49 protein-coding genes, 3 tRNA genes and 2 pseudogenes (1 of these 54 only partly in view) are annotated in these 57671 nt (G+C 25.2%); 32 read left to right on the forward strand and 22 right to left on the reverse strand.

Annotated elements, in window-relative coordinates; genetic code table 11:
- The first annotated feature begins 160 nt into the window (after positions 1-160).
- The 3 genes from htpX to tsaB all read left to right on the forward strand — a co-directional run bounded on the left by htpX (position 161) and on the right by tsaB (position 4189).
- The gene (gene htpX / locus D9V75_RS01550; protein ID WP_158343587.1) at positions 161-1039 is read left to right on the forward strand and encodes a protease HtpX; all 879 of its coding nucleotides are present in this window, start codon (positions 161-163) and stop codon (positions 1037-1039) included.
- Positions 1040-1869: 830 nt separating this feature from the next.
- Entirely contained in the window at positions 1870-3447 is a 1578-nt protein-coding gene (locus D9V75_RS01555; RefSeq protein ID WP_158343589.1) for a TerC family protein, read from the forward strand.
- An 82-nt stretch (positions 3448-3529) separates the two neighbouring features.
- Positions 3530-4189 (forward strand): tRNA (adenosine(37)-N6)-threonylcarbamoyltransferase complex dimerization subunit type 1 TsaB, encoded by a 660-nt coding sequence (gene tsaB, locus D9V75_RS01560; protein WP_158343591.1) that lies wholly within the window; start codon positions 3530-3532, stop codon positions 4187-4189.
- 133 nt (positions 4190-4322) lie between these two features.
- Here the strand turns inward: tsaB and minE are convergent, their stop codons facing one another.
- The 3 genes from minE to minC are packed head-to-tail and all read right to left on the reverse strand — an operon-like array spanning position 4323 to position 6132.
- The gene (gene minE / locus D9V75_RS01565; RefSeq protein ID WP_158343593.1) at positions 4323-4574 is read right to left on the reverse strand and encodes a cell division topological specificity factor MinE; all 252 of its coding nucleotides are present in this window, start codon (positions 4572-4574) and stop codon (positions 4323-4325) included.
- 3 nt (positions 4575-4577) lie between these two features.
- Positions 4578-5390, reverse strand: coding sequence for a septum site-determining protein MinD (gene minD, locus D9V75_RS01570; RefSeq protein WP_158343595.1), 813 nt, complete (start codon positions 5388-5390; stop codon positions 4578-4580).
- Positions 5391-5415: 25 nt separating this feature from the next.
- On the reverse strand, positions 5416-6132 hold the full coding sequence (gene minC, locus D9V75_RS01575) for a septum site-determining protein MinC (RefSeq protein WP_158343597.1): 717 nt from the start codon (positions 6130-6132) through the stop codon (positions 5416-5418).
- A 241-nt stretch (positions 6133-6373) separates the two neighbouring features.
- Here minC and rsmC point away from each other — a divergent pair, with 241 nt between their 5' ends.
- The gene (gene rsmC, locus D9V75_RS01580; protein ID WP_158343599.1) at positions 6374-7390 is read left to right on the forward strand and encodes a 16S rRNA (guanine(1207)-N(2))-methyltransferase RsmC; all 1017 of its coding nucleotides are present in this window, start codon (positions 6374-6376) and stop codon (positions 7388-7390) included.
- A gap of 18 nt (positions 7391-7408) precedes the next feature.
- Here rsmC and D9V75_RS01585 read toward each other — a convergent pair.
- Both D9V75_RS01585 and D9V75_RS01590 read right to left on the reverse strand, forming a co-directional pair.
- Positions 7409-7494 (reverse strand) — tRNA-Leu (locus D9V75_RS01585).
- A 16-nt stretch (positions 7495-7510) separates the two neighbouring features.
- Positions 7511-7581: transfer RNA gene (locus D9V75_RS01590), tRNA-Cys, on the reverse strand.
- 242 nt (positions 7582-7823) lie between these two features.
- On the opposite strand from D9V75_RS01590, the gene D9V75_RS01595 reads away from it, so the two are divergent.
- Positions 7824-7908 (forward strand) — tRNA-Ser (locus D9V75_RS01595).
- 81 nt (positions 7909-7989) lie between these two features.
- On the opposite strand, the gene D9V75_RS01600 is transcribed toward D9V75_RS01595, so the two are convergent.
- Together D9V75_RS01600 and murJ are read right to left on the reverse strand one after the other, a co-directional pair.
- The gene (locus D9V75_RS01600; protein ID WP_158343601.1) at positions 7990-9048 is read right to left on the reverse strand and encodes an OmpA family protein; all 1059 of its coding nucleotides are present in this window, start codon (positions 9046-9048) and stop codon (positions 7990-7992) included.
- Between the two features lie 227 nt (positions 9049-9275).
- Positions 9276-10817 (reverse strand): murein biosynthesis integral membrane protein MurJ, encoded by a 1542-nt coding sequence (gene murJ, locus D9V75_RS01605; protein ID WP_158343602.1) that lies wholly within the window; start codon positions 10815-10817, stop codon positions 9276-9278.
- A 170-nt stretch (positions 10818-10987) separates the two neighbouring features.
- On the opposite strand from murJ, the gene pyrC reads away from it, so the two are divergent.
- Positions 10988-12037, forward strand: a complete 1050-nt coding sequence (pyrC, locus tag D9V75_RS01610) for a dihydroorotase (protein WP_158344057.1) — start codon at positions 10988-10990, stop codon at positions 12035-12037.
- A 50-nt stretch (positions 12038-12087) separates the two neighbouring features.
- Here the strand turns inward: pyrC and flgN are convergent, their stop codons facing one another.
- Positions 12088-12501 carry a flagellar export chaperone FlgN gene (gene flgN, locus D9V75_RS01615; protein WP_158343605.1) on the reverse strand — a complete coding sequence of 138 codons (414 nt, stop codon included), beginning with the start codon at positions 12499-12501 and terminating at the stop codon, positions 12088-12090.
- Positions 12502-12602: 101 nt separating this feature from the next.
- Positions 12603-13262: a flagellar basal body P-ring formation chaperone FlgA gene (flgA, locus tag D9V75_RS01620; protein WP_158343607.1), complete on the reverse strand. Its 660-nt coding sequence runs from the start codon at positions 13260-13262 to the stop codon at positions 12603-12605.
- Between the two features lie 285 nt (positions 13263-13547).
- Between flgA and flgB the strand changes: the two genes are divergently transcribed.
- From flgB to D9V75_RS01670, 10 genes are all read left to right on the forward strand, one after another.
- A complete protein-coding gene (gene flgB, locus D9V75_RS01625; RefSeq protein ID WP_158343609.1) occupies positions 13548-13958 on the forward strand; it encodes a flagellar basal body rod protein FlgB in 411 nt (136 codons plus the stop codon).
- Positions 13959-13964: 6 nt separating this feature from the next.
- Entirely contained in the window at positions 13965-14375 is a 411-nt protein-coding gene (gene flgC, locus D9V75_RS01630; protein ID WP_158343611.1) for a flagellar basal body rod protein FlgC, read from the forward strand.
- Between the two features lie 19 nt (positions 14376-14394).
- On the forward strand, positions 14395-15075 hold the full coding sequence (locus D9V75_RS01635) for a flagellar hook assembly protein FlgD (protein ID WP_158343613.1): 681 nt from the start codon (positions 14395-14397) through the stop codon (positions 15073-15075).
- A 46-nt stretch (positions 15076-15121) separates the two neighbouring features.
- Positions 15122-16333 carry a flagellar hook protein FlgE gene (locus D9V75_RS01640; RefSeq protein ID WP_158343615.1) on the forward strand — a complete coding sequence of 404 codons (1212 nt, stop codon included), beginning with the start codon at positions 15122-15124 and terminating at the stop codon, positions 16331-16333.
- A 24-nt stretch (positions 16334-16357) separates the two neighbouring features.
- Positions 16358-17101: a flagellar basal-body rod protein FlgF gene (gene flgF / locus D9V75_RS01645; RefSeq protein WP_158343617.1), complete on the forward strand. Its 744-nt coding sequence runs from the start codon at positions 16358-16360 to the stop codon at positions 17099-17101.
- 19 nt (positions 17102-17120) lie between these two features.
- Positions 17121-17903 (forward strand): flagellar basal-body rod protein FlgG, encoded by a 783-nt coding sequence (gene flgG / locus D9V75_RS01650; protein WP_158343620.1) that lies wholly within the window; start codon positions 17121-17123, stop codon positions 17901-17903.
- A 49-nt stretch (positions 17904-17952) separates the two neighbouring features.
- Positions 17953-18669 carry a flagellar basal body L-ring protein FlgH gene (locus tag D9V75_RS01655; RefSeq protein WP_158343622.1) on the forward strand — a complete coding sequence of 239 codons (717 nt, stop codon included), beginning with the start codon at positions 17953-17955 and terminating at the stop codon, positions 18667-18669.
- A gap of 161 nt (positions 18670-18830) precedes the next feature.
- Positions 18831-19934 carry a flagellar basal body P-ring protein FlgI gene (locus D9V75_RS01660; protein ID WP_158343624.1) on the forward strand — a complete coding sequence of 368 codons (1104 nt, stop codon included), beginning with the start codon at positions 18831-18833 and terminating at the stop codon, positions 19932-19934.
- The gene (locus D9V75_RS01665) at positions 19934-20242 is read left to right on the forward strand and encodes a rod-binding protein (RefSeq protein WP_158343626.1); all 309 of its coding nucleotides are present in this window, start codon (positions 19934-19936) and stop codon (positions 20240-20242) included. Before D9V75_RS01660 ends, D9V75_RS01665 begins: the two co-directional genes overlap by 1 nt.
- A gap of 115 nt (positions 20243-20357) precedes the next feature.
- Complete coding sequence (locus tag D9V75_RS01670) at positions 20358-21980, forward strand: FlgK family flagellar hook-associated protein (protein WP_158343628.1); 1623 nt, start codon at positions 20358-20360, stop codon at positions 21978-21980.
- 129 nt (positions 21981-22109) lie between these two features.
- Here the strand turns inward: D9V75_RS01670 and rne are convergent, their stop codons facing one another.
- Positions 22110-24968: a ribonuclease E gene (gene rne, locus D9V75_RS01675; RefSeq protein WP_158343630.1), complete on the reverse strand. Its 2859-nt coding sequence runs from the start codon at positions 24966-24968 to the stop codon at positions 22110-22112.
- A gap of 281 nt (positions 24969-25249) precedes the next feature.
- On the opposite strand from rne, the gene rluC reads away from it, so the two are divergent.
- The 10 genes from rluC (at position 25250) to D9V75_RS01725 (ending at position 33336) form a co-directional block, all read left to right on the forward strand.
- Positions 25250-26194 carry a 23S rRNA pseudouridine(955/2504/2580) synthase RluC gene (gene rluC, locus D9V75_RS01680; RefSeq protein ID WP_158343632.1) on the forward strand — a complete coding sequence of 315 codons (945 nt, stop codon included), beginning with the start codon at positions 25250-25252 and terminating at the stop codon, positions 26192-26194.
- A gap of 158 nt (positions 26195-26352) precedes the next feature.
- Complete coding sequence (gene rpmF / locus D9V75_RS01685) at positions 26353-26517, forward strand: 50S ribosomal protein L32 (RefSeq protein WP_158343634.1); 165 nt, start codon at positions 26353-26355, stop codon at positions 26515-26517.
- Between the two features lie 298 nt (positions 26518-26815).
- Entirely contained in the window at positions 26816-27751 is a 936-nt protein-coding gene (gene fabD, locus D9V75_RS01690) for an ACP S-malonyltransferase (RefSeq protein WP_158343636.1), read from the forward strand.
- Between the two features lie 5 nt (positions 27752-27756).
- Entirely contained in the window at positions 27757-28491 is a 735-nt protein-coding gene (gene fabG, locus D9V75_RS01695) for a 3-oxoacyl-[acyl-carrier-protein] reductase (RefSeq protein ID WP_158343638.1), read from the forward strand.
- A gap of 68 nt (positions 28492-28559) precedes the next feature.
- Positions 28560-28799: an acyl carrier protein gene (gene acpP / locus D9V75_RS01700; RefSeq protein WP_158343640.1), complete on the forward strand. Its 240-nt coding sequence runs from the start codon at positions 28560-28562 to the stop codon at positions 28797-28799.
- Positions 28800-28857: 58 nt separating this feature from the next.
- Positions 28858-29496, forward strand: coding sequence for a dTMP kinase (tmk, locus tag D9V75_RS01705; protein WP_158343642.1), 639 nt, complete (start codon positions 28858-28860; stop codon positions 29494-29496).
- The gene (locus D9V75_RS01710; protein WP_158343644.1) at positions 29493-30470 is read left to right on the forward strand and encodes a DNA polymerase III subunit delta' C-terminal domain-containing protein; all 978 of its coding nucleotides are present in this window, start codon (positions 29493-29495) and stop codon (positions 30468-30470) included. The genes tmk and D9V75_RS01710 overlap by 4 nt, the downstream gene beginning before the upstream one ends.
- A 14-nt stretch (positions 30471-30484) precedes the next feature.
- Entirely contained in the window at positions 30485-31261 is a 777-nt protein-coding gene (locus D9V75_RS01715; RefSeq protein WP_158343646.1) for a TatD family hydrolase, read from the forward strand.
- A gap of 243 nt (positions 31262-31504) precedes the next feature.
- Complete coding sequence (gene ptsG, locus D9V75_RS01720) at positions 31505-32935, forward strand: PTS glucose transporter subunit IIBC (RefSeq protein ID WP_158343648.1); 1431 nt, start codon at positions 31505-31507, stop codon at positions 32933-32935.
- A gap of 56 nt (positions 32936-32991) precedes the next feature.
- Positions 32992-33336, forward strand: coding sequence for a histidine triad nucleotide-binding protein (locus tag D9V75_RS01725; RefSeq protein WP_158343650.1), 345 nt, complete (start codon positions 32992-32994; stop codon positions 33334-33336).
- 479 nt (positions 33337-33815) lie between these two features.
- Here the strand turns inward: D9V75_RS01725 and D9V75_RS01730 are convergent, their stop codons facing one another.
- From D9V75_RS01730 to pncB, 3 genes are all read right to left on the reverse strand, one after another.
- A complete protein-coding gene (locus D9V75_RS01730) occupies positions 33816-34949 on the reverse strand; it encodes a porin (RefSeq protein ID WP_158343652.1) in 1134 nt (377 codons plus the stop codon).
- A gap of 130 nt (positions 34950-35079) precedes the next feature.
- On the reverse strand, positions 35080-36480 hold the full coding sequence (gene asnS, locus D9V75_RS01735; protein ID WP_158343653.1) for an asparagine--tRNA ligase: 1401 nt from the start codon (positions 36478-36480) through the stop codon (positions 35080-35082).
- A gap of 233 nt (positions 36481-36713) precedes the next feature.
- Positions 36714-37910, reverse strand: a complete 1197-nt coding sequence (gene pncB / locus D9V75_RS01740; RefSeq protein ID WP_158344059.1) for a nicotinate phosphoribosyltransferase — start codon at positions 37908-37910, stop codon at positions 36714-36716.
- Between the two features lie 177 nt (positions 37911-38087).
- Here pncB and pyrD point away from each other — a divergent pair.
- Positions 38088-39097, forward strand: a pseudogene (gene pyrD, locus D9V75_RS01745) (quinone-dependent dihydroorotate dehydrogenase).
- Positions 39098-39672: 575 nt separating this feature from the next.
- Positions 39673-41463: an ATP-binding cassette domain-containing protein gene (locus D9V75_RS01755; protein ID WP_158343655.1), complete on the forward strand. Its 1791-nt coding sequence runs from the start codon at positions 39673-39675 to the stop codon at positions 41461-41463.
- A 149-nt stretch (positions 41464-41612) separates the two neighbouring features.
- On the opposite strand, the gene D9V75_RS01760 is transcribed toward D9V75_RS01755, so the two are convergent.
- From D9V75_RS01760 to D9V75_RS01770, 3 genes are all read right to left on the reverse strand, one after another.
- Positions 41613-42557, reverse strand: coding sequence for a rhodanese-related sulfurtransferase (locus D9V75_RS01760; protein ID WP_158343657.1), 945 nt, complete (start codon positions 42555-42557; stop codon positions 41613-41615).
- Between the two features lie 72 nt (positions 42558-42629).
- Entirely contained in the window at positions 42630-45500 is a 2871-nt protein-coding gene (locus tag D9V75_RS01765; RefSeq protein WP_158343659.1) for a valine--tRNA ligase, read from the reverse strand.
- A 78-nt stretch (positions 45501-45578) separates the two neighbouring features.
- Positions 45579-47081, reverse strand: coding sequence for a leucyl aminopeptidase (locus D9V75_RS01770; protein ID WP_158344063.1), 1503 nt, complete (start codon positions 47079-47081; stop codon positions 45579-45581).
- A gap of 241 nt (positions 47082-47322) precedes the next feature.
- Between D9V75_RS01770 and argF the strand changes: the two genes are divergently transcribed.
- From argF to D9V75_RS01790, 4 genes and pseudogenes are all read left to right on the forward strand, one after another.
- Positions 47323-48339: an ornithine carbamoyltransferase gene (argF, locus tag D9V75_RS01775; RefSeq protein ID WP_158343661.1), complete on the forward strand. Its 1017-nt coding sequence runs from the start codon at positions 47323-47325 to the stop codon at positions 48337-48339.
- Between the two features lie 118 nt (positions 48340-48457).
- Positions 48458-49389 (forward strand): annotated as a pseudogene (pyrB, locus tag D9V75_RS01780) (aspartate carbamoyltransferase).
- 2 nt (positions 49390-49391) lie between these two features.
- Positions 49392-49853 carry an aspartate carbamoyltransferase regulatory subunit gene (gene pyrI, locus D9V75_RS01785; protein WP_158343663.1) on the forward strand — a complete coding sequence of 154 codons (462 nt, stop codon included), beginning with the start codon at positions 49392-49394 and terminating at the stop codon, positions 49851-49853.
- 48 nt (positions 49854-49901) lie between these two features.
- Positions 49902-50294, forward strand: coding sequence for a Rid family detoxifying hydrolase (locus tag D9V75_RS01790; RefSeq protein WP_158343666.1), 393 nt, complete (start codon positions 49902-49904; stop codon positions 50292-50294).
- Between the two features lie 123 nt (positions 50295-50417).
- Here the strand turns inward: D9V75_RS01790 and D9V75_RS01795 are convergent, their stop codons facing one another.
- The 6 genes from D9V75_RS01795 to infB all read right to left on the reverse strand — a co-directional run.
- Complete coding sequence (locus D9V75_RS01795; protein ID WP_158343668.1) at positions 50418-52214, reverse strand: DEAD/DEAH family ATP-dependent RNA helicase; 1797 nt, start codon at positions 52212-52214, stop codon at positions 50418-50420.
- 400 nt (positions 52215-52614) lie between these two features.
- Complete coding sequence (gene pnp / locus D9V75_RS01800; protein ID WP_158343670.1) at positions 52615-54738, reverse strand: polyribonucleotide nucleotidyltransferase; 2124 nt, start codon at positions 54736-54738, stop codon at positions 52615-52617.
- A gap of 259 nt (positions 54739-54997) precedes the next feature.
- On the reverse strand, positions 54998-55267 hold the full coding sequence (rpsO, locus tag D9V75_RS01805; RefSeq protein WP_158343672.1) for a 30S ribosomal protein S15: 270 nt from the start codon (positions 55265-55267) through the stop codon (positions 54998-55000).
- A 101-nt stretch (positions 55268-55368) separates the two neighbouring features.
- Positions 55369-56307 carry a tRNA pseudouridine(55) synthase TruB gene (gene truB / locus D9V75_RS01810; RefSeq protein WP_158344065.1) on the reverse strand — a complete coding sequence of 313 codons (939 nt, stop codon included), beginning with the start codon at positions 56305-56307 and terminating at the stop codon, positions 55369-55371.
- Positions 56308-56333: 26 nt separating this feature from the next.
- Positions 56334-56702: a 30S ribosome-binding factor RbfA gene (rbfA, locus tag D9V75_RS01815; protein ID WP_158343674.1), complete on the reverse strand. Its 369-nt coding sequence runs from the start codon at positions 56700-56702 to the stop codon at positions 56334-56336.
- Between the two features lie 71 nt (positions 56703-56773).
- Positions 56774-57671: the 3' portion of a translation initiation factor IF-2 gene (infB, locus tag D9V75_RS01820; RefSeq protein WP_158343676.1), read on the reverse strand. Its footprint extends 1622 nt past the window's final position; the window shows 898 of its 2520 coding nt (coding positions 1623-2520); its start codon lies off the right edge, out of view; the stop codon is at positions 56774-56776.

The raw sequence follows: 57671 nt of genomic DNA on the forward strand, positions 1-57671 counted from the left end.
AAAATATAAAAATATTGAAAATTATTTTTAGATTTTATCTAATTTACTCATAATATTTTTATGAATTATAATAAATACTAATTTAAAAATATTTTTTTTCTGTTCTTTATCATATTTTTTATCAAGACTAGTTTTTTTTAATTAAGGAAGATAATATCTTATGATACGCATTATTCTTTTTTTGTGCACTAATTTAGCTGTTATGTTAATATTTGGCCTAATCCTTAGTCTGATAGGTGTTCAGTCTAACAGTGTTTACGGTCTATTAATTATTTCAAGTTTATTTGGATTCAGTGGTTCGTTTTTATCACTTATTATGTCAAAATGGATTGCATTGCGTTCTGTAAATGGAAAAATTATTATTCATCCTCGAAATGAAACAGAAAAATGGATAATTGATACTGTTCGTCAGCAATCTATTAAAAAAGGCATTATCATGCCACAAATAGCAATATATCATGCTATTGATATGAATGCATTTGCCACTGGAGCGCGAAAAAATTCTGCTTTAATTGCAATCTCTACAGGATTGTTAGAAAACATGACCCGAGAAGAAGCGGAAGCTGTAATAGCTCATGAAATTAGTCATATTTCTAATGGTGATATGATTACTATGACTTTAATTCAAGGAGTAGTAAATACTTTTGTTATTTTTATATCACGCATGCTTTCACAAATAATTACTGGTTTAGTCACAAACAACCGAAATGAAGAAGATGTAGAAGAAAAAAATCCAATCTCATATTTTTTAATATCTACATTTTTAGAATTAATTTTTGGTGTATTAGCAAGTACGATTACTATGTGGTTTTCAAGACACCGTGAATTTTATGCTGACGCAAGCTCAGCTAATTTAGTAGGTCGAGAAAAAATGATTTCTGCATTAAATCGTCTGAAAATTAGCTATGAGCCTCAAGAGTCTGAAAGTATGATTGCACTGTGTATTAATGGAAAATCTCATTCTTTTTTACAATTATTTGCTTCTCATCCGTCTTTAGATAAAAGAATAGAAGCATTATATAATCAAGATTATATGTAAAAAATTTCTCTTAATAGAAATAATCATATCTATTAAGAGAATAGATACAATCTTTTAAGATTTATAAATTAACTTAAACTTGTTTTTTTTTTTAAAATGTTATAACATAAAATGTGTTAATTATATTTTAAATATAATTAATTTAATTTTTAAAAAACAAGTAAAAGTTATTTTAAATTTATTATTGTAAATTTTAAAAATTTAAAACAAAAATCTTAATATAATATCTCTTTTCAAATCTTACATTTATGTCTTATACAATGTTTTTTTGATTTCTAAATAAATAAAAAACTAAGACTGTCAAATATATTCTCAAGACATTAAGGAAGAGAATAAAAATCAAAAATTAATTAAAATAATTAAAAAATTAAAAGATGTAGTTTGACTATGTTTAGATAAAAAATTTTTTACTTTTCTTATACGTAATAAAATAAATTTAAAATACAAAATCTATTAAAAACTCATCTTTCTTTTGTATAAACATTATTATTTAAAAAATAAAGTACTTTTTAAAATACAAAAATTCTTTGTTTTTAAAAAAATAAATATAGTTCTTTTATGTAATTTTTACATTTAAATATTTATGTTTTTTAACCTCTTTAAAAACCTGTTATTTTATAACAAAAATTTTTAACTATCTTGAATATAATAGGTTTTAACTTCACAGATGAATTCTCTTAAAATACGTTTTTTTATAACCAATTTTTACCAAAAAATTTTCAAATTTTCTAAAAAAAAAGAAATAAATTATAGAAATATATTAATATTTCTATTCATGTTTTAGATAAATTAAATATTACGCTGTCCTATTTTTTTACGGAGTTTTTCTGATGGAGTTTCTTTTTGACCCGTCAACTTGGGCTGGCTTATTAACGCTCGTTATACTAGAAGTAGTGTTAGGAATCGATAATTTAATATTTGTAGCTATTTTATCGGAAAAAATACCTCCTCATCAACGGGATAAAGCACGTACAATTGGATTAGGATTAGCTCTGGTAATGCGTTTAGCATTACTATCATTAATCTCTTGGGTCGCTACACTTACTTCTCCTATTATTATTAATCAGTTTTTTTATTTTTCAGTACGTGATTTGATTTTATTATTTGGTGGTTTTTTTTTATTATTTAAAGCTACAGTTGAATTGCATGAAAGATTAGAAAGTGAACCTCAAGAAAATACAGAAAATAAAAATTATGCTAGTTTTTGGACAGTAGTTATTCAAATAGTCATACTTGACTCAGTTTTTTCTTTAGACTCAATTATAACAGCGGTTGGAATGGTTAATCAATTGTTTATTATGACAATAGCAGTTATATTAGCCACAATTGTAATGTTGTTAGCATCAAAAAAGTTAACTCATTTTATAAATCTTCATCAAACTGTAGTTGTTTTGTGTCTTAGTTTTTTATTAATGATTGGATTTAGCTTAGTTGCAGAAGCATTAAGATTTCATATTCCTAAAGGATACTTATATGCAGCTATAAGCTTTTCAATATTAATAGAAATATTCAATCAAATAGCTCGACGTAATTTTATTCAACATCAATCAAGAAGACCTATGAGACAAAGAGCAGCTGAAGCTATATTACGTTTAATGATAGGAGAAAAAAATAAAAATAAAAAAATAAAAAAAAATAAAAATAACATGAATAAAAAAACAACTTTTCATACATCATTAGAATCAGATGTATTTAAAGATGAAGAACGGTATATGGTTAATGGTGTTTTAACTTTCGCAGGTAGATCTATTAAAAGTATTATGACTCCAAGAGGAAATATTTCTTGGGTTAATGCAGAAAAAAGTACTAGTGAAATTCGGACACAACTACTAGATACACCCCACAGTCTTTTTCCGGTTTGTAAAGGAGAATTAGATGAAATAATAGGAATCGTTAGGGCTAAAGAATTATTAGTTGCTATTGAAAAAAATATAGATGTTTGTAGTTTTTCTAGTAAAATACCGCCAATTATTATACCTGACACTTTAGATTCGATTAATCTTCTTGGAGTGTTGCGTCGCGCCCAAGGAAGTTTTGTAATTGTAAGTAATGAATTTGGAGTGGTACAGGGATTAATTACCCCTTTAGACGTTTTAGAATCTATAGCAGGAGAATTTCCAGATGCAGATGAAACGCCAGATATTATCAAAGAAAATAATAGTTGGTTAGTAAAGGGCGAAACTGATTTGCATTCTTTACAACAGTTACTTAATACTGAAGCATTGATCCAAGGGAATAATTGCGCATCTTTAGGAGGCTTGCTAATTTCTCAAAAAGGTCGACTGCCACTTCCTGGAGAAATTATTAACATCTACCCTTTCTATTTTCATATTGTTAAAGCAACAGAATATCGAATTGATTTAGTCAGAATAATTAGAAATTCAAAAAATAGTACTAATATATCGTGATATAATTATATGTTGTAATTAAATAAAGATGTCTGATTTTTTTAAATTCTTAATTTTATTAAAATATTTTTTTGAGATAAACATGAATTACATTATCTTAGCAATCGAAACTTCTCTTGATTGTTGTTCTATTACTATTCACAAAAAAAAATATATATATTCTATATCAAAAATATGTAAAAAAAAACATACTGAAATAATTTTACCAATGATAAAAAAAGCTTTATCTTATACGGAAACAAAATTTAACGAATTAAATTTTATTGCTCTTGCCAAAGGACCTGGAAATTTTACCAGTTTACGTATTTCTACAAGTATTGCTCAAAGTTTATCTATAAGTTTACAAATTCCTATAATTGGAATTTCTACTTTAAAAATTATGGCTGAAAAAGTATGGAGAAAATATAAAAAAAAACAAATATTAGTGGCTATCAACGCAAAAAAGGGATATTTATATTGGGCGGAATATATTCGTGTCTCATCAATTTGGAAAGGAAGAAAAACAGAAATTTTAATTGATGAAGAATCAGTAGAAAAAAAAATAAAAAATATAAAAACAATTTGGACAACATCAGGAGATGGATGGAAAACAATAAAATATGAAAATCCTTTAATAAAAAAATATAATATTTTTTTCCCGAGCTCTAAGGATTTAATTCCATTAGCTATTTTAGCAATTAAAAATAAAAAAACACATCAACCATCTGAAATAAGTCCAAATTATTTAAATAATATTTTATAAAAGATAAATATATATTTTATATTGATCAATACTGAAATGCTTTTAATACACTTCAGTATTGATTTCATCTGATTAATTGTTTTTTAAATGAATTAAAAAATTTTTTCATTTGCGATATATTTTTTATATTTTTTTATTCAGGCACATTAATATTTAATTCCAATATAGAAATATCTTCATTTTTTTGTTCTAACTGCAATCTTATCATGTCAGAATCTATATTAACGTATTTTCGAATTACAGACAATATTTCACGTTTTAATTCAGGAAAATAGTCTGGTTCTGATTGATATTTCCTTTGTTCTGCAACAATTATTTGAAGCCTTTCTTTTGCAATATCAGCAGTATTTCTGTTCCGGGATAAAAAAAAATCCAATAAAGCCATATCTTATCTCCCGAATAAACGTTGTAAAAAAGTTTTTTTTTCTTCTTCAACAAAACGAAAATGATGATTTTCACCTAATAATCGATTTACAGTGTCAAAATAAGCGCATCCTGCATTAGAATGCTTGTCTAGTATAACAGATTCTCCTTGGTTAGATGCCTTGAGAACAGATGCATCTTCTGGAATGACACCTATTAATGGGATTCTAAGAATATCTAACACATCAGACATGCTGAGCATTTCTCCATTTTTTACTCGTTTTGGATCATAACGAGTTAATAAAAGATATTCTTTTATGGGTTTTTTGTTTTTTTCAGCTCTTTTTGATTTTGATGAAATAATTCCTAAAATTCGGTCAGAATCTCTTACTGAAGATACTTCTGGATTAGTTGTCACGATTGCTTCATCTGCAAAATATATTGCTAAGATAGCTCCAGTTTCTATACCAGCAGGAGAATCACAAATAATAAAATCAAATTCCATGTATGTGAGTTCTTTTAAAACTTTTTCTACACCTTCACATGTTAAAGAATCTTTATCTCGAGTTTGCGACGCAGGTAGTATGAATAAATTATTTGTTTTCTTATCTTTAATTAACGCTTGATTTAAATTTGCATCACCTTGAATAACATTAATAAAATCATATACCACTCTTCTTTCGCACCCCATTATTAAATCTAAATTTCTTAATCCTATATCAAAATCTATGACAATAGTTTTTTTTCCCTTTTTTGCTAGACCTGTTGCGATAGCTGCGCTAGAAGTCGTTTTTCCTACACCTCCTTTCCCTGAAGTTATTACAATTATCCGTGTCATACAAATATGCCCTTAAAAAATATGATTAACATAGAGAATTTATAGATAAAAACTTATTTTTTAAGAAAATTTGAGCCGATTTTCCAATGAATTCTAATGGAATTTGATCTACTAACCAATATTCACCAGATATAGAAACTAATTCTGCAAATAAACCTGTACAAAATATTTTACTTGTTGTATCTCCATTAGCTCCAGCAAGCACTCTTCCACGAACTGATCCATAAATATGAATGTTTCCATCAGCTACTAATTCTGCCCCTGCGCTAACGTTATTAACAACTATTAAATCAGCATGTTTAGCGTAAATTTTTTGACCAGAACGGACTAACGTATTTATAACATGAGTTTTTTCTGTTTTTTTGATTTTAATTTTTGATTTAGAAGATAAACAAATATTTTTATAAGTTTTTAAAGCATAGTTTATATGATTTGATTTTCCTTCTGATAAAATAGGAACTCCAGAATCAATAATATGTTTTTTTAAAAAAATGTTTTTACAACCACTTACTCCTATAATAAAAAATCCATAAGAAATAATAATTTTTTTTATTTTTTCCCAATTTACTTTATTTCTTAAACCTGATACATTAACTACAATAGGAGCATTTTTAAAAAATTTAGGATGTTCTTTAATTTTTTCATATAAAGATTTGTTAATTATATCTGTATCATGATTATTTAAATACAGTACTAATAGCGTAAAATTGCTGCCTTTGAGTTCAATAGGTTTTTTTTGCATATTTCTTGCTCAATTATATCTACTTGTATGTGTATATAAAATTTATACAGAATATAAATATTATTTTTTATATCAATTAATTATAAAAAATAACATGCATATTCAATGCAGTTGAATTATATTATAAATGATATATGATAACAATTTTATTTTTACTAAAAAATATTAATTTACATAAAAAATTAATTTTTTAAAAAATTATCTTTTATTCTCATTAAATAAATTAAGGATCGATATAAACTTGTTATTTTCTAAAAATAGTCAACTTATATTGCGTCATTATAAAAAATTCAAAACAAAAAAAGTTTTTTTTTCTGGTAATATTCAAGATACTTCTTCATTATTGATATCTTCTATCAGTATAAAAATACACTATCAAAAATATTACCATTGGATGAAATTAAGTCAAAATAAAATTAAAAATCAAAATATAAATACATATTTTTTTTTATCTAAAAAGATAATTAAAAATTATGATACTTTAGTTTACTATTGGCCAAAAAACAAAAATGAAGCAATATTTCAATTAATGCATTTATTATCTTTATTTTCAATTGGAACTGAAATTTTTATAGTAGGAGAAAACACTAGTGGAGTTAAAAGTGCATCAACTATTTTAGATAAATGGATGAAATTAGAAATTATAGAAAAAGCGAGAAATTCTATTTTAAGTTCAGGATTTTTGATAAAAAATACAAAATTTTCATTAAAAAGTTTTTTTCAAACGCATTCGTGGAAAAATGTACTTGTTAAGTCTTTACCAGGTGTTTTTGGTTATAAAAAAATAGATGAAGGAAGTAAGTTGCTTGCATCTACTTTTAAAAAAAGTGTTAGAGGAAAAGTTTTAGATATCGGCTGTGGATCAGGATTTTTGTCGGCTTATTTATCTTATTTTTCTCCCAATGCTTTTTTTACACTTTTAGACAACAATTTTTATGCTTTAATATCTAGTAAACATACAATGCAAACCAACAACAATAAATCAAAAATATTAATGAGTGATTTATATTCTAATGTATCTGATAAATTTGATTTAATTATTTCTAATCCACCTTTTCATAATGATTTAAAGAAAGATTTTAGTATGATTAAAAAAATTATATCCGAATCTATTAAATATCTAAAATATAAAGGAGAACTTAGATTTGTTATAAACAGTTGTTTTAATTTTGAGAATTTATTAAAAAAAACATTTAAAAAATACACGATTATTGAAAAAACTAATAAATATAAAGTTTATCAGTTGTTTTTAACATAAAAATTTTTATTAATTTATTACCCGGAGCGGGACTTGAACCCGCAAAGCTATAAAAAGCCGAGGGATTTTAAGTCCCTTGTGTCTACCAATTTCACCATCCGGGCTATTCAAACTTTTTTGAGGCGTATCCCGGAATCGAACCGGGTTAAACGGATTTGCAATCCGCTACATATCCAATCTGTCAACACGCCTATAGAATATTATTAATTAATTTTATCTATTATAGAAAAGAAAGAAAAAAAATACAAATTATTTTTAACAAAATTCTTGATAACATTTAATAAAAAAAAGTTTTATATCAATTTTATTGATAAATTTGTTTTAAAAAATTTTATTTTAATAAAAAAATTATAATTATCTTTACATTCAGGATTATACTAGTATAGTATTACAAAAATTAGTAAAAAGTTTATTTCATACCTTAAACAATATTGGAGAGGTGGCCGAGAGGCTTAAGGCAGCGGTCTTGAAAACCGCCGATGAGAAATCGTCCGAGAGTTCGAATCTCTCCCTCTCCGAAAATATATTACTTAAAATTATAATAATCTTATATTTATTAAAAATTTATTCCGATATAAAAACTGCATTACTTTTTATTTCTAAGATACAACTTCAATCTCTACGCGACGATCAGGAGCCAAGCAACTTATTAATAAAGAACGATTTTTAATATCTTTACATACTTGATTTGTTAAAGAATTTATATCTCCCATTCCTTGAATTTTAATTATATCTCTAGAAAATCCTCTAGAAATTAAATAGTTTTTAACAGCATAAGCGCGATCTTCAGATAATTTTTGATTATAGTCTCTATTGCCTATTTTATCAGAATATCCTGAAAGAATAATAGAAACATTTGTTAATTTTTTATCACTTATTTCGTCATTTAATACTTCTAATTTATCGTAAGCAATTGGTTTTATCTCTGCGCTGTTAAAGGGAAAATTAATATTTTCTCTGAGTTCAATATTTTTTGAATTTGTAAATTCAGAATTGCATAATGATGGAATTACTGCATGATTATTATGAGATTGACCGAATTTCCATCCAAAAGAAAGTACTGTATCTCCTAAAGAAGGATGCATTGATAAACTCGCAATATTCTGTATAGTGCTTTTCCATGTATAATCTATTCTAGCAAAAAATTGTTCCTTAAAAATATATTCAGCTCCCAAAGTAAAAGTTGGAAGTAACTTACTTTTTTTACTAATCAAATTTTTTAAACCTTTTTCCTCTAAAAGATCATCCCAAAGAATTGTTCCACCTAATCGGCTATAGAGATGAAAATTATTTGTTATAGGATATGATAATTTTGTTGCAATCTGAAAATTGTTGTCTTTAAGAGATTCTTGATCTTTTAGAAGTGTTTCATGTCGAAGCATTAAATACGAGAAAAAACCACTGGTATCATTTTCAGCTTCAAAAGAAAAATATGGATTAATATCATACCCCAAAAACACACTAAAAGTAGGAGAATAGAAATTATTTTTACTATTTTCAGATTTATTTAACGATTTAGAATCAGATTTATAGTTAAAAACATTTAAATTAGACCATCCCAGTTTTGTTCCTACATACCATCCATTTTGTTCTTTTGCCTGAACGGAAACAACTAAGCTAGCTAGAAATAATACTATGATAGCAGCTTGTTTTTTCATTTGACACTCCATTATTCTTAAAATGTATTATGATTAGTATAAATATGAATAAACTACTATTATTTACATAAAGAATCATATTTAATGTTGAGAGCACTTATCAATATTACCAATAAAATATATGCATTTTCTTTACTAGTTAAATAAAATCAAATAAATGCATCATATATGAAATACTTCATTAATAACATTGATAATTTTTAATTATTGATGCAATTTATATTATATTACTTTATCTTTAAAGATAGACAAGAAAAATTTAATAAACGAATACCTAAAAAATATAATGAGATTAAATATGAAGCTCCAGAAATAAATAAAACAAATAACAAACGAACCAATTTATAAAAAAAAGAACCTACTTCCCAAGAAGGCATAAAATTTAAAGTAAAGAACAAAAAGAAAATCATCGTCAATATCGAAAAAATTAAACGCACAAAAAAAATTAAATCTTTATATTTAAAACAAATTAATTTTTTTTGATTTAATTTCCAAAAAAGAAAAAAAAAGTTCATCCATCCACTAATGCTTATAGAAAGCGCAAGACCTACTTGTTGAAAATAAAAAATTAAAATTGGGTTCATTGCCTGTGTTAAAAATAAAGTGAATATTGAAATATTTACAGGAATTTTAATTTCTTCAAAAGAATAGAACGCAGAAGACAAAATTTTTATTAAAATAAAAGATACTAAACCAAATGAATATGCTTCTAATATCTTATGTATCATTAAAACATCAAAATCTGTGAATTTACCATGCTTGAAAAGGACAATAACTAATGGTTTTGAAAGAAAAAAAAGAATAACAGAACTAGGTAACGAAAATATTAATCCAATTTTTAATCCTGAGTTCAAAAGAGATTTAAATTCAGATTTATTAATATAATAACTTTTAGAAAAAAATGAAAATAAAACAGTACTTAATGAAACTCCTAAAATTCCAATAGGAAACTCAATTAATCTATCAGCATAGTACATCCAAGACACAGAACCAAAATTAAGTAATGAAATAAAAATATTATTAAAAATCAAAGAAATCTGATTAGCTGAAGATCCTAAAATAGAAGGCACTATTTTTTTTAAAACTCTTAAAAGACCAATATTTTTAAAATTAATTTTTGGTATAACTAACATATTTATTTTATATAAATACAAACATTGATAAAAAAGTTGAAAACATCCACCTATAGTGACTGACCATGCTAATGAAATAATACGAGGACTATAATAAGAACTAAAAAAAATAGAAAAAATGATAATGCTAATATTTAAAAGACAAGGAGAAAACGCAGGAATGGAAAAATATCCCCAACTATTTAAAATAGATGAAAAAAATGAAGAAAGAGAAACAAAAAAAATATATGGAAACATAATTTGTAGTAAATGTACTGACACCTTTAAAAGATCTGGTGATTTTGCAAAACCAGGAGCACTAATTAAAATTAAATAACGAGACCATACTATTCCTAATACTGTAATTATTATTAATATCAAAATCATCAAACTTAAAACTGAAGAAATAAAATTTTTTATGCATTTTCCGTTTTTTTGAGTCTTATATTTCATTAAAACAGGTACAAAAGATTGACAAAAAACTCCTTCTGAAAAAATACAACGTAAAAAATTAGAAATTTTAAAAGCAATAAAAAAAGCATCAGTAAACATAGAAGTACCAAATGTATTAGCAATTAAAACATCACGAAAAAAACCTAATACACGAGATATGAGAGTCATAATACTTACTGATATTAAAGATTTTAAAAGATTCATTCCAAAAATAACCTGTTATTTTAATTTTAAAAATAAGGTATATAAAAATTTTTTTTACTATATACAAGAATGTTTCTATTTATATGTTATATTTTATGTTTTGGACAACTAAAAATGTATTTACTTTAAATAAAATTTTAATTATAAATAAGATTAATAATGGAAAGATAATGTCAAAAAATATAAAAAAAATAACCATTACTAAACCCGATGACTGGCACGTTCATTTAAGAGACAATTTTATTTTAAACCGAGTTATAAACTATACGGGTCAATTTTATAAAAGAGCGATTATTATGCCAAATCTTTACAATCCTATTGTTGATTGTAAAAAAAGTATTGCTTATCGTGATAGAATTTTAAAATCTATGAAATTTAATTGTAAATTTCAGCCATTAATGACTTGTTATTTGACAGAATCTACTTCAATTAAAGAATTAGAAAGAGGTTTTTACGAAAAAATCTTTATAGCGGCCAAACTTTATCCAATTCGATCTACAACAAATTCAAACAAAGGAATTAAAAAAATAGATAATGTTTATTTTATTTTAAAACGTATGGAAGAAATTGGAATGCCATTGCTAATTCATGGAGAAGAAACTGATTTAAATATTGATATTTATGATAGAGAGTCAAAATTTATTGAAAATACTTTAAAACCTTTACGTTTAAAATTTCCAAAACTTAAAATAGTTTTAGAACATATTACAACTAAAGAAGCAATAGATTACATAAAAGAAAACGATCCATTTTATTTATCTGCAACAATTACACCGCATCATTTAATGTTTAATCGTAACGATATGTTGATTCATGGAATAAAACCCTATTTTTACTGTTCTCCTATTTTAAAAAGAAAAAATCATCAAATTGCATTAAGACAAGCCATTGCTAGAGGGGACAAACACTTTTTTTTAGGAAGTGATACAGCTCCACACCTGGATCATCATAAAATTAATAAAACTGGACAAGCAGGAATATTTAATGCTCCTTCTTCTTTATTAGCATACATTACAGTTTTTGAAGAAATGAATGCTTTAAATCAATTTGAATCTTTTTGTTCGAAAAATGGACCTAAATTTTATAATATGCCCATTAACAAAGAAAAAATTACTTTTGTTCGAAAACCATTTAAAGTTATAAAAAAAATTCAGATAGGAAATAATATTATTATTCCATTTTTATCTGGTCAAACCTTAAATTGGTCTGTATACATTTAATCTATAAATTCAAACGTTATCCAATATAAAGATAGTTTTTTGTTAAATATTTATTGTGATTCCAAATTTCCATCAACATTATAAATAATTTTTTTATTATGCGCATTTAGTAAATCTAAAAAATGTTGATTTAAATACATTCTATGATTTAACAGCTTTTTATTTTTAAAGTTTAATTCCTTTAAAATCAAAGACTGATCAACAATATTTTCCCAAACTTTTTTTAATTTTGGTTTATTAACATAGGGTTTAAATATATTGTATTTTTTTTCTAAAATACATCGATTTTTATTAGCACTCAACAATTTTTTTATCAAAATTTTTTTATCCTTACCAATACATTGAAGCATAACTGCTATATTATCTTTAGAATCTAATAAAATATTGTGCTCTTGATATGTTATATCTCTCAAAAAAAATAAAATTTGTTCAGTAATTTTTATGATATTTATAAGTTTTTTCATTTAACTTATTCCGTTTATATTTATTTCTTTTAAAAATTTTTTTATATAGTAAAATAAAAAATAAAAAAGTTAATTATTCATATTTCTTTAAAAAAATATTTTTACATGAAGACAATTACTTCACCATTTTCGTTTACTTTTCCATTAATGACATTATTATTGTTAATTTTAACTCGTACATTTTCATTATTAGCAGCATTTTCTAACGCTTTGCCTTTAGTGAAAATAATAAAATTAACTCCATGGACTACGATATTGACCATTTGATTTATTTTAACTAACCATAATGGACGTACCATAAAAGAAGTTACTGGCTGAAATGGGAAAATATCACGTAAACTAACTTTATTTATTACATCTTTCATTTGAAAGTATGTATGATTAGGCAAAGTATCCAAACGTCCAATTATAATTTTTAAATCTGATTCTTTGATTCGAGAACCTCTTAGAATTTTTTTATTTGCCGTTACATATTCTCCTTCAACTTGAACTTCAACCTGTAAATATTGGCGATCTTTTCCGCAAGTGTAAAGGACTTCAATTAAACCAAAATAATGAAAATTTTGTAATAATGAAAAAAATGGTCTTTTACAGAAAATATTTTTTTTAAGTTGAGTGTGTAATATTACATGGATTTTTTTATTATCAAACAAATGATTTTTCTCGAAAAAATGAGTTAATTGATCAGTTAAGTTAAAAGCATTGACTCTAAAAGACAAAAAAAATAAAAAAAAATAAAAAATTGCTTTCAATACTGTCATTTTATTCCCTTTTGTATTAATTTATTAAGTAAAAGATATAGTTATTGTCGAGATATAGTTTAAAAAAATATTTAATTTAAATTAAATAATATTAATACAAAGGTTGCTTGAAAGTACATACATATAGAGTTATTTTTTAGAAAAAAGATTAAATAATAAAAAATTTTTGATATTATAAATATTCTTTATTTAACTTAAGATTAACTGATATATCAAGTGTTAACTAAAAATTTTGTGTATTATATATTAAGTAAACTTTTCAAAAAATATAAAAGAGATAAAAAAATGTTTGAAAAAATTAATAAAAGTTTTGATTTCAATCAAAATGTATTAAATCTATACTCAAAGAGACAAGAAATTTTAACTTCAAATATAGCTAACTCTGATACTCCTGGATACAAAGCAATGGATATTAGCTTTAAAAATGAATTTAATAAAATAATAAATAAAAATAACATGAGAAATAAAGAAATTTTTTTAACTAAAACATCTCCTTATCACTTAGATTTACATAAAAATGTTTTATCTTCAATTAAAATAATACCGGTAAAATCGAATGAAATAAAAAAAAATAAAAATACTGTAGATATGAATCGAGAAAGAATACAATTCATACAAAATAGTTTAAAATATCAATCAAGTTTAGCATTTATAAAAAATGAAATTAAAAATATAATGCATGTTTTACAGGGATAAACAATCATGTCTTTAACTAGAGCATTGGACATAGCCGGTTCAGCAATGACGGCGCAGTCACAAAAAATAAGTGTTATTGCTAGCAATTTAGCAAATTCAGAAAGCGTAGTGTATAAAAATGGGAGTTTTTTTCCATATATTGCAAAAAAAGTTATTTTTAAATTAAATTCTTTAGAAAACAATGATATAGGAGGCGTAAAAGTATTAAAAATAGTAAACGATTCTGCTCCTTTAAAAAAAATGTATGATCCATTTAATCCAATGGCTAATAAACAAGGATACGTCTTAACTTCAAATGTTAACCCAATCACTGAAACTATAAATAATATTTCAGCAGCAAGGAGTTATCAAGCAAATGTAGAAGTCTTAAAAACTATAAAATCAATGATAATCAAAACATTAACACTGAGTGAATAAAAAATCACGAGAGAAATAAATGAATACTATTAACAATATTAATTCATCTATAGAAAATCCGTTCGTAGATTCATATAAAAAAAACGTAAAAACAGAATCTAATGCATTAGATTTACAAAAAAACTTTTTAAGTTTATTAATTACTCAAATTAAAAATCAAGACCCTACAGATCCCATAAAAAACACTGAATTAACATCGCAATTAGCTCAAATAAATACTGCTACTGGAATTGAAAGATTAAATGACACTGTTGGGAAGTTTTCTAATCAGTTAAATACAACCCAAAAAATTCAAATTTCTTCTTTAATTGGGCATCACGTTATGATTCCTAGTTCTCAAGTTGTACATACTGATATAGAAGATACTAAATTTGGTGTAGAATTAATCGGAAACGCAACGTTAGTTCGAATACAGATCGAAGATAATAATAGAAAAATTGTGTATGTTAAAGAAATGAAAAATTGTAAACCAGGTGTATATAATTTTACATGGAATGGTGAAGATTTAGATAAAAAAAGAGTAGAAACTGGAAAATATAATCTTTATGTTACAGCTCAAGAAGAAAATCAAGATGTTCCAGTGAGAGGTTTAAGAGAAGCTTTAGTCAATGGTATTATCACAACCTCTGATGATCCTATCATTGATCTTGGTATTTCTGGGACAACAACACTTTCTAATATTCAAAAAATTATTCAATAACGCATTATTTAATTTAAAACGAATAACACATAAGGAGTAAAAACTTGTGTCTCTTATAGAAGCTATTAGTGGATTATTTATTAGCAGCAGTAATATAGATCTTGTATCTAATAATATTGCCAATGCATCAACAATAGGATTTAAATCAAGCACTCTTTCTCTACACAATATAGTATCCGATTCGTTTGAATCTACAGAAAAAAAAACATCTGGAGTTGGTATATCAAATTTTGTTCAAAATTTTAATAATGGTGCATTTATTGAAACTGGTAAAGATTTAGATTTGAGTATTTCGAACAATGGTTTTTTCCGAGTATTAGACTCTAATGGTCAAGTTCATTATACAAGAAATGGTCAATTTTTGATTGATAAAAACTTTAATATTGTTAATTTTCAAGGCATGTATTTAACCGGAAGAAATAATTCTTTATTTCAAAGAAAATTAAGCAATTCATCTAACTTAGAGCCTATAAATTTAAAAAATTATCGTATATTAAAAGCTAAACCAACAACAAAAATAACACTCAGTCCAATTTTAAATTCTGATGTACATTTAAATAACACTGAAAATATAGAAAAATATAATACTCAAATCACTATTTATAATAAAGATGGACAACCGCAAATATTGGAAATAAATTTCGCAAAAAATGATCTTAAAAAATGGCGCGTACACATAAAATCTAAAAATGTTTTTAATAACTCTTCTGAACAAAACATCATTGATAAAATCTGTAATTTAGAATTTGATGATAATGGAAAATTAAGCTCTTCCCCTAATTTTGATATTTCATTAAATGATAAATTTAAAAACAATAAAATTACTTTAGATTTTACAGGAACTGTAGAATCGTCAAATAATAAAGATCTTTTTTTAAACGCAATTCATCAAGACGGGTATGAACAAGGCTCTTTAAAAACACTTAATGTTCTTAAAAATGGAAAAATTATTAGCTATTATTCTAATCAAAAAACACAAGAAATAAGTCAAATAGTCTTATCAAAATTTGTTAATCCAGAAAAATTAAAACCTGAAAGCGGAAACGTTTGGTCTGCAACAAAAGATTCTGGAAAAGAAGAAATAGGCAATGCAGGTTGTTTAGGTTTTGGAGAAATATTATCAAAAACTCTGGAAACATCTAACGTAGATTTAAATAAAGAACTTATTAATATGATTGTGGCACAACGTAACTATCAATCTAGCGCTCAGGCCTTTAAAGCAGAAGATAAAATAGTAAACACATTAATAAATTTATGATGAATTCAGGATAAATAATGTAAAATGGAAAGCGCAATTCATAACTCTATGCAAGTTGCTAGTAAATTGTTAGAAAAACAAGCTATTATTTCTAATAATTTAGCTAATATTTCAACTACTGGTTTTAAAGAAAAATTTAATTATCTGGTACGAAACGAAACCAAAAATACAAAAAATTTAAATAATTTTTCTAACACACAAGAAAAAGAATATTATAATTTTTCTGCAGGAACATTAAATTACACTGATAGAAAATTAGATTTATTTATTAAAGAAAATGGCTGGTTAGCAGTAAAAGATGCTAATGGTCAAGAAGCTTACACTAAAAATGGTCATTTAATGTTAAATAATCAAGGAAAATTAACTGTTCAAAATCATGAAGTGTTAGGTGATTATCACAGTATATATCCTTCAGATAATAATTTAAAGATTTCATCTCACGGAATTATTAAAAAAATTGAAAAACAGGCTAATAAATTTATTGAATCTAAAATAGGTTCATTGAAATTAGTTCGTCTTCCTAACGAAAATTTATTACAAAAAGAAAATGGATTATTTTATCTAAAAAATCTAAATAAAAATAGCATACTTCATGATGACAGCATAAAAATACAATCAGGTATGTTAGAAACAAGTAATGTCAATCCAACAAAAAATATGATAGATATGATATCAAATGCCAGACAATTTGAAATGGAAATGAAAATGATATCTATATGTGATCAAAATGAAGAATACGCCAATCGACTTCTTGATATTAATAATTAAATTTAACTAGGACAACATTATGATACCTTCTTTATGGATTTCTAAAACTGGTCTTGATGCGCAGCAAATTAATATGAATGTTATATCCAATAATTTAGCTAATGTTAGTACGAATGGATTTAAGAGATCTAGGGCTGTTTTCGAAGATTTAATGTATCAAACAATAAAACAAGCTGGTACTAATTCATCCATGAACACTATTTTACCTTCTGGACTGCAGCTAGGAACAGGAGTTCGTCCAGTAGCTACAGAAAGAATTCATAGTCAAGGAAACCTTTCAAAGACAGATTCTTCAAAAGATATTGCCATTGATGGATCTGGATTTTTTCAAGTTCAATTACCAGATAATAACGTAGCTTATACAAGAGATGGTTCTTTTCAAATAGATCAAAACGGTCAATTAGTTACCAACAGTGGATATCCAATTGTACCAGATATTAATATTCCACCTAACTCAACTAGCATTAGCATTTCAAGAGATGGAGTTATTAGTGTTGCAATACAAGGACAGATACAACCCGTTTCTATCGGACAATTAAATTTAATTAATTTTATAAATAGTTCTGGATTGGAAAGTATCGGAGAAAATTTATATCAAGAAACTCAAGCATCTGGGGCGCCGATAGAAACAGCTCCAGGTTTAAATGGAGCAGGTTTGCTGTATCAAGGATATGTAGAAACTTCAAACGTAAATGTTGCTGAAGAGCTTGTTAATATGATTCAAACCCAAAGAGCATATGAAATTAACAGTAAATCTATTAACACATCAGATCAAATGCTTCAAAAATTATCTCAACTATAATTAAATTTGATAAATATATAGAGAATTTCATTATTCAAGGTGAATTTTCGTGGTAAAGTTATTAACTAGTTCATTTAAATACTTTTTTGTTATCATTTTTTTGTTACTGACACAAAGTTGCTCTTATATTCAAAATAAGCCGATGGCACTAAATACTAGAACAGAAATTATACCCAATACTTTCAGAATAACGAACAGTGGATCTTTATTTCAAGACGCACAGACTATAAATTATGGGTATCAACCATTATTTGAAGATTACAAACCACATAATATTGGTGACACTATAACTGTCGTATTACAAGAAAACATAAGCGCTAGCAATAGTTCATCTTCAAACATTAGTCGAGATGGTACTGCTAATTTAGGAGTAAATATATCACCTGGTCAACTTAATCCAATGTTAGGTTTAAATATTAATGACAATAGAACGGGATTTGATAGTATAGGAAAAAATGATTTTTCTGGGAAAGGAAGTAATTCAGCTAAAAACACTTTTAACGGGCTTATTACTGTAACTATAAAACAAGTATTACCTAATGGTAATCTTAAAGTTTGCGGAGAAAAAGAAGTATCTATTAATCAAGGAACAGAATTTATTCATTTTTCAGGAGTAGTTAATCCTAATAATATTAATAAAAATAACTTAGTTGCATCTACTCAAATTGCAGATACTAAAATTGAATATTTAAGTAATGGAAATATGAATGAAATAAACAAGATGGGTTGGTTTCAAAGGTTTTTATTAAAAATTTCACCTGTATAGGAATATTTACATTAATATAATTAAAGATAATGAAATAAATTATATGTTTTTTTAAATTCAATACAGTCTCATAAAGAGTAAAAAATTATTCTTTATGAGTACTTTTAAAAAATATTTTATATAATACTTTATAATATAAAACGTGTTAATAAAGGTTTTTTATGTCTAAGATAACATTATTAAAATTAATTCTTTTTCTTTTGGTAAGTTTTTCTTCTATTTCGTATGCTGAAAAAATACGTGACTTAACAAGTATTCAAGGAATTCGAGATAATCAATTAATTGGTTATGGTTTAATAGTAGGTCTAGATGGAACAGGTGATCAATCAACACAATCTCCATTCACCAAGCAATCATTATCTAATATGCTTGCTAAATTAGGTGTAACTGTTCCTTTTGGAATGAACATGAACGTAAAAAATGTAGCAGCAGTTATGATAACTGCTAAATTGCCTCCATTTAGTCATTCCGGAGAAAAAATAGACGTAGTAGTTTCATCTATAGGAAACTCAAAAAGTTTAAGAGGCGGAACATTGTTAATGACTCCTTTAAAAGGAGCTGATGATAAAATTTACGCTGTGGCTCAAGGAAATATAATAGTACCTGAAAAAAATAATAATTTTTTTAAAAAAAATAATTTCATTGGAGATTATCAAGTTAATTCAGGAAGAATTAACCATGGAGCAACTATTGAACGTGAAATAAATACTGATTTTGGTAGACATAAAACTATCAATTTGCAATTAAATCAAGAAGATTTTAGTACTGCTCAAAGAATAAGTGACATGATTAATGTGAAATATCCAGATACGGCAACACCTATTGATTCTAAAACAGTTCAGTTAAGTACTGTAGCTAACAATAACGTACAAGTCCATATGCTTTCAAATATTCAAAACATAGATATAATTATGCCTTCTCAAGAAGCAAAAGTCATTATTAATTCTCATACTGGCTCTGTAGTTATGAATCAAGAAGTTACATTAAGTGAATGCGCTATTTCTAATGGTAGTTTATCTATAGTGGTTCATAAAACACAAGATTCGCATTATGAAAATCCATTAAAAAAAAATTCTAATAAAAAAAAATTACCACAAAATTCAACCTACCAAAATTATGATAAAGAAGAATATTTTAGTAACAGAAATCTTAATAACATAGTTAGATCCTTAAATGCATTAGGAACTCGCACAAACGAACTTATATCTATTTTACAATCGATGAAAAAAGCTGGTTGCCTTCACGCTAAATTGGAAATCATTTGATGAACGATCATTTATTATACAACATATCAAATACTCATTCAAAAATTGTTACAGAACTAAAATATCAAGTTCAAAAGAATCCAAAAAAATATGCATTGCAAACAGCAAAAGAAGTAGAAAGCATATTTATTCAAATGTTACTAAAAAGTATGAGAAATTCTGTGTCTAAAAGCAATTTAATAGATAACAACCAAAGCTACCTCTATACAGATATATACGATCAACAAATATCTAAAGAGCTAAGCAAAAAAGGAATAGGATTCACTCAAATGATTTTAAAACAAATAGAAAAAAACATTCTTTCATAAGAATTTATAATTTATGATGTTTTGTTAGTCAAAATTAAGAAACATATAAATAATTAAATATTTAAATCAAAAATTATTTTTTAATAGAGTCAACAATTCTAAAAAAGGAAAGAACATGAGTTCTATACTTACCTCAGCTATTGCTGGAATCAATGCAATAAAAGTGATGATAGATTCTACTATTAAAAAAATTGATCAACCAGATTACGTGAATCCAGAAAAACGTATTTTTATTGAAAACACTGTAGAAGAATCTAATTTAAGCGCTGGAGTAAAAATTAAAGAAATATATGATAATTATAATAATTTCATTATAGATGAAACAAGAAAGACTAGTGTAGAAGTAACAGGTCAAGAAACAAAAATTGAACAATTGTTAAAATTAGAAAATTTATTATGTGAGAAATCAAATATTTTTAGTGTGTTAGCAAAAGAATTATATGGACAAATTAAAAATAATTTTCTTTTCAATAAAAAAAATGTCATTGGTAAAGATATAGAAGAAAAACTAAATCAAATTATTGATTCACTTCAAGATTTTGATAATAAACTTATCTTTTTAGAAAAAGAGATTAAACAAGAAATTGGAAATAAAATAAAAAAAGTTAATTCATTAATTAATAAGATTCATGAAACTAATTTAGATATCTGCTGTTTTCCAATTTATCAACTCCCTGGTAGAGTTGAAGATTTTATAAAAAAAAGAGAACATTTTATAAACGAACTAAACAAACTTATTGGTATTACAGTAATTAAAGAAAATTCTAACTATAAAGTATATTTAAATAACGGAATATGCATTATAGATAATGAAAAAAAACAAAATTTAATTGAGCTAACATCTAATTCTGATTCTAAATATATCAGTGTAGGATACTTTGATGACAATGCAGGCAAAGTAAAAAAAGCAGAATTCATGATTCCTAATGGTTCTTTAGGTGCATTATTAAGATTTAGAAGAGAAGAATTGGAACATGTTAGGAATAAAATTGGACAATTAACTGTAAATTTTACTGACAGTATTAATTTATACCATCAAATAGGATTCGATTCATATGGAAATGTTGGTGAACCAATGATTCGTATTAGCGAACCTCAAATCATATCTCATTCAAAACATACATCTTCTTCAGTTGTTTCTGCTAAATGGGTGTCTTTTAAATTTGCAAAAGACAGTAATTATGCAGTTTTTTTTCACAATAATAATTGGACAGTAACAAGATTATTAGATCACGAAGCTATTCCAGCAAACATTAAACAAGAAAATAACAACATATTTATTACTTTTGATGGTATCGAATTAAAAATACAAGGAAAACCTAATGAAAAAGATTTTTATGAAGTTAAACCATATTTAAATACTTTAGAAAAATTAGACTTACTAATTGATAAAGATACTCCATTTTCGTTTAATGATGATACAGTCAAAAGCAATATGAATATTGTAATTACTCATAATTTTAATGAAGATCATATAGTTGACCAAAAAGAAACTATTCAAGAATCTTATCAAAATTTTTCTAAATCAATAGCTTATCAGTGTAACTTTCTTGAAGAAAATTTGCCTTTTAAAGAAAAAATGATTGATATATTGAATGATAAAAAACTATCTATGTCAAGAAATCTTGAGCAAGACTGTAAAAATTTAAATTATCAACAACAATGCTATCTAGCAAATTCTAGAGTTTTAAAAGTAGCTGAAGATATTTTTAATGAAATTGTTGAATGCTATAGTTAGATCGAATTAAAAGTATTTAAAATAATTTTAAACATAAAAACTTACTTAAAAGTAAGTTTTTATGTCACATTAATAATTTTATGCTCAATATACTATTTATTTTTTTAATATTACTAATTCACTAAAAAATCAATAATTTAATTTCGGTTTTGAAACAGGTGAATTAGAACAATTTGTAGCAGAATGAGCTCCTGCAGAATTTTTAATGATAAATTTTGATTTAATCAATGATTCTTGATTAGAATAAATAGATTTTTTTTGATTAAATAATAATTTTTCCGAAATTTTAGTTATAGGTGCGCTTGACTTATTTTGTTTATTTTTAATGCTAAATTTTTTATTAAAAATAAAATTTTTTTTAAATATTTTTAATTGGTGTTTTTTTTGAGAAATTAATTTAATTTGAAATTTGCCACTCGCATAAGAAATGTATTTATATTTTAAAGATTTTTTATATAAAGAAATTCCAACTTTCATTTTTTTATCTTTATTGGTACATTCAAGCTTAATATTGTCTTTTTTTTTCGAATTATTAAATAATTTTTGAGTTTTAAAAATTTTTTTATTTCGAGTGTTGCAAAAATTTTTACAATTGGAAGATAAATTTATTTTTTCTCTATACTGAATTATTTTATTAGATAAGTGTGAAAAATTGTTAATCCAAATTCTATCTAAAGCCAGTTCTAATAAAAAAACTCTAAAAAATATAAATCTTGAAGGTTTTTCAAGAAAAAAATTATTATAAATTTGATGTAAATCAAAATTATTTATTTTTTTTTCTCTTTGCAACGATTGATCACTGATTTGGAAATTATATTTTATACTTTTAGATAAAGATGTGTTTTTTAAAGAAATTAAATTTTCTATTTTATCACTTTTTTCATGAAAAAAATTCATGCTTTTACCATTTCTATTTTGTTTTTTCATATCTAATAATACTATTTTTTTCTCTTTTCTTATTTCAGTAAAAATTTTATATGCATGGTGTGTATTTGTTTTTTTATTGTTAACATTTTTCAATTGATTTGGAGCAAATTTAATTTTATCTATTGCTGTAGAATTAAATTTTTTTTTGCAAGATATAGAAATTTGATTTTTTATATCTTTATAAACTAATTTTTTTTTATCATTATTTTCAATATCTGACAAAAATGACGTAATTTTATTATTTTTTTTTTGATTTTTCTTGATTAAACATTTTTTTTCTGTAGAGACATCAATGTTTTTCATATACTTAAACGTATTTCGATTTAATATGCTATTTCTAATTAATACATGTTTTATTAAAAAAGATTTCTTTATCCAATTGATTATTTTAAGTATAAAATTTTGTTTCTTAGAAAATAAATTTGATGTTTTATCACTAGTGTTTTTTTTATAACAAGATGCATTAAAATACTTTAAAACTGGTTTATCTTTATTTTTACTATCTAAAACATCCTCTTTAAAAATATATGATGTTTTATTTTTTTTAACGTCAGATAATTCATAGCTACTAGCATTCACTTCTTCTCCTCTTCTGACTCTAGATACAAAATAATGAGGAGTCTTCATGTTTTTATTTGGTACAATAATAGTCTTTCCTCCGGCTTGACGTTTTTCAATTGCATGCACTGCATCTCTTTTTTCATTTAATAAATAACAGGCTATCTCTATAGGAACAATGGCGTGAACTTCGTAAGTATTTTCTTTTAAAGCTTCTTCTTCGATTAAACGCAAAATGGATAAAGACAGAGATTCATTATCTCTAATTGTACCAGTTCCTGTGCACCTAGGACAAACATGATGACTGGATTCTCTTAAAGACGAATTTAATCTTTGTCTAGACATTTCTAATAAACCAAATTTAGAAATATGACCAATTTGAATGCGAGCTCTATCTTCACGTGTAATTTCACGTAATCTATTTTCAATAAATTTTTGGTGCATAATCGTTGTCATATCTATAAAATCAATAACTATCAACCCTCCTAAATCTCTTAATCTTAGTTGACGAGAAATTTCATCCACTGCTTCTAAATTAGTATTAAACGCTGTTTCCTCGATATCTGTTCCACGAGTAGAGCGAGAAGAATTAATATCAATAGCGGTTAAAGCTTCTGTGACATCTATCATAATAGAACCACCTGAAGGCAATCTAACTTCTCTTTGAAAAGCAGAATTTATTTGAGATTCAATTTGATAATAACTAAAAAGAGGGATATCTCCTGTATACAATTTAATTTTGTTAATAAAATCTGGTCGACCTAAAGAACTAATATGTTTTCGAGCTAATTCTAACGTTTTAGGATTATCTATTAAAATCTCACCAATATCTGGGCGCAAGTAATCTCTAAAAGAACGAACTAATACATTACTTTCTTGATGAATTAAAAATGGAGCTGGTCGACTATCAGCTATTTTTTGAATTGCGTTCCAATGCTTAAGTCTAAAAGATAAATCCCATTGTAAAGATTTTATAGATTTTCCTACACCAGCAGTACGAACGATTAAACCCATAGATTCAGGTAATTTTAAAGATAACAACAATTCTTTTATTTCTAATCTATCATTACCTTCAATTCTTCTAGATATACCTCCAGAATTTGGATTATTTGGCATCAATACCAAATAACTACCTGCAAGACTGATAAAAGTAGTTAATGATGCACCTTTAGTTCCTCTCTCTTCTTTGTGTATTTGAACAATAAACTCTTGGCCTTCTTTAATTAAATCTTTTATATGAAGGCGAGAATCAGTTAAAGACTGAATTGAGAAATAATTTTTAGAGATTTCTTTTAATGGTAAAAATCCATGTTTTTCAGCACCATAGTCTATAAAAGCAGCTTCTAGACTAGGTTCAATTCGAGCAATTTTTCCTTTATATATGTTGGATTTTTTTTGTTTTGATCCAAGATTTTCTATGTCAAGGTCATATAAACGTTGACCGTCAACAAGAGCTACACGCAACTCTTCCTGCTGAGTTGCATTAATTAACATTCTTTTCATTATAACATTTTCTCTCTTATTCTTTATAAATAAGCAAATACGTCAACAGGAAATATGTACTAAAAACAGATTTATTTGTACTATTTTATAACTTTTATTGAAAATTAGAATAAAAAAAGTTTTTAATAAAAATTAAATTTTAAACAATTTTTTTAAAATATATGCATACATATTTTATGAATTTTTAATAATAAATTTAATTTTTTATATTTATATATTCATAATTATATTATAATTAAAAAAAATTAAAAAAATTACCTTACAAAAAGAGATTTTTTTTAATGACAAATAAAATACTTCCTGCATCAATCTTTTCGATTAATGAAGATGCAATAAATCAAAGATTAGACAACTTTATTCTAAAAAAATTTAAAAAATTACCTAAAAGCATGATTTATCGCATTATCAGAATAGGAAAAATTCGAATCAACATGCAAAAAGTAAAACCTTATTACAAATTAAAAAAAGGAGATGAATTAAAAATTCCATCAATATACGTTTCAGATAATAAAAAAAATAATATTTTTTGTAAAAATGACACTAATAATTTGTCAAAAAGTATTTTATATGAAGATAAACATTTATTAATAATTAATAAACCTTCTGGCATAGCAGCTCATGGTGGAAGTGGATTAAAATATGGAGTTATAGAGTATTTTAGAAAAATGCGTCCACTAGATAAATATCTTGAATTAGTCCACCGTATTGACCGCGATACATCTGGTATTTTAATGCTGGCTAAAAAACGAACATCTTTAGCATTGCTTCATAAGCAGATAAGGGAAAAAAAAATCAAAAAAGAATATATCGCATTAGTACATGGTTCATGGCCATCTCATCTGAAAAAAATTTCAGCACCTTTGTTAAAAATTAAATCAAAAAACAAAAAAATGAAAATGTTGATTAATCAAACCGGAAAATTTTCAGAAACACATTTTCAAGTAAAAAAAAAATATTCCTTAACAACTCTGCTTTTAATTAATCCTAAAACTGGTCGCACACATCAAATTAGAGCACATGCTTTATATGCAGGACATCCAATATTATTTGATAAACGATACGGTGATAATCAGTTAGATATTAAAATAAAAGAAACAAAACAGAATAATAGACTTTTGCTTCATGCTTCTAGAATTAATTTTAATCATCCAAAAAATGGAAATAAAATTTATATAAACGCACCATTAGATTCAATTTTTACGAATTATTTGAATTCTCTTACATAATTTTTTACATCATTGATATATTTAAATGTTGTATATCCAACAAAAAAAATAAAATGTTTTTTCAAAACTTATCTTCTTTTAGATAACATAATTGCACATTGTGCATTATAATTCATGCATGTACTGTTAACTTTAATACTATAAAGAGAAATATTAGAATGGCTGTTCAAAAAAATAAACCAACTCGCTCAAAAAGAGGAATGAGAAGATCTCATGATTTTTTATTGAATCCAACATTGTCAATAGACAAATTTTCAGGAGAAACTCATATTCGACACCATATTACTGCTAATGGGTATTATAAAGGGAAAAAAGTTATCTAAAAATTTAATAAAAATGGTGGTTTACCTAAAAATAAAACATCATTTTTATAAAAACATTATAAAATTTATTTTTTAAAAATAGAAGATTTTTTTTAAGTATAGTTCTAATATTTAATAATATTATCTATCTTATGATTTATACATGTCTCCAAATATTAATCTTTAATTAAAATGTCATCTTTAACAATTTTTGTGAATTATAAAGATAAATAATATCTTAAAATTTAAAGTATTTTATAAGAAAAAATTTAAAAAAATATTTGTAAATATTTTAAATATATTAAATAAGGTGATCGTAGTGACTTTATTTGCAATGTTATTTCCAGGTCAAGGATCTCAATATACAGGAATGTTGTCTTCTTTTTTTAAAAAAAATAATAGTATTTTAACAAAAACTTTTGATGAAGCGTCTCACTACATTCAATTTAATCTGTTAAAAATAATTCAAGAAGGACCAAATTGTAAAATAAATGAAAGTCAGTATACTCAACCTATTATTCTGACTTCATCTGTCGCACTTTATCGACTTTGGAGACATCAAAACGGAAAGAATCCGTTTTTTATGTCAGGACACAGTTTAGGAGAATATTCAGCTCTAGTTTGTGCTGATTCCATAAATTTTTCAGATGCATTAAAAATTGTACATTTAAGAGGTAAAATTATGCAAAAAAATGTGATGAATCGGCCCTCTTTAATGCAAGCAATTATTGGATTAGATGAAAAAAAAGTTAAAAAAGCATGTCTAATGGCCTCTAATTATGAAACTGCATCTTTAGCAAGTATTAACTCTAAAGATCAAATTGTTATTTCAGGAGATAAAAAAGCTGTTTATAAAGCAGGTTTATATTGTAAAGAATACGGAGCTAAAAGCATATTAAATTTAATTGTTAACGTTCCTGCTCATTGTAAACTAATGAAGCCAATCGCTAAAAAATTTGAAAAAATACTAAAAATAATCAAAATCCATCCACCAAAAATATCAGTTATTAATAATGTTGATGTCAAATGCGAAAAAACTGAAAAAAAAATTAAAAATGCACTTATTAGACAACTTTACAGTGTTGTAAGATGGAAAGAAATTATAGAATTCATGCAAAATAAAAAAAAAATTATTATGTTAGAAGTTGGACCAAATAAAATACTAACTAATTTAAATAAAAATCATAAAAATATTGTTTCATTAAATACTAATACTTTAAACAGTTTTATGAAAGCTTTCAAAAAAATTAATTAAAATCTATGAATATTATAAAAAAAACTGCACTCATAACAGGCGCCAATCAAGGCATAGGAAAAGCAATTTCGAAACAATTAGTAAAAAAAGGAATTAAAGTAATTGGTACATCTACTACCTTATCCGGAGTGCATAAAATTAATAATTATTTAAAAAAAAATGGATTTGGTTTGTTATTAGATTTAAGAGACATTGATTCTATTATTCCCACAATTCAACAAATATATAAAAAACGTAATTATATTGATATACTGATTAACAATGCAGGAATTACTTCAGATAATTTACTAATAAAAATGAATGAAAAAGAATGGGAAAATGTAATAAAAATTAATTTAACTTCAGTATTTTACACATCTAAATCTGTAATTAGTTCCATGATAAAAAAAAAACAAGGAAGAATTATCACTATTGGATCTGTGATTGGCAACACAGGAAATAAAGGTCAATCAAATTATAGCGCTTCTAAATCAGGAATTATAGGATTTCATAAATCACTTGCACTAGAAGTAGCTTCTAAAGGAATCACTGTTAATATTGTTGCTCCTGGATTCATAAAAACTAATTTAATCAAAAATATAAATTCAAATCAGTATAAAAAATATTTATCTAATATTCCTATGAAAAGATTAGGAACTACAAAAGAAATAGCTGATGCTGTAGTTTTTTTGTCTTCTGAGAAGGCTTCGTATATTACCGGACATATATTGCACGTTAATGGAGGAATGCATATGGCGTAATAAATTATTCCTGTAAAATAACTAAATTAAAAAAATTTTATACAAAATATATTAATAAGAAATAAAAAATGAAAAAAATTGAAAATAAAATTAAAAAAATAATCTCAGAAAAACTAGACATAAAACAAGAAGATATTATAAACAATGCTTCTTTTACTGAAGATCTTGGAGCAGATTCTCTTGATACAGTAGAATTAATTATGGCAATAGAAGATGAATTTAATATTGAAATCTCAGATGAAGAAGCTGAAAAAATTAATACTGTACAAAAATCAATTGATTATGTTGTTAATTATCACAAACATTAAAATATTTTTGTTTTTTAATATAAAAAAGACTGATCTATTCATAAAAAAATAAAAAATAATGATTAAAAATAAATTTATTGTAATTGAAGGACTTGAAGGGGCAGGTAAATCTAATGCTTGTATTTGTGTTAAAAATAGTTTAAAAAAATATAATATTAAAAACATTATATTAGTTCGTCAACCAGGCGGCACTCCTATTTCAGAAAAAATTAGAAAATTAGTAAAAAACAAATTTTGCAATGAAAACTTAATTAAAGAAACGGAGTTGCTATTGATGTATGCAGCGAGAATGCAACTAGTAAAAAAAATTATACAACCTGCATTAAAAAATGGCATTTGGGTGATTTCTGATCGTCATGACTTATCGTCTTTGGCGTATCAAGGAGGAGGATTAGGCATAAATGAAAAATTAATAAAAAAACTTAAACATTTATTGTTCGGAAAATTTGTACCGGATTTAACTATTTATCTAGATGTTTACCCTAAAATCGGTTTAAGAAGAGCTTTAAATCGAAAAAAATTAGATCAAATAGAAAAAAGATCTTTTAATTTTTTCGAAAAAACAAGAAAAAGTTATTTAAAAAATTTAAAATTAGATAAAAATAGCATTAAAATTAATGCTAATTTAAAAATGTCTGAAGTCACTCAAAAAATAGAAGAAAAAATATCAAATTGGTTAAAAAAACAATTTTTATGAAATTATACCCTTGGTTAAAAGAACCTTACAAAAATATTATTCATCAGCATATCACGAAAAAAGCACATCATTCTGTTTTAATAAAAACTCAGAAAGGAATAGGTGTTTTTAGATTAATTTGGTTTATTAGTAAATGGTTGCTATGTTTAAAACCTAATACAATATATTTTTGCAATAATTGTCACGGATGTAATTTAATGTCCGCTCAAAATCATCCCGACTGGCATTATTTATCTCACAAAAAAAATGATAAAATTGAAATTGATTGTATAAGAAAAATTAATGATAAAATATTCAAGTCTTCACAACAAAACCAAAATAAAGTGATAATTATTACAAATACTCAAAAATTAACGGAATCAGCAACTAATGCGTTCTTAAAAACGTTAGAAGAACCCCCAAAAAATACGTGGTTTTTTCTTGTAAATTATAATAGTAAAAATTTATATTCTACATTAAATAGTCGATGTCTTATATATAATTTATTTGCTCCCCTAGAGAAAAATAGCTTATTTTGGTTAAAAGAACAAGCTTTGCAAAAAAGTGAATCACATTTAATTGCACTCCGATTAAATCAAGGATCACCAGTATCTGCTAAAAAATTTATTCATGGAGATATATGGAAAAATAGAATTTGTTTTTTTAAAGATTTATTAAATTCTGTTAAAAACAAGAATTTACTGAATATTTTACCTAAATTTTATAAAAAAAATTTTATAAATAAAATTGATTGGATATGTTTATTATTATTTGATGCTATTAAATATAATTTAAATATAAAAAATTATTTAATTAATTTTGATCAAATGGAATTAATTATTTTTTTTTCTCGTTATGCATATAAAATTTTAGATTATAGCATTCATATTTGGATTAAATGTAAATATAGATTATTAAAAATACCTTCAATTAATCATCAATTATTATTAATAGAACAACTTATAAAATGGGAAAATACTTTAAATTTTAATTAAAAGAGATAAAAATTATGTTTTTTATTGACTCTCATTGCCATATTGATCAGCTAAATTACAGTAAACTGCATAAAAATGTACAAGATGTATTAAAAAAATCAGATGAAAATCATGTTAAAAAGATGCTATCTGTGACTACTTCCATTAAAAATTTTTATTCAAGTATAAAATTGCTTAAATCATATAAATCTATTTTATTTTCCTGCGGCATTCATCCTTTGAATTGTCATAAAGAAATTAATGATTTAAACATATTAGAAAAATTATCTCATAAAAAAAATGTTATAGCGTTAGGTGAAACTGGTTTAGATTATTATTATTCTACTGAAACCAAAAAACTTCAAAAAAAATTTTTTAGAGAACATATTAAAATTGCTATTAAACTTAAAAAACCAATTATAATACATACACGTAACTCTATAAATGATATTATAAAAATTTTAAAAGAAGAAAATTCAAAATACTGCACAGGAGTTGTTCATTCTTTCACTGAAGATCATGATGCGGCTTTTCAATTATTAAATATGGGTTTTTATATATCTTTTTCTGGTGTCATTACTTTTAAAAATTCTACATTATTACGCGAAGTAGTAAAAAAAATACCATTAGAATATTTATTAATTGAAACAGATTCACCATATTTATCACCTGTCCCGTATAGAGGGAAAGAAAATCAACCTGCATATTTACTAAATATAGCTAACAAAATTGCTGAATTAAAAAAAATAGATTTAAAAACTCTCTCGTATATCACAACAAAAAACTTTTATAAACTGTTTAATACATATTAAATCATGTAATGTAAATTACAAATCACATTTTTTATAATAATAAAAAGCATTAAAAATTGTTTAATTTTATATTTTTAATAATTTTTTTTAAATAAAAAATAATTTCTTTAAAATTTTATTAAACATACTTTTTTTAAAGTATCATGCACAAAATTTTTACAAATTTATTGATTATAAAAAATTAAATTAAAATTGTTTACAACTATTTTTTATAGTTTATTGATAGTCAGGAGTTTTTAAAATATGTTTAATCATATGTTTTCAAATCTTCAAAAAATTGGTAAATCACTTATGTTGCCAGTTTCTGTCTTACCCATTGCAGGAATACTTCTTGGAGTAGGATCTGCGCATTTTAATTTTTTACCAGATATTATGTCTCAAATCATGGCTCAAACAGGGGGCTCTGTTTTTTCCAATATGCCATTAATTTTTGCAATTGGAGTTGCTCTTGGATTTACTAAGAATGATGGTGTAGCAGCTCTAGCGGCAGTGGTAGCATATGGAATTTTAATTGAAACTTTATCCGTAGTTGAGCCAATAATTTTACATACAACTATTAGTAGAATTCAAGATCAACATCTTTCCGATACTGGAATATTAGGAGGCATTATTGCCGGAACGATTTCAGCATGCATGTTTAATAAATTTTATCGAATTCAACTACCAGAATATTTAGGTTTTTTTGCTGGAAAAAGATTTGTTCCTATTATTTCTGGATTATTATCAATAATTGCAGGTTTAATATTATCTATTACTTGGCCTCCTATTGGAAGACATATTCAAATTTTTTCTGAATGGGCTGCTTATCAAAATCCTATTTTTGCTTTTGGCCTTTATGGATTAGTTGAAAGAGCATTAGTACCATTTGGATTGCATCATATATGGAATGTTCCATTTCAAATGCAAATTGGAGAATACAGAAATGCTGTAGGTCAAGTTTTTCATGGAGATATTGCAAGATATATGGCAGGAGACATAACTGCTGGTAATTTATCGGGAGGATTTATATTTAAAATGTACGGTCTTCCTGGTGCTGCGTTAGCTATTTGGCATACTTCCAAAAAAGAACATAAAAAGAAAATAGGCAGCATTATGTTGTCTGCTGCATTAACTGCTTTTTTGACAGGAATCACAGAGCCAATTGAATTTTCTTTTATACTTGTAGCTCCTATATTATATGTTATACATGCAATTTTAGCTGGATTATCTTTTCCTTTATGTATTTTCTTAAATATGAGAGCAGGAACGAGCTTTTCACATGGATTTATAGATTTTATAGTATTAAGCGGAAACAGCAATAATATTCTTTTATTTCCTATAGTAGGAATAATTTATTCAATTTTATATTATATAATATTTTATTTATTAATTACATATCTGAATTTAAAAACACCTGGAAGAGAAGAAAACAAAAAAAATGTTTTAGTAAAAAATAATATTGAAATAGCTCCATATATTGTTAAAGCTTTAGGTGGGAAAAATAACATCAAAAATTTAGATGCATGTATTACTAGATTAAGAATTACTGTTTCAGAAGTATCAAAAGTTCACAAAAAAAATCTCAAAGAACTTGGTGCTGCAGGTGTATTTATATCTGGATCCGGAGTTCAAATTGTATTTGGAACAAAATCAGAAAATATAAAAACTGAAATAGATCGATACATAAAAAAGTAATATAAAATTGTTTTAAAATCTTTTTACAGATCCCAAAAATTAGGAAATTTTTTAATATGGAAAATAGTTTAATCTTTACAAAAATTATTCATGGGAAAATACCAGCAAATATTGTATATCAAGATAAAATAGTTACTGCTTTTAAAGATATAAAACCAAAAGCGCCAATACACATATTGATTATACCAAACACATTTATCAAATCTTTAAACGAAATCAATACGAATAATAAAAATATTATAACACATATGTTATACACTTCTATTCAAATTGCTAAAAAAAATAATATTAGTGAGAAAGGGTATAGAATAATTATTAACTGTAACGAACATGCTGGTCAAGAAATAAATTATCTTCACATGCATCTATTAGGAGGTAAAAAACTTAATCCTTTGAATTAAAATGTTAAATTAAAAAATATTTTTTGAATTAAAGAGTTTATTGTAAAAAAGTATTAAATTCAATATTTTGATATAATTATATAAAGTATTGTTTATAAAACTGTTTTTTATAAGATAAAAATCTATTTATTTTTAAAAAGTAAAATTAATACTTATTCAAAAAAATTTTTTATTAAAAATTACTTAAACTTTTTTCTAAAATTTTTATTTAAAATACAATTTAATAAAATTTAAAAAAATAATAGTTTTTATATAAATACATCATCTAAAAATATCACTATAACTTAAATATTATTTCTTTCTACTGAAAAATTTATAGTATAAAAATACTTATTTTTTAATGTATTACATGATGAGTAAATTTTACTATACAAATCAGTAGAAAGATTTAGATTTTTTATTACAAAATTAAATTATTTTTACATTTTCATGAATAATGAGAAAAAATTTAAATCAATAAATTTTATTGTTTTAAAATATTAAAATTGATAAACCACGCCAGCTCCAATAATGTTATCTGTAGGTTTTTTTTCGGATTGATCAACATCATTTTTTAACAAGTTAATTCTATAATTCACATATGTAGAAATATTTTTATTAAATTCATAACGAGTATTAATACTAATTTCTTTTGTTAACTGTTTGTTAGAAGACAATGACTTGTCTTGAGTATTAAAATTTTCTAAAGTAGAGTCTGAATAGCTTAAAGAAGGATGAAATCCAGAATGAAAGTCATATTCTGCAATAGCTTCAATACTTTGAGTTTGATTAAAGTTTTTTTCTACATTAGAATTTTGACTATTATCGACGTAATCAATATCATTTAAATTATATCCTGATCCATAAAAAGCGGCAATATAAATATCATTAGCATCATATTTGAAGCCTAATCCATATGCATGAACATCCGCATTTTTTAATTTCACTTCATTATTTTGTAATAATTTAGGTTGTTTTGAAGAAAAACAAGAACCTATAGCAGTAAAACCTAAATTAGTTTTATATTTAACAGATGCTCCCCAGCCTGAACCTTTCTTTGCATCTGATGATCGATGTGTATTTGAATCTTGATATTGTAATACAAAACTTAAATTATCAGATAAACCAAAAAAACTATTATTTCGATAAGTTAAAAGACTGTTATTCCTTCCTATCATATAGTTATCATTATTTACAAAAATTTTGGATTTATTAGTATATGAAGTATGATTAGTTAATTCCTCCACTTCATGCATCACGCCATAATTACGACCATAATCTATTGAACCCCAGTTACCATATTTAAATCCAGCATAACCCAAGCGTATAGCGTTTGTTTTTTGATGTTCTGAGTTTTCTGGCAAAAATAAATGAGTATTATATTCAAGCTTTGCGTAACTGGAAAGTTTATTTGTAATTTTTAAAAACCCTGACAACCCTAAAACAGCGTTTGAATGATCATCTTTGGATTCAATACTAGTTGATAAAGAAGAATTTGAAAATTCATGATTAGGGTTAATTCTCCCATATACTTCTAATTTATTACCATGTTTATTAAAAATATCTAAAGCGCTTACTGTGCTAGTAGCTAGCAATATTGGTATTGCAACTGCTAATGAATGACGATTTATCATAATTTTATGCTGCCTTATTATTAAATGCAATTTAAACGAATATTAATTATATTTTGTTATAGAAAAAAATTATTACTGACTTTTTATCTGAGTACGATAAAAAATTATTTTCTAAAATAAAACATCTTTTTTAAAACTTAGCACTATTAACAGTACGAGGAAATGGAATTATATCTCTTATATTTGAAACTCCAGTTATATAAGAGATTAATCTTTCAAAACCCATTCCAAAACCTGAATGCAGGACTGTTCCGTAATTTCGAAGATCTCTGTACCACCAATAATCTTCTTTTTTTAACCCTAATTCTAACAAACGTTTATCTAAAATTAAAATTCGTTCTTCTCTCTGTGATCCACCAATTAATTCTCCAATTCCAGGAAGTAACAAATCCATCGATGCAACAGTTTCATTGTCGTTATTTAATCTCATATAAAATGCTTTAAGCTCTTTAGGGTAATTTGTTATTATCACTGGCATTTTAAAGTACTTTTCCACAAGATATCGTTCATGTTCAGAAGAAAGATTAGCTCCAAAAAAAATAGGATTTTTAAAATTATATTCAATATTTTTTAATATTTTTATAGCTTCTGTATAATCAATACGTATAAAATCCAGTAATAATAACTTTTCAATTCGATTAAATATATTTGAATCAATATTTTTTTTTAAAAAATCAATATCTGAAACGCAATTATCTAAAACAAATTGAAATATACATTTCAACATCATTTCAGAAAAATCTAAAATGTCATTTAAATTTGAGAATGCTGATTCAACTTCCAACATCCAAAATTCTGATAAATGTCTACTAGTATTAGAATTTTCTGCTCGAAACGTAGGACCTAAAGTATACACCTGAGATAAAGCGCAAGCATATGTCTCTAAATTTAACTGACCAGAAACAGTTAAAAAAGATTCTTGACCAAAAAAATCTTTTTTAAAATCAACAAAACCATTATTATTTTTTGGCAAACAATTAATATCTAATGTAGAAATACGAAACATTTCTCCAGCGCCTTCTGCATTCAATCCAGTAATGATAGGAGTTGGAATCCAATAATAATTATTTTTATAAAAAAAATTATGTAATGAATGTAATACACTGTTTCTGATTCGAACTATTGATCCAAATAAGTTAGTTCTGGATCTTAAATGAGCTACTTCTCTTAAATACTCTAAACTGTGTTTTTTTGCAGACACTGGATAAGTATCTGGATTTTTAATCCAACCTAATATTTTAATTTTTTTTGCTTTAATTTCATACTTTTGTTGACTTCCAACTGATAAAGTAAGGTTTCCAGTAATTACAACAGAACATCCAATTGTTAAATTTAATATTTCTTCATAATAATTAGATAACACATTATTTGCAATAACTTGTATAGAATGAAAGCAAGAACCATCGTATACTGAAATAAAAGAGAAACCAGATTTTGAAGTTCTTCGACTTCTAACCCATCCACATACGGTTATAATACTGTTTATTTCAAAATTATTTTTATAAATATTTGATATTAATACTTTATTCATATGTTTTTCCTTTTTCATCTTTTTACTTAAATAATTTTAGAATTTAACAATTCTACTAGTATAATTCAAAATTTTGATGAAACTTAGAAAAAAATTTTATTTTTCAAAATAAAGTATATCTTAATATCAACTTCAACCGTTAAAATAAAACATGTAATTAAATTTAGATACTCTAAATATTTTAATTTAAAATTCTAGTAATTGCTTATTTTTTAAATAAATTTCTTATTATATTATTTTATTAAATCTAAATTAAATGCTTTTCGTAAAGATTTAATAAAATCTTGGTCTAAACTAAATGTTTTACCAGGACTGTCTGATATTTTAGCTACAGGTTTTCCATTACACTTTACTAATTTTATTACAATATTTAATGGTTGAATACGTGGAATATCGCATGTTAATTTTGTTCCTATTCCAAATACAACGTTTATTCTGGTACTAAATTTTTTATAAAGAAATATAATTTTGTTAAAATCTAAATTATCTGAAAATAATAATGTTTTTGTAAAAGGATCGATTCCTAAAGATTCATAATGTTTAATTGCTTTTTCTCCCCATATAATGGGATCTCCTGAATCATGTCGCATTCCTTGATAAGATTGAGAAAAATATAAATTAAAATCGTTTAAAAAAGAATCCATAGTAATGCAGTCTGTTAAAGCAATACCTAAATAATTCTTATATTGATGTAACCATGTTTTTAATGCTAATACTTGACTGCTTTTTAAATCGTTACTAATCTGCTGATGCGCTTGAAACCACTCGTGAGATTGAGTTCCTACTGGCAATAAATTCAGTATACGAGCTATATGATAATTACTTGAACCAATTAAAAATGAAAATTTTTCTTTTAATCGCTTAATAATTGAATAATGTACATTGTAAGAAAATCTTCTTCTTGTACCAAAATCAACAATTTTTAGAAAAGATAGATCTAAATTCTGAGTTTTTTTAAAAAATTTCATTAATTTATTATCTAAGTAATTTAATGCTGTTTTAGAAGTGACATTTGGAGATCGATTTCTATGAACAACTTCACTGATTAATGATAAAATAGGAACTTCCCATAAAATTACTTCTTTCCATAAACCAGTAATGCGAATACATAATCGACCTTGATAGTTATTTACTTCTACTTGTGATACATTATAACGAAATTTTTTTAACCAATGTAAATATTCTTTTTTAAAAAAAGGTAAAGAAGCTATATATATGTATTCTTCATCACTGAGAGACAAAGATCTCATCATGTTTATTTGATCTAATAAAACGTTAGAATAACAACCTAAAAAATCGTTTCCTCTACAAATAAGTTCAGCTACTACAGTAACATTTTGATAATTATAAAATACAGCTTGTTGCATATGTAATTTATATGCATCAGTATCAAGCAATGTTTTTACTATTGGATAGTTATATCGTTTCATGATATGTTTTATTTTTTTATTGTACTCTTCTTTTGTATATAATAAAAAACTAAATAATTGCTTGTATGAGTCACAAAACATAAGCAATCATTCTGAAATATTAATAAAGATATAATGCTATAAAAAACAAAAAAATATTGTAAATTTAATTTATATCAACTTACTAAAGGAATTATAATGTTTTATTATTTATTTCGTAAACTTTTATTTCTAATCGATCCTGAAAAATCTCATTTACTAACGTTAAAATGTTTTTCTTCTAAATATGCTCAAATATTAAAACTATTTTTTTTTAGACCTCTTCCTCAAAAAAAAATAAAATGCATGGGTCTAACTTTTAAAAATAGACTGGGTTTAGCTGCAGGAATAGATAAAAATGGAGAATATATAAATTCTTTATCAAAAATAGGATTTGGTTTTATCGAAGTCGGAACTGTTACACCATTACCTCAAAAAGGAAATTCAAAGCCTAGAATATTTAGATTGGTATCAATGGAAGCTATAATTAATAGAATGGGATTTAATAATCTTGGTATAGATAATCTTATAAAAAATATAAAAAAATCTAAATTCACAGGAATACTTGGTGTGAATATAGGAAAGAACTATCAAACTTCTATTGAAAATGCAATAAATGATTATTTAATATGCATTGAAAAAATATACTTATATGCTAGTTATATTGTTATTAATATTTCATCACCAAACACAATTGACTTAAGAAAATTACAATATGGTGTATTATTTGAAAATCTATTAAAAAAAATAAAAAAAAACAAAAAAAAATGAGCATGCTCTACTTTAAATATGTTCCTATAGCTGTTAAGATTTCTCCAGATTTATCAATTAAAGAACTGATCCATATTTCAAATAAATTTATTCAATATGAAATAGATGCAGTGATTGCTACTAATACAACTTTAAATCATTCTTTAGTAGATGAATTAAAAAATAGCTCTCAAAAAGGAGGATTAAGCGGATTACCATTACAAAAAAAAAGCACAAAAATAATTTCAATATTGTCAAAAAATTTACCAAAAACAATTCCTATTATTGGAGTGGGAGGTATTAATTCTATATCTTCAGCGAAAGAAAAAATTAAAGAAGGGGCTTCTTTAATACAAATCTATTCTGGATTAATATATCATGGACCAAATCTTATCAGAAAAATTATTAAAAGTTTATAAAAAAATAAATTATATCAATAATTATTTAATTAAAATAGTTCAAAGATATTTGATGTCAAATATTTTCTATACAAATTTTAAAAAGCTCATTTCAGTTTCAAAAAATAATTTATTTTTCTTAACAATAACATACAATAAAAACTAATTAAACATATGAAAAATAGATTCAGTAATTATAATAAATTTAATAGTTACAAAATACTACTAACCATACTAAAAAACATTAATTTATCTATAAAAAGATAATTTTGCAAATAAAACATAAAAAATAAAAATTTTTATTTATTTGAATACAATATAAATATTAATTGACATAATAAATCAAACACAATAAATATTGTAAATACTGTAATATATTTTTAAAAAATTAATTAATTAATAACATTTTTATTTATAATTCAAAAAAAATAGCACAAATTTTGTTTAATTTTTATATAATTTTATTATTAACTTAAACACTCTAAAAGGTTAAATTATATTTATATAATAACGAAAAGTGAACACAGTATAATGAATTAATATTTATCAATCCTTAATAATTAAACATACATCATAAAAAAGGTATCAAAAAATTTATGTTTCTTGTTAATGTTCAAAATGCCTGTTTGTCTTTTGGAAATTTAGAAATTTTAAAAAATGCAATGCTTTGTATCCATAACAATGAAAGAATTTGTTTAATTGGAAAAAATGGAACTGGAAAATCTACTTTATTAAAAGTAATTAAAAAAAAACAAGATTTAGACCTTGGTCAAGTTATATATAAAAAAAATATAACAATTGGATGTTTAAACCAATTCAACCCTACAAATCTCAATATATCTGTGTACAATTTCATCAAAAAAGGAATAGAAAATAAAAAATCATATAAAAAAATAGAAAATCAGTATGAAAAACACATATATGAAAATACAAAAATAGAAACTATAATTAACAAAATTAAACTTAATAAATATGATTTACTATCTCAACTTTCTGGAGGATTGTTAAGAATAGCTTGCTTAGGTTATGTTTTAGTAGGAGAACCTGACTTACTATTGCTTGATGAGCCTACAAATCATTTAGATATTAAATCTGTAAAATGGCTTGAAAAATTTTTAATAAAGTTTCATGGAAGTATACTTTTTGTTTCTCATGATAGATCTTTTATTCAAAATATCTCGACTCGTATTATTGATTTAGATCGTGGAAAATTAATTTCTTGGGAAGGCGATTATTTTAATTTTGTAAAATTAAAAAAAGAAAGTTATCGAATCGAAGAAACACATAAAAAATTATTTGATTATAATCTAGAAAAAGAAGAAAAATGGATTAGAAAAGGCATAAAAGCAAGAACTACTCGAAATGAAGGACGAATTAAAAATCTTATAGAGCTTAGAAAAAAAAAATTAAACTATAAAAAGATTGAAAAATTAAGTAATATTAAAATTAATCAAATTAAAACCCATTCTAATAAAATTATTTTTAATATAAAAAATATTAGTTATAATATGCACAATACGGTAGTAGTAAAGAATTTCTCAGAAATAATAAAAAATGGTGATAAAATAGGATTAATTGGAAATAATGGGTGTGGTAAAACCACTATTTTAAAAATGATTTTAGGACAAATTCAACCTGAAATTGGAAAAATATATACAGGTTCAGAATTAAAAATTTCATATTTTGATCAAAATAGATCAGTTTTAGATCCTAATAAATCTATTATAGACAATATAAACTTTGGAAAAGAAAAATGCATAATAGAAGGAAAAGAACAACATTTGTTTGGATATTTAAAAAATTTTCTTTTTAATCCTAATAAATTAAGATCTTTAGTAAAAACACTATCTGGAGGAGAGCGTAATAGATTGTTGTTAGCTCGTTTATTTTTACAACCAAGTAATGTTTTAATCCTCGACGAACCTACAAATGATTTAGATTTAGACACTCTTCAATTACTAGAAAAAATTATAACTAATTATTCTGGAACTATTTTAATAGTGAGTCATGACCGAGAATTTATAAAAAATACAGTTAATAAATATTGGATTTTTAAAAAAAATGGATTCATCGATGTTCACATCGGAAATTATAACTTTGAAGAATATCAGAATAAAAAATTTAAATCAAAAATTAAAAAAATAGAGAACAATGTAAAGATAAAAAAACAAAATAAATCTCATTTTCAAAAAGAACTGCACAAAACTATAAACAAAATTAAAAAAATAGAAAATAAAATTAAACAATTACAATTTGAATCAAATGCATCTGATTTTTTTGAAAAAGAATTAAAAGAAAGACTAATAGTTTTAAAATTACTGAATGAATCAGAAAAGGAATTGGATAATCAATTGAACTACTGGGAACATTTAGAAAGTTTGATTTAAAAAATAGAAATTTATAAGTATCAAAATTCGTTAAGAAAAATAAAACATCTATATTTTATCTCTTATATAGATTAAAATATAAATCTCTTGTTTTAATTTTTAATTAATATTCTATTTGAAAAAATTTAAAAATAAAAAATATTTTAATATTAAACTTTTAATAATTTTTTCATACAGTCTATAGAACAGCAATTTTTAAAAAATATTGCACATTTTTTGCACTGAATAAATAGTAAATGACACCTATTATATCTGCAATTAATATAAGTATCCGAAGATTTTTTACATTGCTTACAAAAAGATATTATATTATTTGATACCTTTTCTTTCATTCTTCCATCAAACACAAAGTTGCTTCCTTGAAAAAGAATAGGTAAATTATTTTTTTTAGCATTATTTACATAACCAATAATTCCTCCTTTTAAATGATAAATATATTTAAATCCATTAAAAATCATCCAAGATGTTGCTTTTTCACATCTAATTCCACCTGTGCAATACATTACAATCTTTTTATTTTTGGCATAATTCATCATTTTTACTACAATTTTTAATTGATCACGAAAAGTACTGCTCTTTATTTCTATTGCTTTCGGAAAATGACCTATTGCATATTCATAAGAATTCCTCATATCAACAAATATTGATTCATTATCATTAATCATTGAATTTGTCTCTTTAGAATTTAAATAAATACCAACATGATTTGGATTAAACCGCATTTTTTTAATACCATCTGCAACAATTGTTTTTTTAATTTTTACACAAAGATTCCAAAATGATAATTTATTATGATCTAATGATTTATTAATATATAAATTATTTAATTGTAAATGACTTTGATATAAAAATTTTTTCCAACATTTATATAATTTAACTGGCACACTCATTTGTGCATTAATGCCTTCTTTAGCTATGTAAACTCTTCCTAAAACATTATATTTATTAAAATTTTCATAAATTTTGTCTCTAAATTTAATTGGACTTTTGACAAAAAAATACTTATAAAAAGAAAGTGTAAATCGTGGTTCTTTTTCAATTAAAAGACGCTTTTTTAGTTCTTTTTTAGAAAAAGTATTAATTTTAATTAACATAAAATACCTTTAATGCTAAAAAATGAGAATGAATAAGAAATATGTATCTTAATTTGTCATAAAATTAAGAAATTACAATTTTGATTTTAATAAATTAGAAAAAATTTTTATTTGTTGAGACAATTTCAAATGCAATTGATTTAAATTAATTAATTTAATTTTTTCTTGATCCACTATTTTTTTAGGAGCAAATTTTAAAAAATCTAGATTATTTATCTTATTTTTAGTTCTAATCAAATTCAATTCTGTTTTTTTAATTTCTTTTTTTAAACGTATTAACTCAATTTTTTTATCTACTATATTCAGTATTGGTATAATAATTTCAATATCATCAATTGTTTTTTTTATGGATAATAATTCATCATCTTTATTAGATTCAATAACAATGCTCTTTAAAAAAGCTATTTTTTTAAAAAAACTTAAGTTTGCTTCAATAATAATTTTTTTTTCAATTGAAATGTTTCTTATAAATAAAGGTAGTAGCGTATAAGGATGAATTTTCATATTAATTCGAATATTTCTCAAAAAAATAATAACTTTAATAATCCAATTCATATTAGAAAGAACATTTTGATTAGAAAATTGATGGTTATATTCTGGAAATAATTCTAACATAATCGTTTTTTCTTTATAATTTTGATTTAACTTTAAATTTTTCCAAATAGTTTCAGTAATAAAAGGAATAATAGGATGAGCTAATTTTAAAAGAGATTCTAAAATATATAACAAAATATTTTTAGTAGAATAAACTTCTTTAAAAGTTCCAGTTTTAATAATAACTTTTACAAATTCTATGTACCAATCACAAAATATATTCCATATAAAATTATATAAAATATTTGATGCACTATCAAAACGATACGAATCTAAAGATTCTCGATACGACTTAACCGTCTCGTTAAACTCTACTAATATCCATTGATTCCAAAAAAACATATTTTCTTTTATACAATATTTATTAAATATATGATTTTTTGTGTTTATTAAAACAAATCTGCTGGCATTCCATAGTTTATTACAAAAATTTCGATATCCTTTTAATCTACTCATATCCCAATGAATATCACGAGTATTTGAAGAAAGAGATGAAAAAGTAAAACGCAGTGCATCTGTACCAGTCGCTTCTATTCCCATAGGAAATTGTTTTATAGTATCTTTTCGAATTTTGTTTAATGTACTCGGTTTCATTAAACTACTTGTTCTTTTTTTAATTAAATCTTTTAGTGAAATTCCATCTATCATATCTATCGGATCAATAACGTTTCCTTTCGATTTTGACATTTTTTGACCTTCTTCATCTCGAATTAATCCAGTTATAAAAACATGTTTGAAAGGAACTTCAGGATGTCCGTTTTTATCTTTAACAAAATACATTGTTAGCATGATCATTCGAGCAATCCAAAAAAAAATAATATCAAATCCGCTTACTAAAACATTGGTAGAATGAAAAGTTTTAAGAAATTTAGTCTTTTTAGGCCATCCTAAAGTAGAAAAAGTCCATAATCCAGAAGAAAACCAAGTATCTAAAACATCTTTATCTTGAATTAATTTTATTTTTTTTGATATAGAGTATTCTTCACGTATTTCTTTTTCATTTTTTCCAACATATGTATTTTTTTGATCATCATACCATGCAGGAATACGATGACCCCACCATAATTGACGAGAAATACACCAATCTTCAATGTTTTCCATCCAAGAAAAGTACATGCTTTCGTATTTTTTTGGGATAAATTGAATAGATCCGTTTTTTACAGCATCTACAGCTGTTTTGGCTAATTCTGAAGTTTTTAAATACCATTGATCAGTAAGCATTGGATTAATAACAACTCCGCTTCTATCATTATAAGGCATTGTTATATGACATTCTTCAATTTTCTCTAAAAATTTAAGTTTTGTAATTTCTTTAATAATTTCTAACCGTGCAGACAAAATATCTAATTTTTGAAATTTTAAAGGAATAAATGAACTGTAAAAATCACATTCTTTTCCTTTATAATCATAAATCTCAGATTTACATTTAATTCGACCACTAAAAGTAAAAATATTAATCATAGGCAATTTATGACTACGTCCTACTCGATAATCATTAAAATCATGAGCAGGAGTAATTTTTACACAGCCAGTTCCTTTGTGAATATCAGCATATTTATCTGAAATAATAGGGATTATTCTGTTAATTACAGGAACAATAACTGATTGACCAATAAAACAACTGTACTTTTTGTCTTTTGGATTTACAGCTATTGCTGTATCTCCAAGCAATGTCTCAGGTCTAGTTGTTGCAACAACTAAATATTGATTGCTATTAATTGAACTATATTTATTTAAAATTGGATATCGAATAAACCATTTTTTTCCTTTCATTAATCTATGATCAACTTCGAGATCAGAAATAACTGTTTCTAATTTTGAATCCCAATGTACTAATCTTTTTTTTCTATAAATAAAGTTATTTTTGTATAAAACTATAAAAGCTTTTTTTACAGCAATTGAAATATCAGGATCCAAAGTAAATTTTTCGCGATCCCAATCAACAGAATTCCCTAAACGTCTCATTTGTTCTGTAACAACACTATTAGATTTCTTCTTCCAATTCCATATTTTTTTTATAAACTCGTCTCTTGTAAAATTTTTTTTAGTTTTATTTTCTTCTAAATATATTTGATTTTCAACTAAAATTTGGGTAGCTATACCGGCATGATCAGTACCAACTTGCCAAAGTGTATTGTATCCTTTCATTCTATTATAACGAATTAATATATCCATGATTGTTTGTTGAAACGCATGCCCCATATGCAAACTTCCTGTGATATTAGGAGGAGGCATCATAATGCAAAAAGCAGGTTTACTTGAATTGTTATTAGGTTTAAAAAATCCGTTTGTTTCCCAAAAATCATATATTTTTTTCTCAATATCTTGAGGATTATAAATTTTTTCCATTAGATTTAACTGTATTTTTATAAGTGAAGTTATATTTTAAAATTTTAAAAAATGTTTAAAAAATTTAATTAATATAAATTAATTAATATAATTTGATCGATTTAACAAAAATTGACACAACAATTCAACAGGACGACCTGTTGCTTCAGCATTTTTACTAGATTTCCATGCAGTTCCAGCAATATCCAAATGAGCCCAACTATAATTTTGAGTGAAACGAGAAAGAAAACAAGCGGCAGTAATAGCACCTGCTTTCCCATCACCTACATTTGAAAAATCTGCAAAGTTGGAGTGTAATGATTTTTGATATTCTGAAAATAAAGGTAATCTCCATATTTTGTCATCGGTTTGATTTGCAGCATTATTCAACTCATCAGCAAGAGAATCGTCGTTGCTAAAAAGACCACTAGCGCAGTCTCCTAAAGCGGTAACGCAAGCTCCAGTTAAAGTGGCAATATCAATGACCGTTAAAGGAGAAAAACGATTCAAATATGTTAAAACATCACATAAAACTAAACGACCTTCAGCATCAGTATTTAATATTTCCACTGTTTGACCTGACATAGTTTTTAATATGTCTCCGGGTCTAAAAGATTTACTACTAAGCATGTTTTCGCAACCTGCTAAAAAACCTATTATTGTTAATGGTAATTTTAATTTTGCAGCCATTAAAATACAACCGTACACAGCTGCAGCGCCGCACATATCATATTTCATTTCATTCATTTTTTCAGAAGATTTTATAGATATTCCTCCAGAATCAAAAGTTAATCCTTTTCCGACTAAAGCAATTGGTTTATTTTCATTGAAATTTGCTGCAGAATATTTAATTATAGACATTAATGGTTTATTTTTAGACCCTTTTCCAACAGCTACATAAGCATTCATTCCTAAATTTGACATTTCTTTACTATTAACACTTTCAACAACAATATTATTTTTGTACTTTGATTCTAATTTCTTAGATTGTAAAAATAAATATAATGGATTACAAATATTAGGAGGCAAATTACTCATTTTTTTTGCAGCTTCAACGCTTTTACTAATTGCTAATCCATGTTGTAAAGCAACATTCGATAAATTGACATCATTTTTATTTGATATACTTAATATTATTTCATTAAGATTATCAAATTCTTTTAATGTATTTCCTAACTTAAAAGTTTTATATAAAGATTCTGTTATAGAATTAATTATTATTCTAACAGTCCAATATATGTTATTTTTTTTGATATTTAATTCAGATAAACAACACACAGCTTTCTTAATAACAGTGTTTTTTAACGCTTTTACCATATGTTTTAGTATTTTTTTAAATTCATGTTTATTAATTAAATCTACTCCACCACAACCGACTAATAAAATTCTCTTTACTGTAACATTAGGAATATTATAAATTAAAAGTGTATGACCAATTTTTCCTGAAATATCGCCTGATTCTAATAAATTCATAATATAACCATTACTTTTTGTATCGAGTTTTTTAGCAGAACAAGAAAGAATTTTATTCTCAAATATACCAACTATTATACAATCAGATTGATTGTCATCCAAACTATGATGTTTTATACAAAAATTTATCATTTGAAATCTTCTTAAAATTTATATTTATATTCATTATTTTAATACAAAAAAATATTTATTAAAATATGATAATTAATTATAATAAAGAAATTAATTACTAACATAGTTAAATTTTTACTTGAAATAAAATAAAAATATAATTTTATTATAAAAAGTTAAAAAAATTTAATTTAATGAAAAGTAATGTACTTGTATCAATATTGTTAAAATTCACTTCTATTTTATTAGAGAATTCATTATGAACTCTTTTTATCAGCGCCATTTTTTAAAATTGTCAGATTTTACTTGTTCAGAATTAAAAAAAATTATTTCTTTATCTAAAAAACTTAAAGTACTAAAGAAAAAAAATAAAGAAATTCCAATGCTTAGAAAAAAAAATATTGTTTTAATTTTTGAAAAAGAATCCACTCGAACAAGATGTTCTTTTGAAGTTGCTGCATTTGATCAAGGAGCTAATGTTACCTATTTAGGCCCAGGGAGCACTCATCTTGGAACTAAAGAATCAATTGAGGATACTGCAAAAATACTTGGAAGAATGTACGATGGAATACAGTATAGAGGACACAATCATGAAATTATAGAAACTTTATCGAAATATTCCAATGTACCAGTATGGAACGGATTAACTGAAAAATTTCATCCAACACAATTAATATCTGATTTATTCACTATACAAGAAATATTTCCAAATAAAAAATTTTCTGACATTAAATGCGCATATGTTGGAGACGCTCGTAATAATATAGGAAACAGTTTATTAGAAGCTGCGTCTATTGTCGGATTAGATTTACGTTTGATATCTCCTAAAAAATATTGGCCAGAAAAAAAATTTTTTATTACATGTCAAAAAAGATCTCAAAAAAATAATGGAAAAGTAATTTGTACTGAAAATATTCTTCATGGAATAGAAAATGTAGATTTCATTTACACTGATGTTTGGGTATCTATGGGAGAATCAGCTGAAATATGGGAAAAAAGAATTAAATTGTTAAGAAAATACCAAGTAAACGATGAAATGTTAAACATGACTAATAATACTCAAATAAAAGTATTGCATTGCCTTCCTGCTTTACATGATCAAAAAACTGAAATCAGCAAGTCTATTTTAAAACAGTACGCACTTAAAAATGGCATAGAAATCACAAATGATGTTTTTAAAAAACATGAAAACATTATTTTTGAACAAGCAGAAAATAGATTGCATACTATAAAATCTATTTTATTACTAAGTCTGTTGAAAAATGTAGACCTTTAGATATATTTTAAAAAATTAAAATTTTATATATTTTAATATTAACTGAGTGTTGTATTATTTTTTTAATTTTAAAAAAAATACTTTATATCATCTATTTTAAAAAAAGGAAAAATTGCAGTTGATAAATTCATTATATAAAAAAAATATAATTTCTATAAATGATCTGAAACGTAATGAATTAGAATTAGTTTTAGAAAAATCAGAGATACTAAAAAAAAAAATAATCAAACTCTTCTAAAAAATAAGATCGTCGCCAGTTGTTTTTTTGAAGCCTCTACTCGAACTCGTCTATCTTTTGAAACTGCTCTTCATCGTTTAGGCGCTTCCGTAATAGGATTTGCTGACGGAAATAATATTTCTTTAGGAAAAAAAGGAGAAACTCTAGCAGATACAATTTCTGTTATTAGTTCTTATGTAGATGGAATTATTATTCGACATCCTCAAGAAGGATCAGCACGTTTAGCATCTGAATTTTCTAATGGTATACCAATATTCAATGCAGGAGATGGATCCAACCAACATCCTACTCAAACTTTGTTGGATTTATTTACGATTAAAGAGACACAAACTAGATTGTGCAATTTAAATATAGCTATGGTAGGAGATCTTAAATATGGCAGAACTGTTCATTCTTTAACACAAGCTCTTGCGAAATTCAGAAACAATAAATTTTTCTTCATTTCACCTGATGCATTAAAAATGCCAAATTATATAAATGATATGCTTTATAAAAAAAACATCTATTGGAAAAGATGTCAAAATATTGAAGAAATAATTTCTGAAATAGACATTCTGTACATGACGAGAGTTCAAAAAGAAAGGCTAGATCCTACTGAATATGCAAACGCTAAATCAAAATTTGTTTTATATGCTAAAAATTTAAAAAATGCTCGAAGCAATTTAAAAATATTACATCCACTTCCTCGAATAGATGAAATAAATCACGATGTTGACTATACTCCTTACGCTTGGTATTTTAAACAAGCAGAAAATGGCATTTATACACGTCAAGCAATTTTATCTTTAGTATTAATTGAGAAATATTCATAAAAATGCAAATTAATAAACTTCAAGTAGAAGCAATTAAATCTGGAAGTGTTATAGATCATATTCCAGCTCATATTGGTTTTAAGCTACTATCTCTATTTAGATTTACTGAAACAGAAAAACGCATTACCATTGGTTTAAATTTGCCTTCTAAAAAAATAGGAAAAAAAGATATTATAAAAATTGAAAATACTTTTCTAAGTGATGATCAAATCAATCAATTAGCTATTTATGCTCCGTACGCGACAGTTAACTATATTAATCAATACAATTTAGTAGAAAAAACTTTTCCTACTTTACCTAAAAAAATAGATCGCATTCTAATATGTCCAAATAGCAATTGCATTAGTCACAATCACTGTATAACTTCTAGTTTTATTTTTAAAAAAGATATGAATGATAACATGTATTTAAAATGCAAATATTGCGAAAAAGAATTTTCTAAAAACACAGTTTTATCACATTAAAAAATAAAACCATCACTATTTAAAACAACAGGAATAAGATGATATTTTATGAATCAAATAATTATGACAAAACAAGCGCCTAAAGCCATTGGCCCTTATTCTCAAGCAATAAAAATAGAAAATTTTTTAATGATATCCGGACAAATACCAATTGATGTAAAATCTGGTTGTATTCCAGAAAACATAGCTGAACAAACTTATATTGTATTAAACAATATAAAATCTATTATTGATGAAGCTGGATTTTCATTAAGAAATATTATTAAAACTACAGTTTTTACTACTAATTTAAAAAAAATTGATATAATTAATGAAATTTATAAGAAATTTTTTAAAGATCATCAATCACATTTTCCTGCTCGATCTTGTGTGGAAGTTCAAGCGCTACCAAGAAATGTAAAAATAGAAATTGAAGCAATTGCGTTTAAGAAAAATAATTAATACTTATTTTAAATAGTCATATAAAAAATATAAAATATATTTTGATGCAACATAATATACAAAATTTTTTTAATAATTTTAGACATATAAAATATTTAATATGCCGCAAAGCGGCATAAAAAATCATACCTTTCTGCGACGGGAAAAAGATGATGTTCTCTTATTTACAAGTATTGAAGATTTAGTTATAGGTTTTTCAAGGAAACGATGATTGTTATTTTTAACTTTATCAAATGAATAGCGATTATACGACTTGTTTTCATAAAATCTTGAATCTTTTAATAATTTTATGTTTATAGGTTTATTTAAAATTTTAGTTCGTATAAACTTTTGTAATAAATCTTTTGAAAGTCCTTTAGGTAGTTCAATAGTAGAGTAAGTAGAAAACAACTTTACATTTCCAATGTAACGACTATTAATTTCGCCTTCATTTGCAATTGCTCCGACTATATGACGAATTTCAACTCCATCATTACGCCCTATTTCTATACGATATAAATCAACTGGTTTCATATCTTTTCGTTCTCGTCGATTTCTATTATTTCGATACTCTTCGCGACGACGATCTTTTTTAAATATGAATTCTCGAGAATGAATGTTTCTATCTGGCTTGATAATTAAGGGTCTCTCACCCTGAGCCATTTTTAACAAAGCGGCTGCTAAAGTTTTAATGTCTAAATCATCTGTTAGATATAGTTTACTTAGTAAAGAAGTATATTCATCTAAATCTTTGCTTTCTAATTGTTGTTGAACTTTTTTTGAAAATTGTTCTAAACGTCTTTGACATAACAATTCAATTTTTGGCAACTGAACTTCGGGAATTGATTGTTTTATAGTACGTTCAATATTTCTTAATAAACGACGTTCACGATTTTCTACAAATAATAAAGCTCGACCTGTACGACCAGCTCGACCTGTACGACCTATTCGATGCACATAAGATTCTGAATCCATAGGAATGTCATAGTTAATAACAAAACTAATTCTATCTACGTCTAAACCACGAGCAGCAACATCTGTAGCGATTAAAATATCTAATCGACCATTTTTTAATCTTTCTAAGGTTTGCTCTCGAAGCGCTTGGTTCATGTCTCCATTTAAAGCTGCGCTATTGTATCCATTTTTTTCTAAAGCCTCAGAAACTTCTAAAGTAGCACTTTTAGTCCTAACAAAAATAATAGTAGCAGAAAAGTCTTCAGCTTCTAAAAAACGGATCAAAGCGTCAGTTTTTCTACCATAAACTATCCAATAACTTTGTTTTATATCTGGACGAGTTGTTATGTTGGATTGTATTTTTATTTCTTGAGGATTTTTCATAAATCTTTTGGAGATTCTACGTATTGCTGCTGGCATAGTAGCTGAAAATAATGCAGTTTGATGTTCTTTAGGGATTTCAGATAAAATTGTTTCTACATCTTCAATAAACCCCATTCTTAGCATCTCATCTGCTTCATCTAAAACTAATCCATGTAAATTGGAAAGATTTAAAGTTTCTCTTTTTAAATGATCTAATAAGCGTCCAGGAGTTCCTACAACAATTTGAGGTCCTTGTCGCAATGCTCGAAGTTGTAACTCATATCTTTGACCACCGTATAAAGGTAATACGTTTACCCCAATCATATATTTAGAAAAAGCTGAAAAAGCCTCTGCGACTTGAACTGCTAACTCTCTTGTTGGAGCTAAAACTAAAATTTGAGGTGCTTTTAACGAAACTTCTAAGTTATTCAACAAAGGCAAAGCAAAAGCAGCTGTTTTACCACTCCCCGTCTGAGCCATTCCTAAAACATCACGACCTTTGAGTAGAAGAGGAATGCAAGCTAATTGAATGGGAGAAGGTTTAACATATCCCATTTCGTTTAAAGATTGAATAATAAAAGAATTTAAACCAAGAAAAGAAAATGTGCTTTCAATATGAGTCATGCAGTAGATATGCCTTTTAAGTTACAGTAGCCAGTCTACATAAATCATGATGAAAATATTATATATTCTCATTGAAAGGTGTGAACCGGCAAAAAATTAGTTAATTTAAAAATAAGTAAATAAATTTGTATTAAATACAAAGATTAAAAAATATATTTATTATTTATTGCTAATGATTTTTTAGATATATACAATATATTTTAAAAAAATAACATTAGCAATCTATTAAATTTTTTTATTATTAAATATAGTTTAATATCAACAAAAATTTAAAATAAAATTAATTCAAGTAATAAAAAATTAAAAAAAATACTATTTTATATGGTACTATTTGATAAGACATAAATCTATATTTTATTAAAAATAAAAAATTTTTTATCTATGAGTAATAATAATTATATCAGATAATAATATTTTTTATAGATGTATTAGAGATAATAGAGTTTTTGACTTCTTTAATACTTAATCTTAAACGTCCTTGACGATCTATTTCTAGTACTTTCACTAAAACTTTTTGATTAATTGTTAAATGATCAGAAACTTTATCCACTCTTTTTTCAGAAATTTGAGAAATATGAACTAAACCTTCTTTTCCTAATCCAATAGAAATAAAAGCTCCAAAATCAACAATGCGAGTAACTTTACCAGAATAAATTTTACCAACCTCTATTTCAGCTGTAATTTCTTGAATTCTTTGAATAGCATGTTTTGCTTTTTCTTGAATAGAAGCTGATATTTTAACAGTTCCATCATCTTCAATTTCAATGATTGTTCCAGTTTCTTCTGTAAGCATTCGAATAACTGAACCTCCTTTTCCAATTACATCCTTAATTTTTTCAGGATTTATTTTAATAGTATGAATTCGAGGAGCGAATTCAGAAATTTCACTTCTATGAATACTCAAAGCTCGTTTCATTACATTCAAAATATGCAATCGAGCCGCTTTAGCTTCATTTAAAGCTTTATGCATAATTTCATTTGTAATACCTTCTATTTTAATATCCATTTGCAATGCTGTAATACCTTCTTCAGTTCCAGATACTTTAAAATCCATATCTCCTAAATGATCCTCATCTCCTAAAATATCTGAAAGCAATACATATTTATCTCCTTCTTTAACTAAACCCATTGATATTCCAGCAACAGCTGATTTTATAGGAACTCCAGCATCCATTAAAGCTAAAGATGCTCCACAAACAGAAGCCATAGAAGAGGACCCATTAGATTCAGTGATTTCAGATACTATTCTAATAGTATATGGAAAATCATCTAATTTAGGCATTACTGCTAAAAGACTTTTTTTTGCTAAACGACCATGTCCGATCTCTCGTCTCTTAGGTGATCCCACTATTCCTATTTCTCCAACAGAATAAGGAGGAAAATTGTAATGAAATAAAAAATTATCAGTTCTGTCTCCTAATAGTTCATCTAAATTTTGAGCATCTCTAGACGTACCCAAGGTAACAGAAACTAAAGATTGAGTTTCGCCTCTGGTAAACAAAGAAGATCCATGCGTTCTAGGTAAAACACCTGTACGAACATCTAATGCACGAATCATGTCTTTTTCTCTTCCATCAATTCGTGTTTTATTGTTCAATATTCGGTCGCGTACTATTTTTTTTTCTATCTTTTTTAAAACATCTTCAATTTCTATAATATTTATATTTGAATTTTCATTTAAAAATAAATTTATTATATCTTCTTTAATAAAACTTAACTTTTCATATCTTTCTTGTTTATCAGAGATAAGATAAGCATCTCTTATATTTTGTTCAGATAATTTAATAATTCTAAGCTCCAGTGATTTATCAATTTCTGGATAAGATACAGTCCAAGGTAATTTACTGGCTTCATTTGATAAAGAACGAATATTATTAATTACTACTTGTTGTTGTTGATGACCAAAAGAAATAGCGCCTAACATTGTTTCTTCACTGATAATTTTTGCTTCAGCTTCTACCATAAGAACAGCATTTTGAGTTCCTGAAACAACTACATCTAAAAAGCTAGACTTCATATCATCACTTGTAGGATTCAGTATATACTGACTGTTAATATAACCAACTCTAGACGCAGCAACTGGGCCATAAAATGGAATTCCTGATAAGCTAAGAGCTGTTGATGCACCAATAATCGCTATTATATCAGGATTAATTTGAGGATTTACTGATACTACTGTAGCTATAATTTGAACCTCATTGAAAAAACCTTTAGGAAATAAAGGTCGAATTGGTCTGTCTATTAGACGTGCTATTAATACTTCATTTTCACTCGGACGCCCTTCTCTTCTAAAAAAACCACCTGGTATCCGACCTGCTGCATATGTACGTTCCTGATAATTTACAGTAAGCGGAAAAAATGTTTGATCTGTATTTGTTTTTTTTTGACCTACAACAGTGACAAAAACCGCTGTATCATCCATGCTAGCCATGACTGCAGCAGTCGCTTGCCTAGCCATTATACCTGTTTCTAAAGTGATTGTATGCTGGCCATATTGAAATTTACGTACAATGGGATTGAGCAAAATAATATCCTTAATATAAAACTAATTTTGTATAAATTGATCAGTTACAATCATACTTTTTGGGAATAAAAACGCATTTTTATTCAAAACATTAAAAAATTTATAAAATTCCAATTTTTTTAATTAATGAACAATTCTTATACTTTATAAAAAATAACGTAATAAAACTGTAAAAAAAGGGCTAGCAAAAAGCCCTTTATAAATATTTGTAATTTATATTATTTAAGTATTTTAAAAATTTTTAAAATAATAATATCAACTATCGTCTTAAATTTAATTTTTCAATTAATTCAGAATAACGAGATATATATTTGTTCTTTAAATAATCTAATAATTTACGACGTTTTGAAACCATACGCAAAAGACCTCTTCGGCTGCAGTGATCTTTTTTATGATGAATAAAATGCGTCTGAAGATGATCAATTTGAGTAGTCAGAAGCGCAATTTGAACTTCTGTTTTTCCGCTATCTGCTTTATTTTTACCATATTTTAAAATAATTTTTTTTGTATCAATTAAACCAAAAGACATTTAGAACTCCAAATAGTTTTAAGTTAGATTAAAAATTTCTAATTCAGTAAAACATTTTGAAAATAATAACATGATCGTCTAAAATTAAACAATGCATAACTTTATGAGTGAATTTCAGAAATTAATCGATGAGGAATTAATAATTTATTGACATTAATTCTTCCTAACCCAAGAAACTTATTATTCTCTTCTTCAAATACTCGAACTAAACTTTTTTTAATATTCGAGTCAAAAATAACTGATTGTCCTGATTTAAAATTGTATGATTTTTTACACGAAAGATAAACTTTAGGAAAAAATGAAACAGGACTGTCAATCGGCATTAATAATTCATCTATTTTTTTAAAAAATTTAATATTTTTAATATGTTTAATATTCAGTAACTTATACAAATCAGATATTGTTACTAATTTAGAATAAGAATAAGTTGCTACTTGTAATCGACGTAGATTAGCTACATGCGCCCCACATCCCAAATTTTCTCCTAAATCTTCAATAAGAGTACGTATATATGTTCCTTTAGAGCAAACAATAATGAATTCTATTAAATTTTTTTCATAACTTAAAAATTCAATTTTATGTATATAAACTCTCCGAGAGTTTCGATTAATTTGTAATCCTTTTCGAGCATATTTATACAAAGGTATACCATTATGTTTAATAGCTGAATGCATTGGTGGTATTTGATAAATACAACCTGTAAACTTTTTTATTGACGCATCAAGATCGTGAGATGAAAACAAAATGGGTCTTTTTTTTATAATTGCCCCACTAGCGTCAGAAGTGGAAGTTGTTTCACCTAATTTAGCAATTACATGGTATTTTTTATCAGAAATATTTGAATAATAAGAAAATTTTGTACTCTCTCCAAAACAGATTGGCAACATACCAGTTGCTAAAGGATCTAAAGTACCAATGTATCCTGCTTTTTTAGCATTAAAAATCAGTTTAACTTCTTGTAAAACATAATTGGAAGATATTCCTTTAGGTTTATCTAATAAAAAAAATCCATGAATATCTCGTTTTTTACGAGAATTCATTAATTTATCTTTATATTTGTTCATCATTAGATATCATTATTTTTTATCAAATTGTTTAATATCATAGAGATTTTATTTCCTTGTATCGAAGAACTGTCGTGATAAAAAACAATATTGGGAACTATTCTTAATCTCATTTCTTTGCATAACAATTTCCGAATGTAACCAGAAGCTTTATTTAAAATTATCAAAATTTTTTTAGAATTTTCTTTTTTATGATAGTCTAAAAAACTAATAAAAATTTTTGCATTAGATAAATCTTTAGAAACTTGAACTTCAGATACTGTGATCACTATTTTAAAGCGCGGATCTTTAAGAGAATGATGAATAATCAAAGCTATTTTTTTTTGTATTTCTGATGCAATTCGTGACGCTCGACTAAATGATTTGTCCATAATTATATTACCAAATTAAATATATTATATGGAAAAAAATATAAAATAAATATTTCATGTAAACTATGTTTTTAAAATGTTCTTTTAATTTCTTTAACTTCAAAGACTTCAATAGTATCTTCAACGTGCAAATCATTATAATTCTTTATTCCAATTCCACATTCTATACCATTACGAACTTCGCTTACATCCTCTTTAAAACGACGAAGTGATTCTAATTCACCTTCATAAACAACTACATTATCTCGTAATATTCGAATTGGATTATTTCTTTTAATAATTCCTTCTGTTACCATGCATCCAGCAATAAAACCAAACTTAGGCGATTTAAACACATTTCTAACTCTAGCTAATCCAATAATGTTTTGTTTATATTCAGGGGATAAAAGACCTATGATTGAGGACTTTACTTCATTAATTAAATCATAAATTACTGAATAATAACGTAAATCTAAATTTTCTGATTCAATAATTTTTTTAGCGGCAGAGTCTGCCCGAACATTAAATCCTATAATAATAGCATTAGACGAGAACGCTAAAGAAGCATCTGTTTCTGTAATTCCTCCAATTCCTGATCCTATAATCTTAACTTTAACTTCATTACTAGACAATTTTAATAAAGCTTCATAAATTGCTTCTAAAGACCCTTGAACATTAGATTTTAAAACAATTTTTAATTCAGAAATATTGTTTTTGTTTATGTTTTCAAACATGTTTTCTAAACTAGATCTATTTTGGCTTTCTAATTTCTTATCTCTGAATTTATTTTTTCGATAACATGCTACTTCTCGAGCTTGTTTTTCATTACGGACGACAGTAACTTTGTCACCTGATAAAGGGGCTTTAGATAATCCTAAAACTTCTACTGGAATAGAGGGACCAGCACTGATTATATTTTGACCATTTTCATTTCTTAATGCTTTAATGCGACCATATTCAAAACCACATAATACTATGTCTCCTTTTTTT

Origin of the sequence: Buchnera aphidicola (Muscaphis stroyani), from assembly GCF_005080865.1 — a bacterium.
In the GTDB taxonomy this organism is placed as follows: Bacteria; Pseudomonadota; Gammaproteobacteria; order Enterobacterales; family Enterobacteriaceae; genus Buchnera; species Buchnera aphidicola_AG.

Coding starts and splice junctions, on each gene's coding strand:
- flgB (WP_158343609.1), top strand. CDS start 13,548: ATGTTTGAAAAAATTAATAAAAGTTTTGATTTCAATCAAAATGTATTA.
- rluC (WP_158343632.1), top strand. CDS start 25,250: ATGACAAATAAAATACTTCCTGCATCAATCTTTTCGATTAATGAAGAT.
- flgF (WP_158343617.1), top strand. CDS start 16,358: ATGGAAAGCGCAATTCATAACTCTATGCAAGTTGCTAGTAAATTGTTA.
- htpX (WP_158343587.1), top strand. CDS start 161: ATGATACGCATTATTCTTTTTTTGTGCACTAATTTAGCTGTTATGTTA.
- tmk (WP_158343642.1), top strand. CDS start 28,858: ATGATTAAAAATAAATTTATTGTAATTGAAGGACTTGAAGGGGCAGGT.
- rpsO (WP_158343672.1), bottom strand. CDS start 55,267: ATGTCTTTTGGTTTAATTGATACAAAAAAAATTATTTTAAAATATGGT.
- D9V75_RS01555 (WP_158343589.1), top strand. CDS start 1,870: ATGGAGTTTCTTTTTGACCCGTCAACTTGGGCTGGCTTATTAACGCTC.
- D9V75_RS01765 (WP_158343659.1), bottom strand. CDS start 45,500: ATGGAAAAAATTTATAATCCTCAAGATATTGAGAAAAAAATATATGAT.
- D9V75_RS01730 (WP_158343652.1), bottom strand. CDS start 34,949: ATGATAAATCGTCATTCATTAGCAGTTGCAATACCAATATTGCTAGCT.
- minE (WP_158343593.1), bottom strand. CDS start 4,574: ATGGCTTTATTGGATTTTTTTTTATCCCGGAACAGAAATACTGCTGAT.
- D9V75_RS01715 (WP_158343646.1), top strand. CDS start 30,485: ATGTTTTTTATTGACTCTCATTGCCATATTGATCAGCTAAATTACAGT.
- D9V75_RS01795 (WP_158343668.1), bottom strand. CDS start 52,214: ATGACTCATATTGAAAGCACATTTTCTTTTCTTGGTTTAAATTCTTTT.
- tsaB (WP_158343591.1), top strand. CDS start 3,530: ATGAATTACATTATCTTAGCAATCGAAACTTCTCTTGATTGTTGTTCT.
- D9V75_RS01665 (WP_158343626.1), top strand. CDS start 19,934: ATGAACGATCATTTATTATACAACATATCAAATACTCATTCAAAAATT.
- D9V75_RS01790 (WP_158343666.1), top strand. CDS start 49,902: ATGAATCAAATAATTATGACAAAACAAGCGCCTAAAGCCATTGGCCCT.
- D9V75_RS01710 (WP_158343644.1), top strand. CDS start 29,493: ATGAAATTATACCCTTGGTTAAAAGAACCTTACAAAAATATTATTCAT.
- minC (WP_158343597.1), bottom strand. CDS start 6,132: ATGCAAAAAAAACCTATTGAACTCAAAGGCAGCAATTTTACGCTATTA.
- argF (WP_158343661.1), top strand. CDS start 47,323: ATGAACTCTTTTTATCAGCGCCATTTTTTAAAATTGTCAGATTTTACT.
- murJ (WP_158343602.1), bottom strand. CDS start 10,817: ATGAATCTTTTAAAATCTTTAATATCAGTAAGTATTATGACTCTCATA.
- flgG (WP_158343620.1), top strand. CDS start 17,121: ATGATACCTTCTTTATGGATTTCTAAAACTGGTCTTGATGCGCAGCAA.
- flgC (WP_158343611.1), top strand. CDS start 13,965: ATGTCTTTAACTAGAGCATTGGACATAGCCGGTTCAGCAATGACGGCG.
- rbfA (WP_158343674.1), bottom strand. CDS start 56,702: ATGGACAAATCATTTAGTCGAGCGTCACGAATTGCATCAGAAATACAA.
- flgN (WP_158343605.1), bottom strand. CDS start 12,501: ATGAAAAAACTTATAAATATCATAAAAATTACTGAACAAATTTTATTT.
- acpP (WP_158343640.1), top strand. CDS start 28,560: ATGAAAAAAATTGAAAATAAAATTAAAAAAATAATCTCAGAAAAACTA.
- rpmF (WP_158343634.1), top strand. CDS start 26,353: ATGGCTGTTCAAAAAAATAAACCAACTCGCTCAAAAAGAGGAATGAGA.
- D9V75_RS01760 (WP_158343657.1), bottom strand. CDS start 42,557: ATGTTAATTAAAATTAATACTTTTTCTAAAAAAGAACTAAAAAAGCGT.
- pyrI (WP_158343663.1), top strand. CDS start 49,392: ATGCAAATTAATAAACTTCAAGTAGAAGCAATTAAATCTGGAAGTGTT.
- D9V75_RS01755 (WP_158343655.1), top strand. CDS start 39,673: ATGTTTCTTGTTAATGTTCAAAATGCCTGTTTGTCTTTTGGAAATTTA.
- rne (WP_158343630.1), bottom strand. CDS start 24,968: ATGAAAAGAATGTTAATTAATGCAACTCAGCAGGAAGAGTTGCGTGTA.
- pyrC (WP_158344057.1), top strand. CDS start 10,988: ATGTCAAAAAATATAAAAAAAATAACCATTACTAAACCCGATGACTGG.
- pncB (WP_158344059.1), bottom strand. CDS start 37,910: ATGAAACGATATAACTATCCAATAGTAAAAACATTGCTTGATACTGAT.
- fabG (WP_158343638.1), top strand. CDS start 27,757: ATGAATATTATAAAAAAAACTGCACTCATAACAGGCGCCAATCAAGGC.
- D9V75_RS01660 (WP_158343624.1), top strand. CDS start 18,831: ATGTCTAAGATAACATTATTAAAATTAATTCTTTTTCTTTTGGTAAGT.
- D9V75_RS01635 (WP_158343613.1), top strand. CDS start 14,395: ATGAATACTATTAACAATATTAATTCATCTATAGAAAATCCGTTCGTA.
- flgA (WP_158343607.1), bottom strand. CDS start 13,262: ATGACAGTATTGAAAGCAATTTTTTATTTTTTTTTATTTTTTTTGTCT.
- truB (WP_158344065.1), bottom strand. CDS start 56,307: ATGAATTCTCGTAAAAAACGAGATATTCATGGATTTTTTTTATTAGAT.
- D9V75_RS01725 (WP_158343650.1), top strand. CDS start 32,992: ATGGAAAATAGTTTAATCTTTACAAAAATTATTCATGGGAAAATACCA.
- ptsG (WP_158343648.1), top strand. CDS start 31,505: ATGTTTAATCATATGTTTTCAAATCTTCAAAAAATTGGTAAATCACTT.
- D9V75_RS01670 (WP_158343628.1), top strand. CDS start 20,358: ATGAGTTCTATACTTACCTCAGCTATTGCTGGAATCAATGCAATAAAA.
- asnS (WP_158343653.1), bottom strand. CDS start 36,480: ATGAATAAAGTATTAATATCAAATATTTATAAAAATAATTTTGAAATA.
- minD (WP_158343595.1), bottom strand. CDS start 5,390: ATGACACGGATAATTGTAATAACTTCAGGGAAAGGAGGTGTAGGAAAA.
- D9V75_RS01600 (WP_158343601.1), bottom strand. CDS start 9,048: ATGAAAAAACAAGCTGCTATCATAGTATTATTTCTAGCTAGCTTAGTT.